Origin of the sequence: Aeromonas sp. 602658 (genome assembly GCF_049173005.1) — a bacterium.
GTDB lineage: Bacteria > Pseudomonadota > Gammaproteobacteria > Enterobacterales > Aeromonadaceae > Aeromonas > Aeromonas veronii_A.
The window spans coordinates 55,868-111,264 of record NZ_JAAKRF010000005.1 but is presented as its reverse complement, the minus strand read 5'-3'; the positions used below and the strand labels follow the sequence as shown (position 1 = coordinate 111,264).

Genomic DNA, 55,397 nt, shown 5'->3' with positions numbered 1-55,397 from the left:
CTGGATTACGGCAATCCCGATTCGGCGCGCTGGCTGTTGCAGACCCCCTTGCTCAGCGAGGCGGCCAGGGAGTCGCTGCTCGGCCAGAGCAATCGTCCCAAGCTGGTGCGGATGGGGGAGACGGTGCTGCTGATCCTGCGCGGCATCAACCACAACAAGGATCACAGGCCCGAAGAGATGGTGGCGCTGCGCATCTTCATCACCCCGGATCTCATCATCAGCAGCCGTCGTCGTCCGCTGCTCTCCGAGCAGGATGTCTTCAACCAGCTCAAGCTGGGGGGCGGCGCCGATACCCCGGCCGACTGGCTGGTGGAGATTTGTGATGCCCTGACCGATCGGGCGGGGGAGTTTGTCGAGGAACTGCACGACAAGATCCTCGATCTGGAGGAGATGGTGCTGATGCGCGACATGCCCGCCAATGGCCGCTTGGCGCTGATCCGCAAGCAGCTCATCATGATCCGCCGCTACCTCTCCCCCCAGCGGGATCTGGTGGCGCGCCTTGCCAACGAGAAGATCAGCTGGCTGGATGAGGATGATCGCCGTCGTCTGCTCGATATCGCCGACCGGCTGCGGCGCTGGCTCGACGACCTCGATGCGGGAGTGGCACGCACCGCTGTGCTGGCAGACGAGATCAACAATCTGATGGCGGAGGCGACCAACCGCCGCGCCTACCAGATGTCGGTGATGGCGCTGCTCTTTTTACCTGCCAGCTTCCTGACCGGCCTGTTTGGCATCAACCTCGGCGGTATCCCCGGGGCCGAGAATCCGACCGCCTTCTGGGTCTTCTGTGGTTCGCTGGTGGCGCTGGCCAGCGGGCTGGCTATCTGGCTCAAGCATCGGCGCTGGTGGTAAGGAGGCATAATCCGTGTGGCAATCAATTGGTCTGACCCTGCTGCTGTTGCTGGGTCATACCCTTATTCGGCGGCTTATTCACAAGAGTCTGCTGGCGCTCGGTCAGAGTCGGCAGGTGAGCGAGAACCGGGTGCTCTACGTGGCCCATGTGTTCCACTTCCTGCTCGGCTGCGCCACCTTGCTGGTGCTGGCCGGAGTGTGGGGGCTCGACTTCTCCCGACTGGTGGTGCTCGCGTCCTCCTTCTTTGCGGTACTGGGGGTCGCCATGGTGGCCCAGTGGTCGATCCTCTCCAACATCACCGCCAGCATCACCATCTTCTTCGCTTTCCCCTACAAGATTGGCGACCGGATCCGCATCCTCGACAAGGATGATTCGGTCACCGGCGTCATCACCGAGATTGGCCTCTTCTATGTGCGGGTGCGCGATGACAACGGCGATCTGGTCACCTATCCGGCCAACCTGATCCTGCAAAAGCCGGTCAGAAAGCTGGAGGGCAAGGTGGTGGAACCGCTGCAGCCGGAATAGAAAGTAACCGGAATAAGAAAAGGCTCCTCTGGAGCCTTTTTGCTGTGTGGCAGGTACCGACGACGGTACGTCGCGAAGACGCCCATCCGTTGAACCTTACTTCGACAGGAACAGGCTATTGTAGATGCTTGCTGCGGCCACAATAGCCAGAACGGGTCAACAGTTGGCTCTGCTGCTAGATCTCCTGTTGTGCAACATCTGCCTGTGGCTTGTGTTGCCAGATTGCCCCGAGCAGCAACTTGAGCAGCAGTCCGGGCGGGTTGTCCAGCAGCTTGCCGGACTCCAGCAGCAGCTGACCATCGGCGCGAAACCCGAGGCTGGCATCTATGGTGCCATCCTCCGAGACCACCTGGATCAAACCATTGAGGGCAGAGCGCTCACCGGGTTGACAGCGCAGCCGCAGCTCGCGGGGTTCCCCCAGCAGGGTGAAGGCGCGGCTCAGCGGGGGTGAGTCTTCATAATCGGGCCAGTTGAAGAAGTGATACTGCTCGGCCAGGGCGCCAGCCTGCTGGCAGAACTGGTCGAACAGCTGACCGATTGCCTGATACTCCTGATCGAGTCGTCTTGCCTGCTCTTCAATCCGTTTCATTGTTTACTCCTTGTCTATCCACTTGATCAGACATTGCTTTTCTGACCCCGTGACTGCCGCTTTCCAGATATGAGGCCAAATGGCCGCGAGGTCTGTGAGCCGGATCGAAGTTTCAGTCTGAAAACGTTATCTTGTTGAAACTGGATGGTTTTTTTGCCCTGTCGCTCACATTTGAATCGATTGCCGCTGATTAATATGGCACCGCCTGGCAATGACCGGGTGCTCGACTATCGAGACTAACTACAGCGGGAATTATAAAAATATGGATATGAAAAAGACCAAAGTGGCGCTGGTAACAGCCTCACTGCTCGCGCTTTTGTCTGGCTGCAATGGCAACAGCACATCTACTTCTACACCTGAACCTTCTGACGGACCTGTCGCTCGCCTGCCCAAAATGGATCCCCCAAAGGAGCTGCTGCAAGCAGGCCCCAACGAGGTAGTCATTGCGCTGGTGGACACCCAGGCGGCAGCCAAGAGTGCCAAGACACCGTTTGACAGCCACAGCTTGCATCTTTGGAATAACGATGCCTGCAATGCAACGGCAGATAGCGGCCTGAACAGCGGGTGGGATGACAAGAGCAAGACACCTGCCACTGCCGACAACTTTGGTCCGGCCTGGGTCGTACCGCTCAGCAAGGTGGAAGGGTGCATCAACTTTATCGCTCGCAACGGCGATCTGGCCAACCTGACCGGCAGCGATATGAAGGTGATCTTCAGTGAGCACCCGGATCGCACCGTGGCCATCGTCGCGGGCAAGAAAGATCTGTTTGGCAGCCGTGCCGAAGCCTTTACCGCCGCCTTTGGCGTGGCGGGGGCCAGCGCTCATCTGATCGATGGCAATACCCTGATTTGGCAAGGGGGCAAGGACAAGCCCCATGTTCGCCTCTATTACACCGACTCGGGCACCATCAAGGCCAATGCCGATGGGGTGTTCGATTTCCCCTATATCAGCCTGACCGCGACCAGCCTCACTGCCGAGCAGCAGGCCAAATATCCGCACCTCAAGGATGCCGCCGCCTTTGCCCTGCCTGCCGGTAAAGATCTCAAGCCCCTGCTCAAGGGGGAACTAGTGGCTATCGGCACAGATGCCGACGGTATCCTGCAGGGAGCCACCCTGGTGCAAAGCGCCGGCGCCCTCGATGCGCTCTATGCTCCCGAGGCGACCAAGCTGAGCTATGGCGCCGTGGTAGAGGGCAACCGGGTGACCTTCCGCCTCTGGGCGCCGACCGCCAAGTCGGTCAAGCTGGCCCTCTACAACGCCAGCCATCAGAAGAGTGATGAAGTGGCCATGACTTTCGACAGCGCCAGCGGCAGCTGGAGCTACGAGGGGGGCAGCGAGCTGATCGGTCAGTTCTACCGCTACGACATGGAGGTTTACCATCCGCTGAGCCGCAAGGTTGAGCACTACGAGGTGACCGATCCCTACTCCCTGAGTCTGGCGATGAACTCCGAGTTCAGTCAGGTAGTGGATCTCGACGATCCGGCCCTGAAACCGGAAGGATGGGACAGCCTCAAGGCGCCCCACAGCCAGCAGAACCCCGCCGACATCACCATCTATGAGGCCCATATTCGCGACCTGACCGGTAACGATGCCTCCACCGATGAAGAGAAGCGCGGCAAGTTTGTCGGTCTGACCCAGCCCGACTCTGTACCGGTCAACCATCTGAAAGCGCTGGCAAAAAGCGGCGTCAGCCACCTGCACCTGCTGCCGGTGTTCGATATTGCCACCGTCAACGAGGATCCGGCCAAGGTGGCCAATCTCGGCGATGACTTCAGCAAGCTCTGTCAGGTCAATCCGGATGTGAAAACATCCAAATTTGGCGGCTACTGTGGTGGCGGTCAGACCGTGGGAGATGTGCTGGCCGACCTGCAAGGGGGCGACAGCAAGGATAATCCGCAGGTGCAGGAGCTTTCCGGTTACCTGCGCGGCGTCGACTCCTTCAACTGGGGTTATGATCCCTACCACTACACCACGCCGGAAGGCTCCTACGCCACCAACGCCGAGGGCACCAAACGTATTCTGGAGTTCCGCGAGATGGTCAAGGCCATCAAGCAGAACATCGGCATGAACGTGGTGATGGATGTGGTCTACAACCACACCAACGAATCCGGGCTCGGCCCCAAGTCGGTGCTCGACAAGATAGTGCCCTGGTACTATCAGCGCCTCAATCCGGAGACCGGCTCGGTGGAGAACTCCACCTGTTGCTCCAACACGGCGCCGGAGCACGCCATGTTCGCCAAGCTGATGGATGACTCTCTGGTCACCTGGGCGCGCGACTACAAGATCGACGCCTTCCGCTTCGACCTGATGGGCCACCATCCGAAAGATCAGATGGTGCAGGCGCTGGCCGCGGTGAAGAAGGTCAATCCCGAGATGTACTTCTACGGCGAGGGGTGGAACTTCGGCGAAGTGCAGGATGACAAGCGCTTCGTGCAGGCGACCCAGAAGCATCTGGGCGGTACCGGTATCGGCTCCTTCTCGGACCGCTTGCGCGATGCGGTGCGCGGCGGCAGTCCGTTCGACGGCGGCGATACCATTCGCAAGACCCAGGGCTTTGGCAACGGTGCTTTCGTCGATCCTAACGAAATGAGCAAGGTGGATCTGGCTACTGCCTTGCACCAGTCCGATCTGGTGCGGCTCGGCATGGCGGGTAACCTCAAGGAGTTCGTGCTGACCGACAAGGATGGCATGCCGAAGAAAGGCGCCGAGATCGACTACAACGGTCAGAGCGCCGGTTATGCCCAGGATCCGGTGGAAGTGCAGAACTATGTCGACAAGCACGACAACCAGACCCTGTTCGACAACCTGATCTACAAGGCGCCTGCCGGAGCCGATCTGGTGCGGATGCAGGGGGTCTCGCTGGCGACAGCCATGCTGGGTCAGGGCATTCCCTTCACCCACGCCGGTGTCGAGCTGCTGCGTTCCAAATCCATGGAGCGGGACAGTTATGACTCGGGCGACTGGTACAACAAGGTCGACTACACCCTGGGCGACAACAACTTCGACAAGGGGTTGCCGCGCAAGGACAAGGATGGCGACAACTATCCGCTGATTGAGCAGGTGCTCGGCAAGCATGCCAAGCCGGGCTCGGCCGAGATGGCGCAGATGGTGAGCTTCTATCAGGAGCTGGCGGAGCTGCGCAACTCCTCCCGCCTGCTGCGTCTGGGCAGTGGCGCCGAGGTGATCAAGCGGGTCGACTTCCGCAATACCGGCCCGGATCAGGTGCCCGGCCTTATCGTCATGACGGTGGATGATGGCGTCAGTGCCGGGGGTGATCTGGATCCGGCCATCGACGGTCTGGTGGTGATGATCAACGCCAGCAACCAGAGCCAGAGCATCGGCGACTTCCGTGACGGCAACGATCAGCCGATCGATCTGAGCGGTATGGTGCTTAGCAGCAAGCATCGCGCAGTCGACAGCATCGCCAGCGGCGCCGCCTATGACAACGGCCAGCTGACGCTGGGGGCCTGGTCTGCCGCCGTGTTCGTCAAGCCGCAGTCTGGTGCACAGGGCGCGGGCCTGCCGGTCAGCAAGAAGACCGACTTGAGCACCCTGCCACCGTTTGGCAACACCGATGTTTATCTGAAGGGGTTCCTCAATGAGTGGGGCAACACCAACCAGATGACCTTCAGCGGCAACTTTATGTACGAGTTCACTACCGAGGTGAGCACCGACAAGCTGGGTACCACCAACGTCAAGATCGCTGACGCCAGTTGGGGGCCGGTCAACTACGGCAGCTGCAACGCTGGTGACAAGCTGGTGGTCGGCACTCCGCTGACCCTTTGCAAGGGGGGGGAAACCGGCAATATCGGTGTCGATCTGGCCAAGGCAGGCAGCTACAAGTTTGTCTTTACCGCCATGAACAAGGACAAACCGACCCTGAGCGTCAGCTTCACCGAGCCGGTGCAGAGCTGCAAGGTGTTGGATACGGTGGCGGGCAATCCGCTCGGCTACAACCTGTTCGTCAAGGGTGAGCTTTCAGGCTGGAATGCCCAACCTCAGTACCAGCTGAGCTACAAGGGGATGGACGGCGATCTCGCCATCTATCAGGCGGCGTTCAACTACGCTGGCAGCACCGAGTTCAAGGTCGCCAACGAGGACTGGAGCAAGGAGTACCTGCTCAACGGTGGCGGCGCGGTGAACGCTGAAACCGGCTATTCGTTCGCCTTCTCCAAGGGGGGCAGTGCCAATAACAGCATCACCCTGCCGCAGGGGCTGTGGAGTGTGCTGGTGAAGGTTGACCCGGCTGGCGTCAAGGCGGGCACAGCCGTCATTCAGGAGTGCAGCGTCAAGTAAGCAAGCCATTGAGTCCGGGGGATGGCTCGGCGCCCCCGGGTTGAATTCCACCTTGCCAAGGGTGGGATAACTCCGAGAGAGTAAGCAAAGCGCGACTGCCGACCGGCAGGCGCGCTTTTTCTTTTACGGGGTGCCGTGAGAGAAATGAGAGGAAAAAGAAAAGCCGTCCCGGTTGGGGGACGGCTTTTGGCTGGGATGCTATCGGCTGGCTTAACGCTTGCGCAGCAGCCGCAAGGCGTTGGCGGTCACCAGCGCTGTGGCGCCGGTATCGGCCAGCACCGCAATCCACAGACCGGTGATGCCGAGCAGGCTGGTGACCAGGAAGATGGCTTTAAGCCCCAGCGCCAGCGCAATATTCTGGTGAATATTGGTCAGTGCCGCCCGCGACAGCCGGATCATCGCGGCAATACCGCCGAGCTGGTTGTGGGTCAGCGCCGCATCGGCGGTCTCCAGCGCCACATCGGTGCCGCCCCCCATGGCGATGCCGATACTGGCCCGCTTCATGGCGGGGGCATCGTTGATGCCATCGCCGATCATGGCAACCTTCCGGGTGCAGGCCAGCTTGGCGATCTCTTCTACCTTGTTCTCCGGCAGCAGACCGGCACGCCAGCCCATGCCCAGCTCGGTGGCGATCGCCTCGGCGGCGTTGGGGTTATCCCCGGTTAACATGATGCTGTTGAGCCCGAGTCGGTTGAGCTCTTGCAGCGCGGCCGCTGCCTCCGGCCGGATCTGATCCCGCAGCGCCAGCAGGGCAATCGGCAGCGCTTGGTCGCCACTGCTCTGGCAGAGCACCACGACGGTCTTGCCCTGCCGCTCCAGCGAACCAATCCGTGTCTGCTGTTCCACATTCAGGGTCGCCACCCGGTTCGGTGCCAGCAGTTGCCACAGTTCACCGTTGATGCGTCCCTCAACCCCCATGCCCGGCAGGGCACGCAAGTCTCGGGCCTCCGCCAGCGTCAGCCCCTGTTCGGTCGCGTTGGCGACCACGGCGCGGGCCAGCGGGTGGTGGGAGCCCTGCTCGATGGCAGCCGCCAGTGCCAGCAACTCGGTCTCCGGTTGGCCATTGAGGCTCACCAGCTCGGTCAGTTGCGGCTTGCCCAGGGTCAGGGTGCCGGTCTTGTCAAAGGCGACGGTGTCGATATGGGCCAATCGCTCCAGTGCAGCCCCGCCCTTGATTAGCGCCCCCTGACGGGTGGCGGCGGCCAGCGCCGAGGTAACAGCTGCCGGGGTTGAGATGACCAGCGCGCAGGGGCAGCCGATCAGCAGCAGCGCCAGTCCGCGATAGCTCCACTCGTCCCAGCTCTGGCTGAAGGCAAGGGGCGGCACCAGCACCACCAGCAGGGCAACCAGCATCATGGCCGGGGTATACCAGCGGCTGAAGCGGTCGATAAAGCGCTCGATGGGGGCGCGCTGGCTTTCGGCCTCTTCGATTAGGTGCAGAATGCGGTCGATGGCGTTGTTGCCAGGCTCGGAGACGACTTCAAGGCGCAGCACTCGATCTGCAGCCAGACTGCCGGCCGGCACCTTGTCACCCTGACGGCGTTCCACCGGAATAGACTCACCGGTCAGGGCGCTCTCGTCAAACGCACCGAGTTCATCGAGCAGGCGGGCATCGGCAGGCAAGCGGGCTCCCGGGGCGATTTCGATAATGTCGCCGGGACGCAGCTCATCGGCGCCGACCTCTTCGCGCACCTCGCTCTCGGCAGTGGTACGGATGCGCAGCGCCTTGTCAGGCACCAGCGCCATCAGCGCGGTCACTCCGGCCCGGGCGCGTCCTGCGGCGTAGGCCTCCAGATGTTCACCCAGCATAAAGAGCAGCAGCACCATGGCCGCTTCGGCGGTTTCACCGAGGAACAGGGCGCCCAGGGCGGCCACCGTCATCAGGGTCTCGATGGCGAAGGGGGAGCCGCTTTTGGTCAGCGCCCACGCCTTGCGGGAGATGGGCCACAGACCCCAGAGGGTCGCCAGGGTAAAGAGTGGCTGACCGAGCTCTTTCGGCAGCAGGGCGGCGACCAGCATCAGGCCGGCCAGTGACAGGGGCTGCCAATATTTGCCCAGGGTGGTCAGCAGCGGGCTTTGGCGTGTTGCTTCCTTTGTGATTGTGTGGGCTGTATTGGCCTGAGCACCCTTGAGCTGGAAACCGGCGGCCAGCACGGCGGCGGTGACGGGATCGGGGGAGAGACCGGGGGCCAGATCCACCACCAGCTTCTCGGTGGTAAACAACACGCGTGCCTGTTGCACGCCGCTCACCCGGCTGACGGCGGTCTCGATCTTGCGGGCGCAGCTGGGGCAATCCATCCCCAACACCTGCCAGCTATGGCGACTGTTACCTTGCTCCGGCGCAACCAGCGGGTCGGCAGGGGGCATATCGTGCTCATGCTCATGCTCATGCTTATGATCGTGAGCTGGCGATAAGGGGGGGCTGCAGCACGCTTTATCGTGACAGCCCCCTCGGGGAGGCTCTTCATCCCCGGGGGATTCATTGCCGTCACGGGATGCGTGCTCATGAGGTGTCTGGGTTGAACAGCAACTGACGGGCGTGGTGTTGTCGCAGCAGTGGCTATCGTGGTGATGCTCACTCTGGCCGGAGGTCGCCTTGCTGACGGCCTTGATGGGGGCAGTGTGCTGATGATTGCAGCAGGATTTGCTCATGATGAGTCCCTCTTGATGGATCCCGCCCCTGCGAGATCCCTGATTACCGAGAAGGAGTCTAAACCTTGGTGTTAAGTCCAAGGTCAACCCCTTTATATCCCTTGTCTTCGCGGGTGTTTGTCTGGTCCCGCCGCCCCTATACTGATCACTCGGATTTTTACTACACCAATAAAGGACATAACACATGAGCAACTCAGTCACTCTGCAAGGCAACCCGGTTTCCGTCGCTGGTCACTTCCCGGTCGCCGGTGAGCAAGCCAAGCCCTTCTCCCTGGTGGCCAAGGATCTTTCCGACGTGACCCTGGCAAGCTTTGCCGGTCAGCGCAAAATCCTGAATATTTTCCCGAGCGTCGATACTCCCACCTGCGCGACCTCTGTGCGCAAGTTCAACGAGCAGGCCAGCGCGCTGGATAACACTGTCGTGCTGTGCATCTCCGCCGATCTGCCGTTCGCCCAGTCCCGCTTCTGCGGCGCCGAAGGTCTGGACAAGGTAGTGACCCTCTCCACCCTGCGCGGTGCGGCCTTTATGGAAGATTACGGCGTTGCCTTCTCTTCCGGCCCGCTGGTAGGTCTGACCGCTCGCGCCATCGTGGTACTGGATGGTGACAACAAGGTGCTGCACAGTGAGCTGGTCGCAGAAGTGGCCGACGAGCCGAACTATGCCGCTGCGCTGGCCGTGCTGTAAGGCTGCAAGCCATAAAAAATCCCGCTTCGGCGGGATTTTTTATGCGGGAATTGTCTGTTCAGGGTGTTGCGGGCGGGGTGGTCGCCGGTTCAGCCTTGGCGGGTGGGGAGGGTTGCCACTCCACATAGGGGCGGTGGATCTTCTCGTAGATCTCGGCCAGTTTGCCGGTGGCGGCGAGTTGCTCAATGGAACGACTTAAAAATTCGTCTATTTCATCCCCGCTCCCCCCTTTCTGGATGATGAAGACATCCTCGAAATCACCAAAGAATTCACGGCGAATATTGGTCAGCTTCAGATTTTTCAGCATCAGGTCCGCCTCTTCTTGTGCCCAGACAAAGGCGTCTATGCGACCCCGAGACAGTTTGCGCAGTGACTGCTCGATACTCATCGAGCGCTGTACCGAGAAGGGCATATAGTCGGGAACGGCTTCAATCAGCAGATCCCGTTTGGTGGGCACTATGCCATAGGCCATATCTGTGGTGACCGGATGGGCCGTATTGCTGTAAATCACATGGGCCACCTTGCCAAAGCTGCGGGTACTGAAACGGTAGGGGAGCATATCGACCTCCCTGAGATTGCGGATGGCGGGCAGACCGAGATCTGCCTTGCCAGCGATCACTCCGGCCATGGCCCGGGCGATGGGATAGATGGTGATCCTGATGGTCACATCGGGATGAAGATCGTCGATGGCGCGCACTAAATCAACGAAAGGTCCTGTCTTGTCGGCATTGATCAGTCCCGGCAGCTCACCGAGATGCGCGTTAAGAGTACGCACCGGTTTGGCCTGTTCGGCCGCACTGTCGCTCGCCGTGCTGCCGGACAGGCCGAGCGAGATGCTGCCAAGCAGCGCACTGGTCAGCAGCAGGATGGGGATGTGTCTGGTCATGACAGTTTTCTCTGTGATGGGTCAGCTCAAGTGTAGTCAGCCCGTTGCAATCCCCCCCTTGGCCTGGCCATCATTGATAGGGTTTTACTTCTCGGCCCCCGCTCACTAGACTTCGCCTCCCACTTCTCTTTGTTAACGTAGCGCCATGACCTTTCGCGAACTTGCCCTCCATCCCGCTCTGCTGGCCTCTTTGCCCGCCACCTTGCAGACGCCGACCCGCATCCAGCAGCTGGCGATTCCGGCGGCGTTGGCGGGGCAGGATCTGCTGGCACTGGCCCAGACCGGCAGCGGCAAGACGCTGGCGTTTGGTTTGCCGCTGCTGCAACGGCTGGATCCTGCCTCCAGCCAGGTGCAGGGTCTGGTGCTGGTGCCAACCCGCGAGCTGGCGATTCAGGTATCTGCCGCGCTTAAAGAGGGGGCCGAGGCGCTGGGATTGTGCATCGTGACGTTGTGTGGGGGCGTTGCGCAGGAGCGGCAACAGGCCGAACTGGCGCAGGGGCCACAGCTGCTGGTGGCTACACCTGGGCGGTTGCGGGATCTGCTGACCCAACAGTTGCTGGGGCTGGATGGTCTGCAGCTGCTGGTGCTGGATGAGGCGGATCGCCTGCTGGAGATGGGCTTTGCTCCCGACATCAAGGCGCTGCTCGGCTTTATTCCGGCGGATCGCCAGACCCTGTTCTTCTCCGCCACCTTGCCTGCCGAGCTGGAGGCGCTGGCCAACGGCCTGCTGCGTGAGCCAACCCGTATCGAGGCCACACCCCTCAACAGCGTGGTGAACGAGATCGAAGAGCGACTCTATCTGGTCAACAAGAGCAGCAAGGTGCCGGCGCTTATCAGCTTGCTCAAGGAGCAGGCGTGGCCGCAGGTGCTGGTCTTTATCAGTGCGCGGGATGATGCCGACGGGGTTGCCAGAAAGCTGGCCAAGGCGGGCATTGCGGTGGCTGCTCTCCATGGCGAGAAGGAGCAGGCGGTGCGCGAGCAGGCGCTCAATGATTTCAAGGAGGGTCGGGTGCGGGTGCTGGTGGCCACCGACCTGATGGCGCGCGGCATCCATGTGGAGGCGCTGCCGCTGGTGATCAATCTGGACTTGCCCGCCAGTGCCCCTGTCTACGTTCACCGCATCGGGCGTACCGCCAGGGCTGGCCGCGAGGGGTTGGCCATCTCGCTGGTTTGTCATGGCGAGAGTGACATGCTGCAAGCCATCCGCACCCTGACCGGCCGCGAGCTGCCGCTGGGAGATCTGGCGGGATTCCCGGTCACCGACCAGCCTGCCAGCGGGGAGGGCAAACGCCCCCCTCGTGACAAGCAGGCCAATCGCCGTACTCAGGCCAAACGCAGCGTCAAGCAGTTCAAGGGCAAGACGCCGCGCAGTTGACCGTCAGGCTCTGGCCAGCGGGTAGGTGAAGAGCACCAGATGGGCGAAGTTGAAGGCGAAGTGGATCAGGATGGCCACGGAGAGTCGCCCGCTGAGCTGGAATACCAAGCCGTAGCAGCAGCCTGCCAGGGTCGCAAACAGCGCCAGCAGTGGGCCACCGGGCAGGTGGATGGCTCCGAACAGTAGCGCGGCCACGATGATGCCAATCCAGGGGCGGTAACGCTCGGTCAGCCCCTGCTGAATAGCGCCTCGAAACAGCGCCTCTTCCGCCACGCAGGTGAACAGCAGGTTGTTGAGTGCAAACAGCCACCACCAGTGGGGCAGACCCACTTCCGGTTTCAGTGCCCCCAATTGCCAGGCGATGACCAGCAGGGCACCCAGCGGCAGCAGTAACAGAGCCAGCGGACGCCAGCGGATAGCGCCTCCCTTACCAAGCAGCGTCGGACAGGCCAGCAGCAGCCCAAAGAAGAGCAGTGGCTTGTCGAGGTTCAGATACATGTTGAATGGCACACTGGCGGGGCCTGCCAGTACCTGATCCAGCACCTTGAGATTGCTGAAACCGGGGATCAGGTGCAGGGTCAGTGCCACCGCCCATGCCAGCAGGGCTGACCATGCGAGGGGGCGGCTATGGCCGGAGAAGGTGGGCAGACGCCAGGCCAGCAGCAGGGCTGCCAGCGTCACCAGCAGTGCGGTCGTGGTGATGCGATCCAGCCAGAGCGCCAGCAGCAGAGCCACAGCAAGCAGCAGGAAACCTGGCAGGCGTTGGCGTGCCATACAGAGCAGGGTGGCCAGTGCCAGTGCTGCCCAGATCAGTATGTCAGGTAGGGGTAACATCGGAACTCCTCTGTAATAAAAGCGCTGCACCTTAGCAGGGGCGTTGGCGCAAAGGCAACCAGACCGGGTTATTTGGGTCAGCCTCCTATACTGAACTGGAGAGTAAAGAGAGGGATGGCGATGAAGCACTATGGCTGGTTGTTCTGTTGTTGGTGTGGATGGTTGTCATGCGCCCCCCTGTCGCTGGTAACCGGAGATTTTTCGCCCTATTCCGGGGCCGGGCTGCCTGATGGTGGGCAGAGCACCCGGCTGGTGACGACCCTGCTGCGCGAGGCTGGCTATGACGAGCTGAAGGTGGATTACCTGCCATGGAACCGGGGCTACGAGCTGGTTCGCAACGGCCTGGCATCCGCCACCTTCCCTTATGCCTGGACGCGTGAGCGAGCCAAGCTGTTCTATTACAGCGCCCCCATTCATATCGATCACCTCTCCTGGTTCACCTATCGTGGCAGTGATGCGGTACTCGATGGCAAGTGGCAGGGGTTGAGAGTCTGTATTCCTGCCAGCTGGAGCACCAGTCACGCAGATGAGGTGATTGCCCGTTTTTCATTGCGGCTCACTCGCCCCAAGAGTTTGGTGCAATGTCTGCAACTGCTTGAGCGGAAACGGGTTGATCTGATGCCGATGAATGATGCGGTGACGGCGGACGCCAGCATGCAGGTGTTCGGCGACCCGAACTATCTGCAACCGCTCCCCTATTTTCGCCAGCGGGATACCTTCTATTTGCTGGTGTCGCGCAAGATGCAAAATGGACGCGAACTGATAGAACGCTTCAACGAAGCCTTGGCTGCGGCACGTGCCAGTGGCCATTACGACCAACTGGTTCCCTGGGGACAGCCACGTCTGCTGCGCTGTGAGCAACCCTGAGTCAGAGCAGATTGGCACCAATTAAAAAGCCGGAGCAGTGGCTCCGGCTTTCTTTATGCCTTCAGGGGCGATTAGCGGCCTGATTCTGCGATCACGCGTGCGATGATATCGGCGCGCTTGCCGGCTTCCAGTTCGCCCAGGGCGATCAGGCCAGCCTTGAAGATGACGTTCTTCGGCAGGCTGACGTCGTCCAGCGTGGCGATCGCTTCAACGTGCATGCCGTTCAGACGGCTGGCATCGCGCGGGCTCAGGTTGACCTGAGTGTTCATCACCTGCTTGCCTTTCTTCTTGGCAGGTGCAGCCGCTTTCTTGGTGGATTCCTGTTCTTCGTCTTCCGGCAGTTCGTCATCAAAATCGTAAATAGACATAGTCAATCCTGTTGAGTTAGGCAAAAGGGCACATTTGCCCGACATTGGGTCAATCAGCCCATATCCTCGTTACGGATAAAGGCGCGCCAGGAGCCGAGCACCTGGGCAAAATCTTCCAGCCCGCACATGGCCAGCTGTTCATCATCGTAGTAGGCGAGATCGTCAAGATCCTCACCCAGCTCGATATTGAGGGCGTTGGCTTTCACCTCCGCCTCTTCATGGGTCAGCAGCAGGGAGTAGTCACCGCCGTTGAGCCGGTATTCGACTCGGGTGCGGTTGGAGAGCTGATCAATGATGGAGAAGAGCTCGTCGAGCTTCTCCTCATCCTTGCCAACCTCGTCGATCAGCCACTGACCGATGGCTTCATGGCCCATGGAGAACCGGGCGCGATAGCCACCAAACGGGTCGCGGCGAAATTCATAATCCATAGCACAGTCCAGATCGGAGGGATGGGCCAGCACGGGCAGGCGGGTGCAAGCACGCAATTCCTGCTCCATGGCGGGGCACACATCGGGTAAAGTGGCCTATTCTAGCGATCCCCCTCTCGCTTGTCTTGATGATGTGGCATCTTTGCGCCCATGTGCCCTGAATCGCCTCGTGGTGACGTAGCCAGATCAGCCCCTTGTCCGGAGATGTTATGCAGCTAAACGATAACCTTGCCCGCCAGATCGTCGCGCGGGCGATGAAGATCCTCTCCTTTTCGGTCAACGTGATGGACGAACACGGCCTCATCATTGCGTCCGGCAATCCGGAGCGGATCCATCAGCGTCACGAAGGGGCCGTGCTGGCGCTCACTGAAAACCGGGTGGTGGAGATTAGCGAAGCGACAGCCCTGCAGCTCAAAGGGGTGCGACCAGGCATCAATTTGCCCATCTCCTATCAGGGGGAGCTGATCGGGGTGATCGGCATCTCCGGCGATCCGGAGGAAGTGCGTGCTTACGCTGAGCTGGTGCGAATGACCGCCGAGCTGATCCTGGAACAGGCGGCGCTCACCGAGCAGCTGCAGTGGGACAAGCGCCACAAGGAGGAGCTGGTGTTGCAGCTCATTCGTGGTGAGGGGCGAGTCGATCAATTGCAGCAGGCGGCCCGTTTTCTCGGACTGGAGTTGGCCCAGCCTCGGGTGGTGGCCGTGCTTGCGCTGGAGGAGGCGGATCCGGCTCGTCTGCGAGAGCTGGTCCATCAGCTGGAAAATCCGGAGCGGGACAATCTGGTCGCCATCAACGGGCTCGACGAGATAGTGGTGCTCAAACCGGCGCAGTTGAGTGAGGGCGTCTGGCAATCGGCGCAGGAGCGCAGCCGGATCAAGCAGTTGCTGGCCCGCATTCCCCACTTCAAGGTGCATATCGCGGTGGGCGATTACTTCGCCGGGATCGACGGGCTGGCGCGCTCTTACCAGACGGCGCGGGATACCCTGCGCCGTGGCATGCGGCAGGCGCCGCGCAAACAGGTCTACTTCTTTGAGGACTACCGTTTGCCGGTGCTGCTGGGGAGTCTGGCGGACTCTTGGCAGGCGGATCAGCTGCGCACACCGCTGCAGAAACTAGCCCGGGAAGATGGCAAGGGGGCGCTGCAGAAGACCCTGCGCCACTATTTCTTGCAGGATTGTGATCTGCATCGCTGTGCCGAAGCGCTGTTCATTCACCCCAATACCCTGCGCTATCGGCTGGGGCGGATAGAGCAGATAACCGGGTTGAATTTCAACAAGTTAGACGAGAAATTTTTGCTCTATCTCGGCCTTAATCTCGACTTGTGATTGTGATTTTAGACAAAAAAATACATTTAAATGATGTAATTTTTGGCTATTCAGCCAAAGCATTCTGATTGCAGATCTCCATAATGGCGGCCATTCACTCCCATTGAAGGTGTCCGTCATGATCCCGGTTACAGCCCTTGGCGCCATCGCGGCGCTCTCCATCGCCATCATCCTCATTTTGAAGAAGGTGCCGCCCGCTTACGGCATGATCGTGGGTGCCCTAGCCGGTGGCCTGATTGGCGGTGCCGATCTGACCCAGACCGTCGCCCTGATGATCGGCGGTGCCCAGGGGATCACCACCGCGGTGATGCGGATCCTGGCGGCCGGTGTACTGGCCGGCGTACTGATCGAATCGGGCGCGGCTACCACTATCGCCGAGACCATCGTCAAGAAACTCGGTGAAACCCGCGCCCTGCTGGCGCTGGCACTGGCAACCCTGATCCTGACGGCGGTTGGAGTCTTCGTGGACGTGGCCGTCATCACGGTCGCCCCCATCGCGCTGGCCATCGCCCGCCGTGCCGACCTCTCCAAGGCGGCCATCCTGCTGGCGATGATCGGCGGCGGCAAGGCGGGTAACGTCATGTCCCCCAACCCCAACGCCATTGCCGCGGCTGATGCCTTCCATCTGCCCCTCACCTCTGTGATGGCGGCGGGCATCATCCCGGGTCTGTTCGGTCTGGTGATGGCCTACTGGCTGGCCAAGCGGCTGAACAACAAGGGCAGCAAGGTTGCCGCTGATGAGGTGGTGAGCTTTGCCGGTGCCAAGTTGCCAGGCTTTGCCGCCGCCATCAGTGCACCGCTGGTCGCCATCCTGCTGCTGGCTCTGCGTCCTGTTGCCGGTATCGTGGTGGATCCGCTGATTGCACTGCCGCTTGGTGGTCTGGTTGGTGCCCTGATGATGGGTAAATTCAGCAAGGTGAACCAGTTTGCGGTCTCCGGCCTCGCCCGCATGGCGCCGGTCGCCATCATGCTGCTGGGTACCGGTACTCTGGCAGGCATCATTGCCAACTCCGGTCTGAAAGATGTGCTGATCAGCGGCCTGACCGCTTCCGGTCTGCCTTCTTACCTGCTGGCGCCTATCTCCGGTGCTTTGATGTCGCTGGCGACCGCCTCGACCACCGCCGGTACCGTGGTGGCCTCCAACGTATTCAGCTCCACCCTGATTGAACTGGGGATCAGCGGTCTGGCCGGGGCGGCGATGATCCATGCCGGTGCCACCGTGTTTGACCACATGCCCCACGGCTCTTTTTTCCATGCCACCGGTGGCAGCGTCCACATGGGGGTGGGGGAGCGCCTGAAACTTATCCCTTACGAAACTGCAGTCGGTCTGACCATTGCCACTGTCTCCACCCTGATGTTTGGCGTGTTTGGCCTCGCCTAAGGAATTGATATGAAAATTGTTATTGCCCCCGATTCATTCAAGGAGAGTCTGAGCGCCATGGCGGTGGCTGATGCCATCGAGGCCGGTTTCAAGCAGGTGCTGCCGAACGCCACCTACGTCAAATTGCCGATGGCCGATGGCGGTGAAGGTACGGTGCAATCGCTGGTTGATGCCACCGGTGGCCGCATCCTGCCGGTCGAAGTGACCGCGCCTCTTGGCAACAAGGTGCAGGGCTTCGTCGGCCTGCTGGGTGATGGCGAGCGCGCCGTCATCGAGATGGCTGCCGCCTCCGGCATCCATCTGGTGGCGCCCGAGCAGCGCAATCCGCTGCTCACCTCCAGCTTCGGCACCGGCGAGCTGATCCTGGCCGCGCTGGAGATGGGGGTGAAGCACCTTATTCTCGGTATCGGCGGCAGCGCCACCAATGACGGCGGAGCCGGTATGATCCAGGCGCTCGGTGGCAAGCTGCTCAAAGCCGATGGCTCAGCCATCGAGTTGGGCGGCGCAGGTCTCAGTGAGCTCACGACCATCGATCTGAGCAGTCTGGATCCGCGTCTGGGTGAGCTGGTTATCGAGGTAGCGTGCGATGTGAACAACCCGCTGTGCGGCCCGAAAGGCGCCTCTGCGGTGTTTGGCCCGCAGAAGGGGGCGACCCCCGAGATGGTGGTGCAACTCGATGCCAACCTCTCCCGTTATGCCGACTGCATTGAGCAGGCCCTTGGCAAGCAGGTGAAGGATATTCCGGGGGCGGGCGCTGCCGGTGGCATGGGGGCCGCGCTGGTCGGTCTGCTTGGTGCCGAGCTCAAGCCCGGCATCCAGATCGTCATCGAAGCCCTGAAACTGGCCGAGGAAGTGGCCGATGCGGATCTGGTCATTACTGGTGAAGGTCGCATCGACAGCCAGACCATCCATGGCAAGACGCCAATCGGTGTCGCACGTTGCGCCAAGCAGTTCGGCAAGCCGGTGATCGGTATCTCCGGTTGCCTGACCGACGATTGCGGTGTGGTACATGATCACGGACTGGACGCGGTATTCGCCGTGGTCAACCGTGCCATGTCTCTGCCGGAGGCGCTGGAGAGCGCCAGCACCAACATTCAACTCACCGCGCGCAACGTAGCAGCGCTCTATCAGCTCAAGGGCTGATCCGGTTCGGCCGATGGGCGCCATCGGCCACTCAATATCCCCGTTTGGGGCATCTCCCATCCCGCGAGATGTCTGACTGCCCTGGCACTTATTTGCCGATCCATCGTGATCGGCTCTTTTCTTTCTGCTCCTTTGTCTTGCCACACTTTTGACTCCATGGGTCAGCACGGTTTTGATAGGCGCAAATCTCCCTTTACGGCATAGTGGTCGTACCAAGTACAAGGAGAGACTCATGTTCCTGCTGACCCTGGGGGTTGCGCTGTTTACCCTGATCCATCTCTACCCCTGTTTTGCGGTGGCCCATCGGGCGCGGCTGCGCGAGCGGCTGGGGGAGAATCGCTACAAGGGGCTCTTCTCCCTGTTGTTGTTTGTCGCCATCGCCTGCATCATCGCCGGTTGGCGCTCGGCCAGCTCGCTGCCGCTCTATTTCCTGCCGGAGTGGGGGCCGATGACCATGACGGTGATGATGCCCTTTGCGCTGATCCTCTTCTTCTCCGGCCAGGGGCCCAACCATCTGCGGCGCTGGCTGGTGCATCCCCAACTGCTCGGTACCCTGCTCTGGGCGGTGGCTCATCTGCTGGTCAACAGCGAGGCGCGCTCTCTGGTGTTGTTTGGCGGCATCGGGCTCTGGGCGCTGGTGAGCATGGTCTGGATTTCGGTGCGGGACTGGCAGCGATATCCCCGTCCGGCGGCCAACTGGACGGGCACGGGCATCAGCGTCGGGGCGGGCCTGGCTGCCACCGCACTGCTGGTGTTCTGGGGCCACGGCTGGCTGACCGGCATTCCATTGCATTGAGAGTGAACTGCGGCTCTGGTAACCGCGTATGATGGACAAAACAAAAGGAGTCTTGGCGATGAAATGGTTCACTCTGTTGCTGTTATTGGGGGCCGGCGCGGCCTCTGCGGCGTGCCCAGATTATTTCAATGTGGAGATGCGGGAACTCAACAATGCCCAGCGCCACAACCTCTGTCAGCTGACCGAGGGCAAGGTGGTGCTGGTGGTCAATACCGCCTCCTACTGCGGCTACAGCGGCCAGTTTCGCGATCTGGAGCAGCTCTACCAGAGCTACAAGGATAAAGGGCTGATTATTCTGGGTTTTCCCTCCAACGATTTCTGGCAGGAGGCGGGCAACGAGACCAAGACTGCCGAGGTGTGTCGCCGCGACTATGGCGTCACCTTCCCGATGTTCAATCGAGTGGCGGTGCGGGGCTCCGATGCTGTGCCACTGTTCAAGGGGCTGGCGGCGGCCGCTGACGGGGATGAGCCGAACTGGAACTTCCACAAGTATCTGGTGGGGCGCGATGGCAAGCTGATCGCCAGCTACGGCGCCAACCAGAATCCGGCTGACGACCCCCTCAAACTGCAGATCACCCGGGCGCTGGGGCTCTGACCCTACCCCTACCCCTACCCCTACCCCTACCCCTACCCCTACCCCTTGGCGGGCGGCTCTGGAATAATGGGCTCCCGCCACTCAATCTGGTTATCTTGTGCTGCAACGTCTTCCTCAAATGGTGATCTTCGATGCGCTGGTGCGTGAGCAGGGGATCTCTGCCGCCGCACGTCGTCTCGGGGTCTCCAAATCCCATATCAGCAAGCAGCTGGCGCTGCTGGAGACCACCCTTGGCGCCCAGCTGGTCCAGCGCACCACCCGCCGCTTTGTCCTGACCGAGCTGGGTCAGGAGTATGCCCGTCACTGTCATGCGCTGGTGGCGGTGGCGCAGGAGGCGGACTCCATGATCGCCGAGCGGCGCGGCAAGGTGAGTGGGGTGCTCCATCTCGGGGTGGGCCAATCGTTTGGTCGTCTGCACGTCATTCCTCATCTCAAGGCGTTTCAGGATCGCTATCCCGAGCTGGAGCTGGAAGTCTCGCTGTTCGACCACAGAACCAATCTGGTGGATGAAGGGCTGGATCTCTGGCTCACCACCTATGAGGACAAGCCGGAAGGGCTGGTGGGACAGCGGCTGGCCGACATCGGTTTCGTGGTGGCGGCTTCGCCGGATTACCTGCTGAGTCACGGCACGCCGCTTCATCCCAAGGATCTGGCCCAGCACAACTGCATCACTTACCAGAGTCGGGAGCGGCGCTATCACCAGTGGTCGTTTCGCCAGGGCAAGGAGCGCCAGACGGTGCAGGTGGCGGGCAACTATCGGGTGGATATGGCGGAGGCGGTGCGCGATGCGGCGCTGGCCGGGCTCGGCATCGCCTATATTGCCAACTACTTGCTGGACAAGGAGTTGCAGAGCGGCAAGCTGATCCCGGTGTTGCCAGGGTGGCGACCGAACCAGCAAATGGCGGTACACGCCGTTTACGCTCGTCGCGAACATCTGGATCCCAAGATCCGTCTCTTCATCGATTTCCTCAAAGCCCGCTTTGGCCCCGAACCCTATTGGGAGCAGCGACTGGCCCCCTGGCTCGGGGGTAAATTGTCCGGCGGTGAGGAATAATTGTTTCCATATAAGAACTCTCGATTTCTCCTGATACTAAAACCGAACCAAATCAGCCAGTTGGCGCAACCGATGTCGTGCAAACGTTTTTTCTAACAGGGTTGTAACCAAGCGGACTTGCAGTGACGGGGTGAGAGGCGCAGAATCCGCGCCCATCTTTTGCCCCACCTGATGGAGTCCCTATGATTGCCCTGCTCGGCATCCTGAGTATCCTGGCGCTTGCCGTCATCTGCTCTGATAATCGTCGTCGTATCCCGTTGCGAACAGTTGGCCTTGCCCTCTGCCTGCAAATCATGTTTGCCGCGCTGGTGCTCTGGCTGCCTGCCGGTCAGCATGTGCTGAACGGGGTCAGCGAGAGCGTAAGCAGCGTGATCAGTTATGGTCAGGAGGGGATCGCCTTCCTGTTCGGCGATCTGGCCAAGTTCAAGCTGGGCTTCATCTTTGCCTTCAACGTGTTGCCGGTCATCATCTTCTTCTCTGCGGTGATCGCCATTCTCTATCACATCGGCATCATGCCGCGGGTGATCGCCCTGCTGGGTGGTGGCTTGCAGAAGCTGCTGGGTACCGGCCGTGCCGAGAGTCTTTCCGCGACCGCCAACATCTTCGTTGGCATGGTGGAAGCGCCGCTGGTGGTCAAACCCTACCTCTCCAAGATGTCCGACTCCCAGTTCTTCGCGGTGATGAGTTGTGGTCTCGCCTCTGTCGCCGGTGGCACTCTGGTGGGCTATGCCAGCCTCGGGGTTGAGCTGAAATACCTGATCGCTGCCGCCTTCATGTCGGCCCCTGCCGGTCTGGCGATGGCCAAAATCCTGGTGCCGCCGGGAGCTGAAGAGGTCGATCACCATCAGGATGTGGAGATCCCCCGCGCTACCAACGTGATCGAAGCGGCTGCCGATGGCGCCATGTCCGGCCTCAATATCGCGGTGGCGGTCGGTGCCACCCTGCTGGCCTTCGTTGGCGTGATCGCCATGCTCAATGGCCTGCTCGGCTGGGCTGGCGGTCTGGTAGGGCTGGAGCTGAGCTTCCAGATCATTCTGGGCTGGCTGTTTGCCCCCGTCTCCTGGCTGATCGGGGTACCTTGGGATCAGGCGCAAGCTGCTGGCGCTCTGATCGGTACCAAGATCGTGGTCAACGAGTTCGTCGCCTTTATCGGTCTGGTGCAGGATCAGACCCTGAGCGAGTCGAGCAAGGCCATCGTGACCTTCGCCCTGTGTGGCTTTGCCAACATCTCCTCCATGGCGATCCTGATCGGCGGTCTGGGTTCCATGGTGCCGGAGCGCAAATCCTTCATCGCCCGTTACGGCATGCGCGCCATTCTCTCCGGCGTGCTGGCGAACCTGATGAGCGCCTGTCTGGCCGGTCTGTTCCTCGCCCTTTAATCGCTGCGGTACGGAATAGATGTAACAAGGGCGCAGCGATGGCGCCCTTGTCATTTTGGTACTTAGTCGACGTAGAAGGTCTGCTGGAAGCTGAGGTTCTGTTGCTGCCCGCCGCCCATGATCTTCAGGGTGAACTGATAGGTGTCTTCGTTGCGGTAGGGGAGGGTCGCCAGATAGTAGATGGCATCCCCCTCTTTTACCTCCTGAAAGCTCAGGGTGCGGATGGTGCCGGTCAGGTTCTTGGCCTCACCGGTGATCCCCACGGCTTGCGCCACTTTCTGCTTGTCCTGTACCGCGATATTGATGATGGCGTTGTAGCGACTGCGCTCCAGTCCATACGCCTTGGCGACCTCGGGGGTGAGGAAGCTGGAGTTGAAGGCGCTGTAGTGCACCAGCCAGGGCCCCAGCTCCTTCATCTGTTCTGCCTTGAGCGGCAGTGTCATCAGTAGTGCCAGCAGGCCACTCATCCAGGCTGTTTTCATCTGTCATCCCTCTCATATCTACGGTTGGCGCAGGCCGATTCATTCAGCCTTGCGTGTCATTCAGCAGTGCACTCACTTCTTGCGGCAACTGTTTGGGGCTGTCGATGGTGACGGTTTTGTGTCGCCCCAGCTCGCCCCGCACTATGGTGATCTGTCCCTTGGCCACCTTGAACTGCTTGGCCAGAAACTTGATCAGATGGCTGTTGGCTTGGCCATCGACGGGCGGCGCCGTGATGGCCACTTTCAGCTCTTCGCCATGCAATCCGATGATCTGATCCCGACTCGCCTTGGGCTGGATCACCAGATGCAGTACCAGTTCATCCCCTTGTTGCAGGACGGCTGGCATCAAATCATCCACCACAGCTGGCCGAACAGGTCACCCAGCAGGTAGTTGATGGCTTGCAGGCCGATAAAGGCGACCAGCACCGAGAGATCCAGTCCGCCCAGTGCCGGCAGTACGCGGCGGATAGGGGCGAGGAACGGCTCGGTCAGCTGATGCATCACGTATTCGATGGGGTTGCGGCCCTGGCTGACCCAGCTCAGGATGGCGCGGATCAGCAGTACCCAGAAGATCATCGAGCCCGCTTTCTTCAGCACGGTCAGCGCGGCGAACAGGCTGATGCTGAGCCAGTCCGCCAGCAGCACATTCATGCTCTTGAGCAGGGCCAGCTTGGCGAAGGCGATGACCAGCGCCAGCACCACGGAGGCGAGGTCGATGCCGCCAAAGCCCGGGATAACGCGGCGCAGCGGGATCACCAGCGGATTGGTCAGCTTGACCACCATCTGGCTCATCGGGTTGTAGAAGTCGGCACGGGCCCACTGCAGCCAGACGCGCAGCAGGATCACCATCAGGTAGAGATCGAAAACGGTGTTAATCAGAAAGTAAGCAGTGTTCATCTGGGCTCCTGTTAGAAGAGGGTTTCCATTTCGGTGGCACGAGCAACGGCCGCCTGCATGGCTTGCGCAGTCAGCGGCATCAGCCCCTGCTGCTGGAATGTCTTGATGGCTTCAGCTGTGGTGCCGCCCTTGCTGGTGACCTGCTCACGCAGGGTTTGCAGCGCCAGCTCAGGGTTCTGCTCCACCATGGCGGCTGCGCCCAGCGCGGTCTGCTGCACCAGCAGGCGTGCCTGATCGGGCGAGAAACCCATCGCCTCCGCCTCTTCGGCGATCGCCTGCATAAAGAGGAAGAAGTAGGCCGGAGCACTGCCCGCTGCGGCGATGACGCCGTTGATGCCGGACTCCTGCTCCACCCAGAGGGTCTTGCCGACCGCCTGCATCATCTGCTCGGCAAACGCGCGATCCGCGGCGGCAATATGCACGGGCGCGTAGAGACCGGTCATGCCCAGACCCAGCAGGGCAGGGGTATTGGGCATGGTGCGGATGATGCGGTCATGGCCACCGGCCATCTCGCCAAGGCGCGCCACCTTGATGCCAGCCGCGATGGAGATGAGCAGCTTGCCCTCAAGGGAGCCCAGCTCGGCAACCAGAGCGGCCAGCATGCCTGCCATCAGCTGCGGCTTGACTGCCAGCACGATCACTTCGGCGCCTCGGGCCGCCTCGGCATTACTCTGGGTGATGCGAATGCCATGTTCGCTCGCCAGCGTCTCCAGCTTGGGCAGACTGGGGTTGGCGGCCGTGATCTGCCCGGCGGGATAACCCGCCTTGACCAGTCCGGCGATGATGCTGCGGCTCATGTTGCCCGCGCCGATAAAGGCCAGCGTTCTATGCTGCATCAGATGCTCCTGTTGCACATGGGGTCGCGGCGGGGTTGGCGCTGCCTGCACCACCTGACGCCAGAATTCGGTGTTCCATCAAACGCTCCTGTTGATGAAGTCGCGGCAAGAGGCGGACGTATGGGTTATCCGCTGGCCTTGCCTATGAGTAGTCACGGGCGCCGAAGATGGCGGTGCCGACCCGCACCATGGTGCTGCCGTGGGCTATCGCCAGTTCAAGATCCTCGGTCATGCCCATCGAGAGGGTATCCACCGTGGGGTATTGTCGCGCAAGCTCGGTGAACAGAGTCTGCATGCGGGTCATTTGGGCGGCCAGTACGCGCTCGTCACTGGTGTGCTCTGGAATGGCCATCAGTCCCCGCAGCACCAGTCGCTCACTTTGAGAGACCTGCTCGGCAAGGCGGAAAATCTCTTGTTCCGACGTTCCGGATTTGCTGCTCTCTCCGCTAATATTGATTTGCAGACAAACATTTAGCGGTGCCATTGTAGTTGGGCGCTGGTTGTTGAGGCGGTCGATCAGCTTGTCCCGATCCACGCTCTGCACCCAGTCAAACCGTTCGGCGACCAGTTTGGATTTGTTCGATTGCAAAGGGCCGATAAAGTGCCACTCTATGTCGCTATATTCCGGCTGCTGGCGCAAGGTATCGATCTTGGCCGCTGCTTCCTGAGCGTAGGATTCGCCAAAGCAGCGCTGACCTGCGGCATGGGCGGCCATTATGGCCTCGACCGGCTTGGTCTTGCTCACGGCCAGCAGGCGGATCTGCTGCAGGTTGCGGCTAGCCCGTTCGGCGGCCTGGGCAATACGTTCCTTTACCTGAAACAGGTGCTGGGCAATCTGGTTCATATTTCGTTAGTGATCTTGTGATGGGAGAATGACAAGTCTATGGATATCACAGAGTTATTGGCTTTCAGTGTAAAGCATAAAGCCTCGGATCTACACCTCTCGGCCGGGGTTCCCCCGATGATCAGGGTTGATGGTGAGGTTCGCAAGATCAATTTGCCCGCCCTGGAACACCGGGAAGTGCATGCCCTCATTTACGACATCATGAACGACCATCAGCGCAAGGAGCTGGAGGAGAACTTCGAGGTCGACTTCTCGTTCGAGGTACCCAATTTGGCCCGTTTCCGGGTTAACGCCTTCCAGCAGGCGCGCGGCTCGGGTGCGGTATTTCGTACTATCCCCAGCACTGTGCTGAGCCTCGAGGATCTCGATGCGCCGGAGATCTTCCGCAAGATTGCCGAGTTCCCGCGGGGTCTGGTACTGGTGACCGGCCCGACCGGTTCGGGTAAATCGACCACCCTGGCGGCCATGGTCAACTACATCAACGAGAACTTCCATCACCACATCCTCACCATCGAGGACCCCATCGAATTCGTCCACGAGAACAAGCGCTGCCTGGTGAACCAGCGGGAAGTACACCGTGATACCAAGAGCTTCAGCAACGCCCTGCGCTCGGCCCTGCGGGAAGACCCGGACATCATTCTGGTTGGCGAGATGCGCGACCTTGAGACCATTCGTCTGGCCATGACTGCCGCCGAAACCGGTCACCTGGTGTTTGGCACCCTGCACACCTCGTCGGCGGCCAAAACCATCGACCGTATCATCGACGTCTTCCCCGGCGCGGAGAAGGACATGGTACGCTCTATGCTCTCCGAATCCCTGCGGGCGGTTATCTCCCAGACCCTGCTCAAGCGCATTGGTGGCGGTCGGGTGGCAGCTCACGAGATCATGATGGGCATTCCGGCGGTGCGTAACCTCATTCGGGAGGACAAGATTGCCCAGCTCTACTCGGTGATCCAGACCGGGATGACCCACGGCATGCAGACCATGGATCAGAGCCTCAAGCAGCTGGTGAGTCGCGGCGTGGTGGCATCCCTCGATGCCAAGGCCAAGGCCGTTGATCCCAACAGCATTTAAGCGACTTGTACCCAGGGAGGGATAAATGATGAATCTGGATGATCTGCTGAGCCAGCTGGTCGAGCGAAAGGGATCGGATCTGTTTGTGACGGTGGGATCGCCGCCCATTCTCAAGGTAAATGGCCATCTGGTGTCGCTGGGGGGAGACGCGCTCGACAAGAAAGGGGCGCTGACGCTGGTCAGGGATACCCTCAGCAGCGATCACTTCGAGCGCTATGTCCGCACCAAGGAGGCCAACTACGCGATTTACCGCGAGGCGCTGGGTCGTTTTCGGGTCAGCGCCTTCTGGCAGCAGGAGCTGCCCGGTATGGTGATTCGTCGTATCGAGACCCGCATTCCCACCTTTGAAGATCTGCAGCTCCCCAGGATCCTGCAGGAGGTGGCGATGGCCAAGCGCGGGCTGGTGCTGTTTGTCGGTGCCACCGGGGCGGGTAAATCGACCACTCAGGCGGCGATGATCGGCTATCGCAACCAGCATGCCGATGGTCATATCCTGACGGTGGAAGACCCGGTGGAGTTCGTCCATCAGCATGGCCGTAGCCTGGTGACCCAGCGGGAGGTGGGGATCGACACCGAGTCGTTCGATGTAGCACTGAAAAGCTCGCTGCGTCAGGCACCGGACGTGATCCTGATCGGCGAGATCCGAAGTCAGGAGACCATGGAGTTTGCCCTGCAGTTCGCCGAGACCGGCCATCTCTGTCTCGCCACTTTGCATGCCAACAACGCCAACCAGGCGCTGGATCGCATCCTCCATCTGGTGCCGCAGGAAAAACATCGCCAGTTTCTGTTCGATCTCTCCTTCAACCTCAGAGCTATTGTCGCCCAGCAACTGGTGCCGAGTGTCGATGGTTTGCGGCGCAGTGCGGCATTCGAGATCCTGCTCAATACCCCGCTCATCACCGACATAATCCGCAAGGGAGAGATGCACCGTCTCAAGGAGGTGATGACCAAATCTGCCGAACTGGGCATGCAGACCTTCGATCAGGCGCTTTTCAGCCTGTTCTGCGCCGGCCAGATTGGCTACAGTGAGGCCCTCGCCCATGCCGACTCGGCCAACGACCTGCGGCTGCTGATCAAGCTCTCCGGTCGCGAGCAGCTGGGGTCCGGCACACTGGAAAATGTGACGCTGGATGAATGAAACATGGGGCCGATCCGCTGTTCGGCCCCTAGCCAGAAAGGAACGTTATGCTGATTGTGGTTTCCCCGGCCAAGACGCTGGATTACGAGTCACCGCTGGTGACCCCCCGTTTCACCCAACCCGAGCTGCTGGATCACTCCGCCGAACTGATTAGCCGAGCCCGCCAACTGAGCCCTGACCAGATCGCCACTCTGATGAAGATCAGCGACAAGCTGGCCGGTCTCAATGCCGCCCGGTTTGCCGAGTGGCAGCCAGATTTCACCCCCGCCAATGCCCGTCAGGCGCTGCTGGCCTTCAAGGGGGATGTCTACACCGGTTTGGCGGTAGAGGATTTCAGCGAGGCCGATTTTGACTTCGCTCAGGCACACCTGCGGATGCTCTCCGGCCTCTATGGCGTGTTGCGTCCCCTCGACCTGATGATGCCCTATCGACTGGAGATGGGGACCAGGCTCGACAATAGTCGCGGCAAGGATCTCTACCAGTTCTGGGGGGAGGTGATCACTCATCACCTCAACGACGCGCTGGCAGCCCAGAGGGATGAGGTGCTGATCAATCTGGCCTCCGACGAGTATTTCAAGTCGGTACGACCCAAGAGCCTGAAAGGGCGGATCGTCACGCCGGTGTTCAAGGATGAGAAGAACGGTCAGTTCAAGATCATCAGCTTCTACGCCAAGAAGGCTCGCGGCATGATGGCCCGCCACATCATCAAGCACCGTCTGACCGAGGTGGAGCAGCTGACCGGCTTCAACGCCGAGGGCTACTACTTCGTGCCGGAAGAGTCGGACGCCAATACCCTGATGTTTAAACGCGCCGAAAATTAATTACAAAAAGAGGGAACCAATCTTTCGACCCGAGGGTCTGAATATGTGAATCCTCTGTTGTAAGCACTTTTTATTCGCCGACGTTTGATACGTCGGCTTTTTTATTGCCGTTTTTATTGTCCATCGATTGCCTTCGCCGGGACTATGTGGTTCAGATAGACTCAAGACAGGGAGCGAGTTGTCGTGAGGTGAATATGGAACAGAAAAATGCCATTCGGCAGGTTGCCGTCCCTTGGGCTCCGTCCCGCCAGCTACCGCCCGGTCTGGTTGTGGCCGAGTTGCATCAGGATCTCTGGAGCGACTCCCTGACCATCATGCTGGGGCGGGCGCGCAGCATCGATCTACCCCCGCAAATCCTCTGCCGGGTCTATTTTCGCCATATTTATGCCCTGCGGGTCATCGAGGATTGCGATCTGGCCGAGGGGAAGGATAGCCACGCCATCGAAGAGCAGATCCAGCTCATCACTCCATCCCGTTTTGCCAGCTGGTTCCATCAGGAGTCGGACGGCCTGCATCTGGATGAAGATCTGCAGCACTATCGCATCTCGACCTGGGATTATTGCGCCGATGTGCTGACCTCCTCGGCGCCGGAGCTGCAGTTCCTGCCCCAGAGCGAGTAGCCAGCTGTTACGTCAGAGGCGAAGGGTGATCCTTCGCCTCTTGGTTTTTGGGCGGGGCAGATTTTGTGGCATTCAGGCCATTCAGCCTGGGTGGTGGCCTGTTGTGTTGCCACAAAAAAAGCGCCTCAGAGGAGGCGCGGGGAAAAGACAGATTGGAAGCGTCACATGGGTGCTACTTGAATCAGCGAATGAGCCGTGCCATTCAAGTATGGAGCCATCATGCCAAGCTCAATCTGAAGTAGTTCTGAGGCGATTCTTCATTTTCTGTTCATCTTGTCAGCAAAGCGTGGCTACTGGCTGAAAGCCTTTTCATTTTGGCCACCATATTGTCCCGCCCTCTCCAAGGAGCTCATCGTCTCATGGGGCCAGCTCGAATGTTGTCCCTGTCTGTTCCAGAGCGAGCAACCAGCGCTTGATGGGAATGCCGCCAGCATAGCCGGTCAGCTCGCCGCTGCGTCCGATCACCCGATGGCAGGGCACTATGATGCTCAGCGGATTGCGGCCATTGGCAGCGCCTACCGCCCGCACCGCCTTGGGATTGCCGATAGCCTGGGCAATCTCGAGATAGCTCACGGTCTCGCCATAGGGGATATCACACAAAGCGTTCCACACCGTTTGCTGGAACGGGGTGCCCTTCGCTGCCATGGGCAGATCGAACTGCTGCAATTTTCCGGCAAAATAGGCGGTGAACTGCTCGACGAAAGGAGCAAGAGCCAGGTCATCACGCTGCCACTCATCGGTCGGAGTTACCGGCTGCTCCCCCCGCACGAACTCCACATAGCGCAGACCATCCTGATTGATGGCAATGAGCAGGGGGCCGCGGGCGCTGTCGCAAAAACTGTATCTCATCGGCTGACATCCTTTGGGGGCTGGGGGTTGGCTCAGTCCAGAACCGGTTTGCCGCGGGCGGATTTGATATCCCCCTTGCGCTTTTTGGCATCGACCCGCTTGCGTTGGGAGCTGCGGGTCGGCTTGGTGGCATGGCGGGCCTTGGGGCGCCAGGCTGCTTTCTTCAGCAACTCCACCAGACGGCTCATCGCCTCCTTGCGATTCATGTCCTGGCTGCGATGGCTCTCGACCCTGATCATGATAAAGCCGTCGTGTACCCGGCTGTCGCTCAGCTTGTCGAGACCCTCCTTGTAGAGGGGCGTCAGGCTGGGAGAGTTGCGGTAATCGAAGCGCAGCCAGACGGCGGAGTCGGTCTTGTTGACGTGCTGTCCACCGTTGCCCTGTGCCCGCATGGTCTGAAATTGGAGCTCATGCCAGGGAATCGTGACGCTGTTTGAGATAACTAACATGCTGTTTTGCTCTTGTTTGGTGCATACCCGCTGACCGCTGCAGCATGGTGCCTCATTATGGGGCGTGCTGGCCGGTTATGGGGATGTGCCTGGCGAATGGCGCGGGCATTAAACTCTATCTATATGAAATAAAACAATAAAAATACTTGGCATAAGAATTGAAACCCGATTCATGACACACCATGGATTGGGAGCAACCAGATGAAGCTGATTAGTGCGATTATCAAACCGTTCAAGTTGGACGATGTCCGCGAGGCTATTGCCAACCTGGGGGTGGAAGGGCTGACCGTGTCCGAGGTCAAGGGATTTGGCCGCCAGAAGGGACACACCGAATTATACCGGGGAGCCGAGTATCAGGTCGACTTCCTGCCCAAGGTGAAGCTGGAGATTGCTACCGCCGATGATAACGTGGAAGGGGTGATCGAGGCGATCTGCAAGGCGGCCTATACCGGCAAGATCGGCGACGGCAAGATTTTTGTCTACGACTTGCTGCAAGCGGTGCGCATCCGCACCGGCGAAAGTGACGACGAGGCGCTGTGATGAACCGCATCCGTGACGTACAGATCTGTTGACCTCCCGATCTCGGGGAATCCCGATGGAGTGAGCGCTTATTGAAGCCTGATCAACATAACGTTTTGCTCTGAAGAGGCCGAATGGGATTCCATCCGGCCCTTTTCATTTGTGGGCGATTAAATATGTGATGTGGCGACGGCGAGCTTTCTTGATCCGCTTATAAGATGTATGCAGAATGCAAACGGAAATCGTTATCACTCTGTATGGCTAATCAAGGAATGGATGATGAAAATGAAGATGTTGGCACTGGCTTTCTCTGCGTTGGCAGCTCAGTCGGCATTGGCGGCCGGGGAAGTGAATGTCTACTCCAACCGCCAGGATGAGCTGATCAAGCCCATCATCCAGCAGTTCGAGAAGGAATCTGGCATCAAGGTGAACGTGGTGTTCGCCAAAGAGGGGTTGAACGAGCGTCTGGAGCGGGAAGGCAAGCTCTCTCCGGCCGACCTGATGCTGACCGTCGATATCAGCCGTCTGACCGATCTGGTGGACAAGGGGCTGGTGCAGCCGGTGGATAGCAAGATCCTGCAGGAGAACATCCCCGCCATCTATCGTGATCCGGAGAATCGCTGGTTTGCGCTGACCACCCGGGTGCGCGCCATCTACTCCAGCAAGGATCGTCTCGGCAAGCTCGACACCATCAGCTACGAAGATCTGGCCAAGCCGGAATTCAAAGGGAAAATCTGCACCCGCAGCGGCAAGCATGAGTACAATGTGGCGCTGGTCTCCTCGATGATCGCCCATCACGGCATGGCCGAGACCAAAACCTGGCTGGAAGGGGTCAAGGCCAACCTGGCGCGCAAACCGCAGGGCAACGACCGGGATCAGGTCAAGGCGATCAAGGATGGTATCTGTGACGTGTCGCTCGGCAACAGTTACTATCTGGGCGCCATGTTGAAAGATCCGGCGCAGAAGTCCTGGGCGGATGCGGTTTATATCAACTTCCCGAATCAGGCTGACCGCGGTGCCCACGTCAACGTGAGCGGCGTGGCCATGACCAAGTATGCCAAGAACAAGGTCGAGGCCCAGAAGCTGATGGAGTTTCTGGCTGGTGACACCGCCCAGCACATGTATGCGGACGTGAACGCCGAGTATCCGGTCAAGGCCGGGGTCGAGCCTTCCGCCATGGTCAAGTCCTGGGGCAGTTTCAAGTCTGACGCACTACCGGTCAGCGATTACGCCAAGCACCGCAAGGACGCCTTGCAGTTGCTGGATGAAGTGAAGTTCGATTTGTAATCAGATGGGGCCAACGGCCCCATCAACATCTGTGGTCTCATGAAAAATTTTGGATGGATGACCGGCAGCTGGGCCATCGCCCTGCTGCTGGGTTTACCGGTTATAGCCCTGCTTTTCTCTGCCTTCTCGGCTGAGGGGGAGCTGTTTCGCCACCTCGCCAATACAGTGCTGCTCGACTATCTGGCCAATACTCTGGGGCTTGTGGTCGGCGTAGTATTGCTCAGCTTGCTGTTTGGCGTGCCTACAGGCTGGCTGGTGGCCATGTGTCAGGTACCGGGGCGGCGCGCCCTGCAGTGGGCCTTGATGCTGCCAATGGCGATGCCCTCCTATATCGTCGCCTACGTCTATACCGACCTGCTCGACTACTCGGGCCCCCTACAGGCCGGGTTGCGAGCACTCTTTGGCTGGAACAGTCCAGCCGATTACTGGTTTCCGGCCATTCGCTCCCTTGGCGGCGCCGCCTGGGTGCTGGCGCTGGTGCTGTTCCCCTATGTCTATCTGCTGACCCGCGCCTCTTTTCTCGAGCAGTCAGTCAGCCTCATTCATTCCAGCCGCCTGCTCGGCTGTACCCCGTGGCAGAGCTTTCGTCGTCTCAGTCTGCCGCTGGCGCGCCCCGCCATCATGGTGGCGGTATCGCTGGTGGCCATGGAAACGCTGGCCGATTTCGCCACCGTCCACTTCTTTGCCATCAACACCCTGACCACTGCGGTCTACGACACCTGGCTCGGCTATGGCAGTCTGGCCACCGCGGCTAAACTCTCCTGCCTGATGTTGCTGGCAGTGGTGCTGTTGATCGCGCTGGAGCGCCGCTCGCGCAGTCGGCAGCAGGTGTTCCAGAAGTCCATGGGCCATGAGCAGCCGCTGCGCTATCCGCTCAAGGGGATGAGTCGCGCTCTGGCCGCTTTTTGGTGCTGGGGGCTAGTGCTGGCCGGTTTCGGCCTGCCGTTTGTCATCCTGCTCGATTACGGGGTGCGCTACTTCGAATTGTCGTGGACGCCGGAGTTTGTCCGCTTCGCCGGCAACAGCTTGGCTATCTCGGCGCTGACCGCTCTGCTGGCGATGGGGATTGCCCTGCTGCTCGGCTTCTTCCGCCGTCTCGATGGCGGGATAAAGAGTCTGCTGCCTCTGCGCATCGCCGCCATGGGCTACGCCATGCCGGGTACCGTGCTCGCCATCGGGGTGCTGGTGCCGCTCACCGCCCTCGACTTTGCCATCAACGATCTGGCCGAGTGGCTCGGGCGTCAGGGGCCGGGCTTGCTGCTGACCGGCACCATTACCGCCATCGTGTTCGGCTATCTGGTGCGCTTCGTGGCCATCGCCATCGGCTCGGTTGAGAGCAGCATGGGCAAGATCTCCCCCAGTCTCGACATGGCAGCCCGCTCTCTTGGGCAAGGGGATGGCGGCATGCTGCGCCGGGTCCATCTGCCGCTGGTGCGCCGTGGCCTGTTTGCCGGTGCCATGCTGGTGTTCATCGAATCCATGAAGGAGCTGCCCGCCGCCCTGCTGCTGCGGCCGTTCAACTTCGATACTCTGGCGACCCACGTCTATCAGTTCGTCTCGGACGAGATGCTGGAGCGCGGCGCGCTGGGGGCTATCGTCATTGTGCTGGTGGGACTGTTGCCGCTGATCTGGGTCAACCGCACTCTGGACAGTCCGGGCCACTGAGTCGCCGCGTCGGTCAATTAAATTGCATACGGTGTGCGGAAAAAGGCCGCGCACCGCCAGAAACGAGAGGAAGTCAGCCTTGTCCTGTTTGCAGGTTGAAAATGTCAGCTGTCGTTACAACGGCCGCAATGTGCTGGAGCAGCTCTCCCTGACGGTGGCAGACAACGAGATCGTCTGCCTGCTGGGAGCCAGTGGCTGCGGCAAAACCACGTTGCTCAAGGCTATCGCCGGGCTGCTGCCGTTGGCAGAGGGCTCGATTCGCCTCGGCGATATCCTGCTCGACGGGCCGGGTGCCAGCGTGCCGCCCGAGGCGCGCAACATCGGGATGATCTTTCAGGATTACGCCCTCTTCCCCCACCTGACGGTGGCCGACAACGTCGGCTTCGGTCTGACCAAACTCGACCGCCGTGCTCGCCAGCAGCAGGTGGACGAGGCGCTGGCGCTGGTCAATCTGCAGGGGCTGGGGGATCGCTATCCGCACCAGCTCTCCGGTGGCCAGCAGCAGCGGGTGGCCATCGCCCGGGCGCTGGTGTGCAAGCCGCGGCTGATGTTGCTGGATGAACCCTTCTCCAACATCGACACCCAGGTGCGGATGAAGCTGATCCTCGAGATCCGCGCCCTGCTCAAGCAGCAGGGGATTGGCGCCATCTTCGTCAGCCACAGCAAGGAAGAGGCGTTCGCCTTCGCCGATCGGCTGGCGCTGTTTCGCGCTGGTCACATCGAACAGGTGGGCCAGCCGGAGCAGCTCTATCGCCGTCCGCAAAACCGCTTCGTGGCGGAGTTTCTCGGTGGGGTCAACTATCTGGCTGCCGAGGTGGTGGACAGCCACTGCGTGCAGACGGCGCTCGGGGTCATTTGTGGCAGTGAGCCTCATGGCCGGGCGGTGGGTGAGCAGTTGCAGCTGATGCTCCGCCCCCAGCAACTGCTGCTGGAGAGCGCCGCAGATGGCGAGCTTAAGGTGGTGGAGCAGCAGTTCCTCGGTCACCACTGCCGGGTGCTGTTCGAGTGTGGCGATCTGCAACTGGAGGCGAGCATTGGCGAGCCCCTTGATGGGATGCGGGCACGGATCAAGGTTGCCCCCCATGGGTTGGTGTTATTTGCCCCTTTGCCCTGAACGCGTGATATCGTCGTGAAATCAAAGAACTGGATCCACTCTGGTTTATAATCGCGCAACGCAAATAGCCCGTAACGCTAACGCCTATTCAGGGGAGAGATATATGAAAGCCCAAGCCGGGATCTGCGCAGAGCCGAATCTGCACGCCCTCTATCTGATGTTCAATCGTACCGGCGATGCCGCCGAACTGGTCGGCCGTCTGGCCAAACTGCCCGCCTTGTGGCAGGCGGTCGCCGCCGATTTCCCTGATGCCGGTTTCAGCGGTCTGGTTGCTGTTGGCTCCGACGCTTGGGATGGTCTCTACCCTGCCGCCCGTCCACCCCAGTTCCGCAGCTTTATGGCGCAATCCGCCAATGGTCAGGAAGCGCCCAACACCCCGTTTGATCTCTTTATCCAGCTGCGCGCCGATCGGGTGGATGTGCTGCACCACGCAGGTCACCGTGTGATGGCACTGCTGGCCGGACTGGTCGAGCTGGCCGAAGAGGTGCGCGGTTTCCGCAACCTGGATTGCCGTGACCTGACCGGTTTCGTCGATGGCACCGAGAACCCGCAGGATGAGCACCGTGCCGAAGTGGCGCTGGTGGCGGAAGGCGAGTTTGCCGGTGGCTCCTACATTCATGTCCAGCGCTGGGTCCATGCCATGAGCGACTGGGAGAAGCTGGCGCAAAAAGAGCAGGAAGACATTATCGGTCGCACCAAGCCCGATAACATCGAGTATGAGTCTGCCGCCAAACCGCTGACCGCCCACATCAAGCGGGTCAATCTCAAGACTCCGAAGGGAGAGTCCATGGAGATCCTGCGCCAGAGCATGCCCTGGGGCACCATGACCGAGCAGGGGCTCTACTTCATCTCCTGCTGCCGCACTCCTCAGCACTTCAACGCCATGCTGGCCAGCATGTACAAGGGGGAGGGCAGCCACTTCGACCACCTGCTGCGCTTTACCAAGGCGGTGACCGGCGCGGCTTTCTTCGCCCCATCGGAAGGTTTTTTGATGGCGCAGGGCAAATAAGCCCGCCTGACGAAGACTCAGAAAACAAAAATCCCGGCCTTGGCCGGGATTTTTCGTTCTGGCGTGACCGCTATGACGCGGTAGCGGCCATTACGGAGTCTGTTCGAACAGCTCGAGGGCGGAGAGGTAGAGCTCTTCGATATCGGTGTCGCTGGTCGGGGTGATGAAGATGGTGTCATCACCGGCGATGGTGCCGAGGATCCCCTCTGCCTTGCCGAGGGAGTCGAGCAGGCGGGCGATCAGCTGGGCTGCACCCGGGCTGGTGTGGATCACCACCAGTGCGCCGTTGTGATCGACGTCCAGTACCAGATTCTTGAGCGGGCTGGAGGTGGTGGGCACGCCCAGTTCCACCGGCAGGCAGTAGACCATCTCCATCTTGGCGTTGCGAGTGCGAACGGCGCCGAAGCGGCTCAGCATGCGCGATACCTTGGACTGGTTGATGTTCTCGAAGCCCAGCTCTTGCAGGGCGGTGACGATTTCTGCCTGGGAGCCAAAGCGCTCTTCTTTCAGCAAGGCTTTAAAGGCCTTGGCCAGTTTTTCTTGCTTGTCGTTGTGTTTCATCTTGGTCTCACGAATGAGGAGGTGTGGCGGCCTGCGCGATACAGGCGGCAGATACGAACAGCGGGGCCATTTTGCATTCATATGCCGTTTTTTGCAAGGAAGCGGCGCTTGTTCTGCATATTGATTCAAAAATGGCTTGCATCAACCTTTATTAGGGATAGAATCGGGATGAAATTTTGAAAACTTATTCAATTGGGCTGTATGGGTATTGAATTAATAGGTATCGAGAAGTCTTGGCACAAGGTGCCGGTTCTGCAACAGGTCAGCTTTCGGACATCCCCCGGTGAAACCTTGGTGTTGCTGGGCCCGAGCGGTGCTGGCAAGAGTTCCCTACTACGGATGATGAATCTGCTGGATACCCCGGATGCGGGTGTTCTGCGGATTGGCGAAAGTGAATTTTCTTTCCCGAACTCCCTCTCTGCTGCCGAATTCAACCGCCAGTCCCAACTGCTGCGCCGCAAGGTGGGCATGGTGTTCCAGCAGTACAATCTCTGGCCACATCTCACTGTGATGGAGAATCTGATTGAAGCGCCGGTCAAGGTGCTCGGCATGAGCAAGGAGGCCGCCATCGAGAAGGGGGCCTACCTGCTGGCCCAGCTGCAACTGGCCGACAAGCGCGATGCCTGGCCTGCCCGTCTCTCTGGCGGTCAGCAGCAGCGGGTGGCCATTGCCCGTACCCTGATGATGGACCCGGAAGTGCTGCTGTTTGACGAGCCGACAGCTGCCCTCGATCCCGAGATCACCAAAGAGGTGGCCGAGATCATCCGCAACCTGAGCCAGACCGGCATTACCCAGGTGGTGGTGACCCACGAGGTCGACTTTGCCCGCAAGGTGGCCAGCCAGGTGATTTATCTGGAGAAGGGGCGGATCATCGAATCCGGCACCGCCGCCATTTTCCAATCCCCGCAAACCAGCCGGTTTGCCGAATTCTTGATGCATTGATATTGAATCGATAAGGAAGCTGTCATGAAAAAGAGTCTGTTGTTGGTTGCTGCCATGGGCCTGTTGAGTACCTCCGTCATGGCCAAAGAGATCAAGTTCGCCACCGAGGCCACCTACGCACCGTTCGAATACCTGGATGACAAGAACGAGTTTCAGGGTTTTGACATCGATCTGGCGCGCGCCATCTGCGAGCAGGCCAAGCTGGAGTGCAGCTTCCACAACCAGGCCTTTGACAGCCTGATCCCCAGCCTCAAATTCCGTCGCTACGATGCCGCCATCGCCGCCATGGACGTGACCCCTGAGCGGGCCGCTCAGGTCGATTTCTCTGACATCTACTACGAGAACTCGGCCGTATTCGTCGCCAAGAAAGGGGCCTTCAAGGGGCCGGAAGAGATGGTCGACAAGACAGTCGGCGTGCAGAACGGTACCTCTCACCAGTCCTATCTGGTTGATAACTGGGTGAGCAAGGGTCTGCTGACCGTGCCGTACGCCAGCTACCAGAGCGCCTTCCTCGACATGATGAATGGCCGTACCGACGGTGTCTTTGCCGATACCGCCGTTGCTGCCGACTGGCTGAAGCAGCACAAGGAGTATGCGGTGGTGGGTGCGCCGGTGACGGATGCCAAGTACTTCGGTACCGGCTTTGGCATCGCGGTCGCCAAGGGCAATCAGGAGCTGCTGACCCAGCTGAACAAGGGGCTGGCCGAGATCAAGGCCAACGGCACCTATCAGAAAATCTTCGACAAATACTTCGCGCAGTAAGCCATGTTGAGCCTGTTGTTGGATGCAGCCTGGATGACCCTCGGGCTGGCCTTGGCATCACTGGTCGGGGGCATGGTATTGGCGCTGGCGTTCAGTGCCGCCGAGCTCAGCAAGCAGCGTGCATTGGTGTGGCCGGTGGCCACCCTGACCACGCTGATCCGTGGTCTGCCCGAGTTGCTGGTGGTGCTGTTCATCTACTTCGGCTCGACCCAGGTGCTGTTCCTCATCACTGGCGAGTATGTGGAGTTCAGCCCGTTCGCCTGTGGGGTGCTGGCGCTCTCCCTGCTGTTTGCCAGCTATGCGACCCAGACCCTGCGGGCGGCGCTCAATGCGGTGCCTTCAGGTCAACGGTTGGCGGCGCTGGCGTTGGGGTTGAGCAAGAGCCACATCTTCTTTCGCATCGTGTTGCCGCAGGCGTGGCGTTATGCCCTGCCGGGCCTCGGCAACCAGTGGCTGGTGTTGCTGAAAGATACCGCGCTGGTGTCGCTTATCGGGGTCAACGAGATGATGCGTCAGGCGCAGATGGCCTCGGCCAGTACCTATGAGCCTTTCACCTGGTATGCCGCCGCCGCCCTCATCTATCTGGCCATCAGTCTGGTGAGTGAATATGGCCTCGGGCTGGCTGCCCGCTACACCCGCCGCTACGGAGGCTAACTGATGCAAGAGTATCTCGTTACGTTGCTGGGCGGTCTGGTCACCACGCTGGAGCTGACCCTGTTCAGCCTGCTGCTGGGGATTGTGTTGGCAGCCCTGATGACCTGGGTGTTGGAGCTGCGCCTGCCGGTGGCGACCCAGCTGGTGCAGCTGTGGGTGCTGCTCTTTACCGGCACGCCGCTGCTCATTCAGATCTTCCTGATTTACTACGGGCCGGGCCAGTTCGAGTGGCTGAAAGCCGGCCCGCTCTGGCCGCTGCTCAAGCAGCCCTGGTTCTGCGCCGTGCTGGCGCTGGGTCTCAACACGGCGGCCTACTCCACCCGGTTGTTCAAGGGGGCGCTCGATGCCATCCCGGCTGGTGAGGTGGAGGCGTGCCGGGCGCTTGGTTTTAATGGCCGCCAGACCTTGTGGATGAAGGTGCGCCACGCCGCCCGTCATCTGGTGCCTGCCTACTCCAACGAGGTGATCCTGGTGCTCAAGGGGAGCTCCCTCGCCAGTACTATCACCATCATGGACATCATGGGGCTGGCGCAGGGGTTGAACGCCCAGACCTACGATACCCTGGCTGTGTTCGGGGTGGCTGGTGGGCTTTATCTGGCGATGAACGGATTGTTAACAATTGGTTTTCGCTGGTGTGAAAAACGGGCGCTGGCATTCCAATCCTGAGACCCTCAGATCTACCTCTTTATGGTAAGGAGAAGTGCAGAAAAACTGTGCTTCTCCTCCAACTTTTTGTATTTCCCTCCAATTTTTGCTCCCGCATGTTTCGTGGCTCACAGAACCCGTGACTGCAACTGTTATCAGATTGTTTTTTATGGGGGGATCCATTAAGGTTGGGCGCACAACAACAAACAACCTTAAACCTACGCTTAAACATGGAGTTGATCATGAAAGTTGCCGTTCTGGGTGCCGCTGGTGGCATCGGTCAAGCCCTCGCTCTGCTGTTGAAAAACCGTCTGCCGGCTGGCTCCGAGCTGAGCCTGTATGACATCGCCCCGGTTACCCCGGGTGTGGCCGTTGACCTCAGTCATATTCCTACCGACGTCGCCATCAAGGGCTTCTGCGGTGAAGATCCGACTCCTGCGCTGGTTGGGGCCGATGTGGTGCTGATCTCCGCCGGTGTGGCACGCAAGCCGGGGATGGATCGCTCCGACCTGTTCAATATCAACGCCGGTATCGTCAAGAATCTGGTCGAGAAGTGCGCGGCCACTTGCCCGAAAGCACTGATCGGCATCATCACCAACCCGGTCAACACCACTGTGGCTATCGCCGCCGAAGTGCTGAAGAAAGCCGGTGTCTATGACAAGCGTCGCCTGTTCGGTGTCACCACCCTGGACGTGATCCGCGCCGAGACCTTCGTGGCCGCTGCCAAAGGGTTGAACATCGACAAGGTACGCGTCAACGTGATCGGTGGTCACAGTGGCGTCACCATCCTGCCGCTGCTCTCCCAGATTGAAGGCGCTTCCTTCACCGCTGAAGAAGTGGCAGCCATGACCAAGCGCATCCAGAATGCCGGTACCGAAGTGGTGGAAGCCAAAGCCGGTGGCGGTTCTGCGACCCTCTCCATGGGTCAGGCGGCTTGCCGTTTCGGTCTCTCCCTCATCAAGGGTCTGCAGGGCGAAGCCAACGTTGTTGAGTGCGCCTACGTTGAAGGCAACGGCGAGCACGCCACCTTCTTCGCACAGCCGGTACTGCTGGGCAAGAATGGCGTCGAAACCGTACTGGATTACGGCAAGCTGAGCGCGTTCGAGCAGGAAGCGATGGAAGGCATGCTGGCTACCCTGAAAGCCGATATCCAGCTGGGTGTCGATTTCGTCAAGTAAGCGGGTCAACCGTGCCAACAAGGGAGCTTCGGCTCCCTTTTGTATTGATGAGATCCGCCCGGCAGGCTAAGGGGATGGGGCTTGGTGCCGATAACAGAGTGCAGCAGGAGATCCTTATGATGAAACCCCTTACCCTTCTCATTCTTGTCGGTACATTCACCGCGCCCCTCTATGGTGCCGAGGCGGTATCGGCTGCCGTATCGAGCGATGTGCCTGCAGCAAGTGCATCGGCACCGACCGCAAGCAGTGCTGCGGTGTCAACGGCCCCTGTCTCTGCTGCTACGCCAGCGCCCTCTGAGGCAGTCCCCGTCTTGCTCCCGGCCGAGCCGGTCACCCCCGTTACCAGCAGTGGCGAGGGGGCCGCGCCGCTGCCAAAACCGGTGGAACCTGCTGCTGTGGTGGCGCCTCCCGCACCTCTGGCCGCTGGCGAGTTGCAGGCGGTGCCACTCTATCGTCAGGACGAGTTGCTCAACTGGATTGAGCAGGGGCGTCACCTCACTCAGGTGAAGCAGGATCGCTGTCAGCTGACTCAGGATATCGAAGCGCGCGCCTCGGTGATGAAGATCCCGGCCTATCAATTCCTCTGGGGGGATATGCTGGCGTGGGGTGTCTGTACCAAATCCAATGCCGAACTCGGGGTGCAATATATGTGGGAGGCGGCCAATCAGGGGTTGGCGCCAGCGCTGGAGCAGCTGGGGCGCTACTACTGGAAAGGAACTTTGGTGCAGAAGGATTTGGTGCGAGCCGAAACTCTGATGCGCGAGGCGGCCAGCCTCGGTTTTCTGCGGGCTCGCATCGAGTGGGTCGAGATGCTGTTGCAGGGGATGGGCAGTCCGCTTGATTATGAGGACGCCTATCGCTGGCTCCATGGCTCCGTCATAGGTGACAAGGCGCTGCACCAGAAGGCGGCGAGTCTGCTCAGCCGTCTTGGCAACCGGATGCCGGCCAACGTGGTGGCCCGCGCCAAGGCGATGCACTGATCCAAAAAAATGACCCACAGATCTGCACCTGTGGGTCCGGTTCCAGCCGCCGTGCCATGACAAGCCGGAACCTCCCTCTGTTATATGGCTGCCTGCGCCTTAGAGATCTTGGTGGGGGCCAAAAACTTCGTAATGGAGCTGCCCCGTTGGTACCCCAGCAGCCAGCAGCTGCCGCTTGATCTCTTGCATGAAGCCGACAGGGCCACAGAAGTAGTAGTGGGCCTCTGGCGTGATGCGCTCCTTCACGGCAGTCAGATCCATGGTGCCGGCCAGATCGTAATCTTGCCCCTGCACATCACTGGCCTCCGGCTCCCGATACCAGATCCGGCTCAGCAAGTTGGGATGCTGGCGGGATTTTTGCTGAATATCCTCCCGGAAGGCGTGTACAGCACCCTGTTCGCAGGCGTGCAGCCAGGTGACATCAGCCTGATGGCCGTTCGCCAGCAACTGGTTGAGCATGCTCATCATCGGCGTCACGCCGACACCGGCGGAGAGCAGTACCACCGGGGTCTGGCTGTCGGCTTTCAGATAGAAATCGCCGGTAGGGGGCATCACCTCGATCTTGTCACCCACCTGCAGGTGATCGTGCAGCAGGTTGGAGACCTGACCCTGCGGCTCACGCTTGACGCTGATGCGGTAATCCTGCCCGTTGGGGGCATCGGAGAGGGAGTATTGGCGGATCTCCTGATATTCCAGCTCGGGGTGAACCAGCTTGATGCTGAGGTATTGGCCCGGTTTGAAGGTCAGTACCGGCTTGCCATCTTCCGGCGCCAGCAGGAAGGAGGTGATGAGGTCGCTCTCGGCTCGCTTCTCCTTGATGATGAAGGTGCGGGTACCTTGCCAGCCACCATCCTGATTGGCCTTCTCCTGATAGATCTCCTGCTCGCGGCCGATGAAGATGTCGGCCAGCACGCCATACGCCTTGCCCCATGCCTCCAGCACCTCGTCGGTGACCGCACTTCCGCCCAATTCTTTGAGCGTGGCCAAGAGATGACTACCTACAATGTGATATTGTTCCGGCTGGATCAGGAATCCGGTATGTTTGTGCGCAATCCGCTCGACCGCACCGGCGAGCGCTCCCAGATTGTCGATATTCTTTGCATACGCGGCGACTGCATTGAACAGGGCCAGCGGCTGGCCGCCACTGCGTTGATGGGCCAGGTTGAAGATATCTTTCAGCTCCGGGTTATGGCTGAACATCCGCTGGTAGAAGTGCTGGGTGAGGGCAGGGCCTGCCGATTCGAGCAGCGGAATGGTGCTTTTGATGACGGCAACGGTGGTTTGATCTAGCATAGGGGCCTCGTTCTAATTAAACATATAAAATGTCATTTAATAAGTGGCATCCTAGATGTTTATTTGATTTGAATCAATACTCCACTTTTCGCATCGCGCTAATCAGGTTTTATGAGACTAACCAGTTATACAGATTTTGGATTGAGAGCCCTGCTCTATCTTGCCACCCTGCCGGAAGGGGAGTTGTCGAGCGTTGCCAAGGTATCGGCCCTGTATGGCGTTTCCCGCAACCACATGGTGAAGGTGGTCAATCAGCTGGTGAAGCTGGGCTATCTGCAATCCCAGCGGGGCAAGAATGGCGGTATTCGCATGGCTTGCGATCCCGCCACCATCAATATCGGGCAGGTGATCAGGGCGCTGGAAGGCAATCTGGACGGCATTGACTGCGGCTCGCCCGCTTGCCACATCGTCTCTGTCTGTTTGCTCAAGAGTGCGCTGAAAGAGGCGATGGATGCGTTTCTGGCGGTGATGGACAGCTATACGCTGCAAGACCTGCTGGCCAACCGTGACGAGCTGCAACGGGTGTTCGGCGAGTTGATCCCGACGCTGGTGCTGGAGCCGGATGATGAAGATGAACAGTGACGATGAGCAACAGAAAAGGGCTGCCACTGGCAGCCCTTTTTCAATCTTGCGGATCCGACTCCGCCCGATACGATGCCGGCATGATCCGCGCCATCTTCACCATGTTGTTCTCCACATCGAGGATCTCGATAGGATAACCGGCCAGCCGGATCCCGATGTTGGGCTGGGGGAGCTCCTCTAGATATTCGAGGATCAGACCGTTGAGGGTACGCGGGCCGTCGATGGGCAGGTGCCAGTTCATCTCCTTGTTCAGCTCACGAATATTGGCTGAGCCTTCGACCAGATAAGAACCATCTGACTGGGGATGGATCTCGTCGCTCGGCGCTGGCGTCATGGAGGTGGTGAAGTCGCCGACGATCTCTTCCAGAATGTCGTCCAGAGTGATTAGACCCTGAATATCGCCGTATTCGTCGACGATCAGGCCAATTCGCTCCTTGTTACGCTGGAATTTGGCCAGCTGCACGTTGAGCGGCGTTCCTTCCGGAATGAAGTAGATCTCGTCCACTTCTCGCAACAGACTCGATTTGTTGAACTGGTCCCTGGCTACCAGTCTAAGGGCATCGCGTGCGTGTAAAAATCCGACAACGTCGTCGATATTGTCGCGATAGAGGAGGATCTTGGTGTGAGCGCAGTGGGCCAGCTGGCGCTGGATGCTCTTCCAGTCATCGTTGATGTCGATGGCGTAGATATCGCTGCGTGGCACCATGATGTCCTCGACCAGCATCTTGTCGAGATCCAGAATGCTCAGCAGCATCTCCTGATGACGCTGGGGGATCAGGTTACCCGCCTCATTGACTATGGTGCGCAGCTCCTCGGTGTTGAGGGAGTCATCCTTGCTGGGATTGATCTTCAGCATCTTGAGCAGGCCGCTGGTGATGCCGTTGATCAGCCAGACCAGCGGTGAGAGCGGCCCCATCAGCCCCTTGAGGATCCAGGAGGCGGGATAGGCGATCTTCTCCGGAAACATGGCGGCCAGGGTCTTGGGGGTCACTTCACCGAATACCAGTACCACCAGGGTCAGCCCGAAGGTGGCGATGGCGACCCCGAGATCACCAAACAGCCGGATACAGACGATGGTGGCGATGGCGGAGGCGAGGATATTGACCAGATTGTTGCCGATCAGGATCAGCCCCAGCAGGCGATCGGGGCGGGCGAGCAGTTGCTCGACGCGACGTGCGGCTTTGTGTTTGGTCTGTGCCAGATGCCGCAGTTTGTAGCGGTTAATGGACATCAGGCCGGTTTCGGAACTGGAGAAAAAGGCGGAAAGAAGGATCAAGATAACGAGAACAATCAGTAATGTACTCGTTGAGATGCTGTCCAAAAAGGGCTCCTGTTGGATGGTATGGCTAAAAGAGTATAGGTGTCAGCTCAACAGCACTTCTTTGACGAAGCGACTGCCAAAGTAGGCAAGAGTCAGGATGAAGCTGCCGATCAGACTGAGTGTGATGACTTTACGGCCGCGCCAGCCATAGGTGTGATGACCCCACAGCAGCAACACGTAGACACACCATGCCAGGATGGAGAGCACTGCCTTGTGAGACTTGCCCTGGGCGAACATATCTTCGAGGAAGAAGAGGCCGGAGGCGATGGAGAGTGTCAGCAGCAGCACCCCTGCAGAGATCAACTGAAACAGTCGTTTTTCCACTGTCATCAGTGGCGGCATGGCTGGCAGATTGCTGATTTTTCGAGATTTAAGCTGCTTGTCCAGACAGGCGAGCTGCAGCGCAAACAGACAGGCGATCATCAATACCGAGTAGGCCATCAGGGCGAGGCCGATGTGCAGCAACAGCTGGGGATGGGCCTCCAGATGGGTTATGTAGCGACCCGGGATCAAGGCGCTGGCAGCCAGCAACAGGGCCGAGAAGCTATAGACTACCGGCAGCAGGATCCAGCCGTTGAAGCGACGGGTGACGCAGGTCATGAAGCAACTAATGATCAGGCTCACCAGCGAGGCGACGTTGAGCATGCTCAGGTTTTGACCGGAATGGGTCACCATTACTTCGCTGGCAACAGATGCACCATGGGCTACCAGTGCCAGTCCCACGCAAGCGAACAGGGGGGCGTACCCGACTTGTTTGGCATTGAGCAGCAGGTGCAGTGAGGCGATGATGGCCAGCAGATAAAACGCCAGGGCCAGAACAGAGATCACGATCATAACCAGGTCGTTGTTACACAAGCATTTAGGGATATAAGAGGAGCAGTATACCTTGCACAAGATGTGCTCGCCAGTTGTGCAATGGCCGATCCGCCCATATATAGGGACGAAGCATAGATGAGCGACGGTGCGGTGAATAATCGTCCTCGCGGCTGCTCTGGGTTATAATGCCCCCATTTATTACGCCAAGAACCGGAATGCGTCATGTTTGAGAATTTGACTGAAAGACTCTCGCGCACCTTGCGCAATGTCAGTGGCCGTGGTCGGCTGACCGAAGAGAACATCAAAGAGACCCTGCGCGAAGTCCGCATGGCGCTGCTTGAGGCGGACGTCGCCCTGCCGGTCGTGCGTGATTTCGTGGCGCGCGTCAAGGAGCGTGCCGTCGGGCAGGAAGTGGCCAAATCCCTGAGCCCGGGTCAGGCATTCATCAAGATAGTGCACGGCGAGCTGGTCACCGTGATGGGGGAGGCCAATGAACAGCTCAATCTGGCTGCCCAGCCGCCCGCCATTATCCTGATGGCCGGTTTGCAGGGGGCCGGTAAGACCACCACGGTCGGCAAACTGGCCAAACTGCTCAAAGAGCGCAACAAGAAGAAGGTGTTGGTGGTCAGTGCCGACGTCTATCGCCCTGCGGCGATCAAACAGCTGGAGACCCTGGCGGGTGACATCGGCGTCGACTTCTTCCCGAGCGATGCAAGCCAGAAGCCGGTTGCCATCGCGACTGCCGCTATCGATCAGGCGCGCAAGAAATTCTATGACGTGGTGATCGTCGATACCGCCGGCCGTCTGCATGTTGATAGCGAAATGATGGCCGAGATCCAGGATCTGCACGCCACCATCAAGCCTGTCGAGACCCTGTTCGTGGTCGATGCCATGACCGGTCAGGATGCCGCCAACACCGCCAAGGCGTTCAACGAAGCGCTGCCCCTTACCGGCGTGATCCTCACCAAGGCGGACGGCGATGCCCGCGGTGGTGCCGCCCTGTCGGTGCGCCACATCACCGGTAAACCGGTCAAGTTCATCGGTATGGGCGAGAAGACCGATGCGCTGGAGCCGTTCCACCCTGATCGCCTCGCCTCTCGCATCCTCGGCATGGGCGATGTGCTCTCTCTGATCGAAGAGGTGGAGCGTAACGTCGATAAAGAGAAAGCGGCCAAGCTGGCCAGCAAGGTCAAGAGCGGTAAAGGCTTCGATCTCGAGGACTTCCGCGAGCAGTTGGCCCAGATGCGCAACATGGGCGGCATGATGGGTATGCTCGACAAGCTGCCGGGCATGTCCGGCCTGCCGGACAACATCAAGGATCAGATGGATGACAAACTCACCGTGCGGATGGAGGCCATCATCAGCTCCATGACGCCGAAAGAGCGTGCCCATCCCGACCTCATCAAGGGCTCTCGCAAGCGTCGCATCGCTGCAGGTTCCGGCATGCAGGTGCAGGACGTGAACAAGCTGCTCAAGCAGTTCACAGAGATGCAGCGCATGATGAAGAAGATGTCCGGCAAGGGCGGCATGCGTAAAATGATGAGCCAGATGAAGAACATGCTGCCACCGGGATTTGGTGGCGGTCGCGGTCCGTTCTGATTATCCGGAGTTAGGTATTGAGCGAGGGTCTGCGAGTTGCAGGCCCTTTTCATTGCAGCCCTGCGCAAAAAATGGCTGGCTTGGTTGCAATTATTACGAATCCAAGTAGAATTATGCGGCTTATTTTAAGCTAGGGTCCGCGTGTTTGCGGGCCTTGTTCATTAGATGTTAATGAGGACGATATGGTAACCATTCGTTTACAACGTGGTGGCGCGAAAAAGCGTCCGTTCTACCAGGTAGTAGTTGCTGACAGCCGTAACGCCCGCGACGGTCGTTTCATCGAGCGCGTTGGTTTCTTCAACCCGGTTGCTTCTGGTCAGGCTGAAAAGCTGAACCTGGACCTGGCTCGTATCGAGCATTGGGTTGCTACTGGTGCCGCTGTTTCTGAGCGCGTTGCCAAGCTGATCAAAGACGCTGCCAAAGCTGCTTAATCAGCCAAACGGTAAGGAGTTAAGGTGGAAAAACCTGTAGTTCTGGGCACCCTGGGGACCGTTTACGGCATCAAGGGCTGGCTTAAAGTGAACTCCTTCACCGATGTTGCCGAAGCGATTTTCGATTACAACCCCTGGCTGATTAATCAGAACGGGGCGTGGCGTGAAATTCGGGTTTCATCCTGGAAACGTCACAACAAGGGTCTGATCTGCAAACTCGATGGTATCGATGTGCGCGAAGATGCCCTGGCATTGACCAATGTCGAGATCGGCGTACCCGCTGATCTATTGCCTGCGTTGCCTGAGGGCGAGTTCTACTGGCGTGACCTGATTGGTTGCTCGGTAGTGACCACCAAGGGATATGACCTAGGCAAGGTGACCGAATTGATGGAAACCGGCTCCAACGATGTGTTGGTGGTTGAGGCCAATGTAAAAGATGCCTTTGGTGCAAAGGAGCGGTTGATTCCGTTCCTGGAAGAGCAGGTGATCAAGAACATTGATCTGACTGCTCGAACAATCGAAGTTGATTGGGATCCTGGTTTCTAGTTTCCCGCGCTAACACGGGTGCCGGAGGTTTCTTATGTGGATTGGGGTAATTAGCCTCTTCCCTGAAATGTTCCGAGCCATTACCGAGCACGGGGTAACGGGTCGGGCCGTCAAGAGTGGCCTGCTGCAGATTGAGTGCTGGAACCCCCGGGACTTTACCCACGACAAACACCGTACGGTCGATGATCGTCCTTATGGTGGTGGGCCCGGCATGTTAATGATGGTTCAGCCGCTGCGTGACGCGATTCATGCAGCCAAGCAAGCGGCGGGAGACGGGGCGAAAGTCATCTATCTCTCCCCTCAGGGACGCAAGCTGACTCAAGCGGGCGTAACCGAGTTGGCGACGAATCAGAAACTGATTCTGGTAGCCGGTCGATACGAAGGTATCGATGAACGCGTGATACAAACCGAAGTCGACGAAGAGTGGTCTATCGGGGATTACGTGTTAAGTGGTGGCGAGTTGCCTGCCATGACCCTGATCGATGCGGTTTCGCGTCTGGTCCCTGGGGTTTTGGGCGATCAGGCCAGTGCCGAGCAAGACTCCTTTACGGATGGCTTGCTGGATCATCCCCACTATACTCGGCCGGAGGTGTTGGATGGATTGGCGGTGCCCGAGGCGCTGACAAGCGGCAATCACGAAGTGATTCGACGCTGGCGTCTCAAGCAGTCGCTCGGACGAACCTGGCAAAGAAGGCCGGAACTTATTAACAACCTAGCTCTGACTGACGAGCAAGAATCACTTCTTGCCGAGTATGTCCGCGAAGTGCGTGACAGCGTTAAGTAGAGTTTTCAGTTTATCCTAGGTAAGGAAAGACAATGAGCAAGATTATTCAGCAGCTTGAACAAGAGCAACTGCGTACCGACATCCCGGCTTTTGCCCAGGGCGACACTGTACGTGTTCAAGTTCGTGTTAAAGAAGGTGGTAAAGAGCGTCTGCAGGCTTTCGAAGGCATCGTTATTGCCAAGCGTAACCGCGGTCTGCACTCTGCTTTCACCGTTCGCAAGATCTCCAACGGCGAAGGTGTTGAGCGTGTATTCCAGACTCACTCTCCGCTGATCCACAGTGTAGAACTGAAGCGTCGTGGTGATGTTCGCCGCGCCAAACTGTACTACCTGCGCAACCTGTCCGGCAAAGCTGCTCGTATCAAAGAGAAGCTCAACTAATTCGATTCGAATTGGTGTCGGTATGTCGGCAAATAGCTCGACAGGTAGTGAAAAGGCTCGCCAATGGCGAGCCTTTTTTGTATCTGTCTATTGGCTCTCTGGGGGCCGTTACTGGATGACCCGAACTACCGAGTTGTCTCGCCCGAAGGGGCCTGGCACATAGTCATCCGCTGCCCAGTCATTCTCGTAGAGGGTTTCCCCTGCCGGTGTGATGAGCTGGTAGCAGTATTCGAAGTACCCCGGGCCGTCGGTCGGCAGATTGAGGGTGGCTTTGAACTCGCCGCTCTTCATGCGTTTCAGCTCGACCGGTTGCCACTGGGTGAACTCGCCGATCAGCATCACCTGTTCCGCCCCTGCAGCCGCCTCTTTCTCTACTGCAAAGGTCACCTTGACCTCGGGCTTGGACTTCAAAAACTGTTTGATCAGTGGCATGACGCCTCCTTGTCTGTGAGTTAAAAATGGCTCCTGTCTATTTTTATACCACCATATGACAAAGATGTTGATAAGGCAGATCAAGTCGGCAAGGCAAAATAGCGTTGCAGTAGACTGTGGGTGAAGTCGATCTTGAGATAGAAGCCGCGGGGCAGGGTCATGATGGGTTGACCATCGCGGCCGATGGCGCGAGTCAGCGCCTTGTTGTTGGCCGCCTTGGGCCGCAGTTGCATCACCTGGCCGTGGCGTGCGCTGATCTGCTCCACTTCTCCCAGCACTATCATGTCCATTAGCTCCTCCCAGTCCTGACGCAGTAGCCGCTCTTCCTCTTCATTCGGGCTCCACATCAGCGGCATGCCGACCCGCCGCTCGCCAACCGGGATCTCCCGACAGCCTTCCACCGGGATCCAGAGCACCCGGGATAGCTTGTTGCGCACGTTGGACTCCTCCCAGCGCTGGCCGCTGACGCCGATCAGCGGGGCGACGCAGACGAAGGTGGTCTCCAGCGGTTTGCCTTGAGGATCCACGGGGATCGTCTTGAGTTCGATCCCCAGCTCCGGGAAGTCCTGCTCCGGCTTGCTCCCTGCGCTGGCACCCAGTTGCAGCTCGATCAACTGACCGACCCACCCCTTGTCACGGCGCAGGTCTTTGGGCACTGCGACACCAGCCTCGGCGGCCAGCTGCGCCAGCGTGAAGCCAGCCATGGCATAGGCGCGGCTCAATAACTCCTGCTCGGATTGGGGATTGCTTGGCATAGTTGGCTCCATCTTGCTCGCCATATTCTAACAGGGGAGGATCCCGAGAAGGATCGCTGTTTTTATAACCGATCCTGAGTGGGTAAGATCAAATGCAGAGAATTTGGGCGCTGTCAGTTCATCATTATGATTTTAAAGGATTTTGTCTGTTTTATCGAGCAGTAAGCCAGGTCTGGTTTGACCTCTAAATAGTTGTCCAAGGGTTTGTGCATGATGTTACACACAGTTATCCACAGAAATCTTGGATAAGTGGATGAAAGTGGGTGGAGTCGCTGATATGTTACAAAAAATTGTGAATGCCACCCCATTTTTACAGGGTAAACGGGGTAGATATTGTGCCACTCCTGTGGATAATTTCGCCATGGTGGATCTTTGAGCAGTTAAACTTGTTCACAATCCGGATCATGGATCTGGCTCTTGGGGGGACATGGATCTAGATCCAGTTATTTTGCCTCAAGCTTATAAAAAATAATGATTTTTTATATTTTATGTCGCGTGGTAATACGGAGAGGCACTTTTCGCGTACAGTTAAAAAGTACTGTATATACCCGTTTGCTAACAGCTTTATGCACAGCCTGGGTGGGCAACTTGGGGAAGCGGATCCTTGGATTTGTTTATAAGTATGTTTGAAATTGAAAGTTATTCATGAAACAGGGGATTCACTCCTTGTTTGCTGCCACGGAGTGAATGTGGAACAATCTCCTTATAGATTCAGCCTTTATAAGGTGATCACGTGATTGATGGCGACGGATTTCGTCCCAATGTCGGTATCGTGATCTGTAACCGTGAAGGACAAGTGTTGTGGGCTAAACGCTATGGGCAGCACTCCTGGCAGTTTCCGCAGGGGGGGGTTGATGATGGTGAAACGCCAGAGCAGGCCATGTATCGAGAGCTGTATGAGGAGATTGGCCTCAAGCCCGAAGATGTGACCATCATGGCCACCAGTCGTAACTGGCTAAAGTACCGTTTACCCAAACGTCTTGTCCGCTGGGACAGTTCACCGGTCTGTATTGGCCAAAAACAAAAATGGTTCCTGTTACAGCTGAATTCGGGCAAGGAGTCGCGGATCCAGTTCGGCTGTCATGGCCATCCCGAATTTGACGACTGGCGTTGGGTCAGCTTCTGGTATCCGGTGCGTCAGGTCGTTTCGTTCAAGCGGGAGGTTTACCGCCGGGTCATGAAAGAGTTTGCCCCGCTGGCGATGCCAGTGCCGGCAGTGCAGGTCAACAAGAAGGATGGGCGGCGCAACCGCGCCCGTTAAGGAGCACAGATTAGTTGTTAACGGAACTGAGACGTATCGTCGAGAGCATGGCCGAGGCCAATACCCTCGAGCAGGCCTTGCAGGCATTGGTGAGCCAGACCCGGCACGCCATGGCAGTGGACTGCTGCTCCGTCTATGTCTCGGAACCCGAGGTGCGCCGCTATCGCCTGGCGGCTACCGACGGCTTGGCCCCGTCCGCAGTCGGCAAGGTGACCCTGCCCTACGAGCAGGGCATCGTCGGTCTGGTGGGTCAGCGGGAAGAGCTGATCAACCTGGCTGATGCCCCCGCGCACCCCAGTTTCAAATTCCTGCCCGATGTGGCCGAAGAGGCGTTCCGCTCCTTCCTCGGCGCACCCATCATGCATCAGCGTCAGGTGGTCGGCATTCTGGTGGTGCAGCAGAAGGAGAGTCGCCGCTTCGATGAGGGGGAAGAGTCCTTCATGGTCACCCTGGCGGCCCAGCTGGCGGCGCGGATCGCCCAGGCACAAGCCAAGGGGTGGTTGCAGAAGACCGACTGGAGCAAGCCGCTGCGCGGTATTGCCGGTGCCAGCGGCATTGCCATGGCCAAGGCCTGGGTGTGGCGGCCCCGCAAAGCGCTCTCGTCCATTACCCCGCGCAAGGATGAAGACCATGCCAGCCAGCTGGCGCGGCTGGAGCTGGCGGTTGAGGAAGTGCGGCACGACTTGGAGAGTCTGGCGCTGCGCTTTCGCGAGAGCTACAGCCAGGATTCGGTGGCGATTTTCGATATCTACCTCCATCTGCTGAACGATCCAGGCTATATCAAGCCCATTCGCAACAAGGTGAGCAAGGAGCACTGGACTGCGGTCTCTGCAGTCAAGCTCATCAGCGATCGCTTGATCGAGCAGTTCAAGGGGATGAAGGATCCCTACTTGCAGGAGCGCTCCACCGACGTGAAGGATATTGCCCAGCGGCTGATCAGCCGGCTGGTGCAGAATGAACCTGAACATATCTCCATCGGCGAGCCGGTGGTGCTGGTTGCCGACGAGGTGACTGCTACCATTCTGGCGGAAGTGCCCCGCGAGTATCTGACCGGGGTAGTCTCGCTCAAGGGGGGAACCAACTCCCACGCGGCCATTTTGGCCCGCGCCATGGGGGTGGCTGCCATCATGGGGGTTGATCTGCCCCTTGGTGACATCGGTGGTCGCATGCTGGTCGTCGATGGCTATAGTGGTGATCTCTTCATCGAGCCCAATCAGGTGATCCTGACCGAGTATCGTCAGCTGCTGAGCGAAGAGCGGGCCCTCGATACCCTGGTGCGCAGCGTCGACAACCTGCCATCTGAAACCGCCGATGGCACCAAGGTCTCTCTGCTGCTCAACGCCGGGCTCAGTGCCGATACCGAGATCTCCCTCAATCAGCTGGCGGACGGGGTGGGCCTCTATCGCACCGAGATCCCCTTCATGCTGCAGGAGAGCTTCCCCTCCGAGTGGGAGCAGACTGCCCGCTATCGCGGCATTCTGGAGACCTACCGCAACCGGCCGGTCTGCATGCGGACGCTGGATGTGGGCGGCGACAAGCCGCTACCCTATTTCCCCATCGTCGAGGAAAACCCCTTCCTTGGCTGGCGGGGGATCCGGATTACGCTGGATCACCCCGAACTGTTTCTGGTGCAGCTCAAGGCGATGCTGCGGGCCAGCGAAGGGCTGGACAATCTGGCCATCATGCTGCCGATGATCAGCAGCGTCAGCGAAATCAAAGCCTCCCGTCGTCTGCTGGATCAGGCGTGGCGAGAAGTGTCGGAAGAGGCGGCGAGCCGCGATGCGGTGATCCGCTACCCCAGCCTCGGGGTGATGATCGAGGTGCCCTCCGCCCTCTTTATCTTGCCGGAGATGGCGCCGCTCATCGACTTCTGGTCGGTGGGCAGTAACGATCTGACCCAGTACCTGCTGGCGGTGGATCGCAACAACTCTCGGGTTGCCAACATCTACGATGCCTTCCATCCTGCGGTGATCCGCGCCCTGCAACAGCTGGTTGATGCTTCCCACCGCTACCAGAAGCCGGTGTCGGTGTGTGGCGAGCTGGCCGGTGATCCGGTCGGTGTATTGCTGCTGCTGGCCATGGGTTATCGCCGCTTCAGTATGAACACCCACAACATCGCCCGGATCAAGTACGTGCTGCGTCAATCCACCCTGAGCGAGTTGACGGAACTGATGGCTGATGGCCTCAAACATGACAATCCCCACGTGCTGCGCGGCCTGTTTGCCCGTTATCTGGAAGAGCATGGTTTGGGCGGTTTGCTGCGAGCCGGTCATAAATCGAAACAGAGTGATTGATAATCATGCCTTGTCCCTGCTGACGAATGATCGGAAAATGCGGCTTTTATTTTGACTGGGGCCGCATATGCAGCACGATGGATATTGGGTTTTCTCGCAGATTGATCCCGTAGCATTCAGTTTGGGACCACTATCGGTACGCTGGTATGGTCTCATGTACCTGTTCGGTTTCGCGTTTGCCATGTGGCTTGCCGGCCGTCGTGCCGATGCACCGAACAGCGGTTGGACCCGCAACGAGGTGTCGGATCTGCTGTTTTACGGCTTCCTCGGGGTGATCCTCGGTGGCCGTGTCGGTTACGTGCTGTTCTACAACTTCGATCTCTTCCTCGCGGATCCCACCTACCTGTTCAAGATCTGGACCGGCGGTATGTCGTTCCACGGTGGTCTGATCGGGGTGATCACCGCGATGGTCTGGTTTGCCCACAAGACCAAGCGCCACTTCTTCACCGTGGCCGACTTTGTGGCACCGCTCATTCCGTTTGGTCTCGGCGTTGGCCGGATCGGCAACTTCCTCAACGGCGAGCTGTGGGGCCGGGTCACCGATGTGCCCTGGGCCATCATCTTCCCGGAGGCGGGTCCCGAGCCGCGTCATCCCTCCCAGCTCTACCAGTTCGCCCTGGAAGGGGTGGTGTTGTTCATCATCCTCAATCTCTTCTGGCGCAAGAATCCGCCGCGCGGCGCCATCTCCGGCATGTTCCTGCTGTTCTACGGCCTGTTCCGCTTCCTGGTGGAGTTTGTGCGCCAGCCGGACAGCCAGCTCGGTCTCTACTTCCAGGAGATCAGCATGGGCCAGATCCTCTCCACCCCGATGATTATCGTCGGTGCCCTGATGATTTGGGCCGCCTACAAGCGTCCGCAGTTGTTCGGTAATGCCGTGAAGGAGGCGAAATAATGCGAGCTTATCTCGACTTGATGCAGAAAATCCTCGATGAGGGCACCGTCAAGTCAGACCGTACCGGCACCGGTACTGTCTCCCTGTTCGGCCATCAGATGCGCTTCAATCTGGCGGAAGGTTTCCCGCTGGTGACCACCAAGAAGTGCCACCTGCGCTCCATCATTCACGAGCTGCTCTGGTTCCTCAATGGCGATACCAATACCGCCTATCTGAAGGAAAACGGCGTCAGCATCTGGGATGAGTGGGCCGACGAGAATGGCGATCTGGGGCCGGTTTACGGCGCTCAGTGGCGCTCCTGGCCTGCCGCTGACGGGTCTGTCATCGACCAGATCCAGAAAGCGGTGGATGACATCAAGCACAACCCGGATTCGCGCCGCATCATCGTATCCGCCTGGAACGTGGGAGAGCTGGACAAGATGGCGCTGGCCCCCTGCCACGCCTTCTTCCAGTTTTATGTGGCGGGCGGCAAGCTCTCCTGCCAGCTCTACCAGCGCAGCTGTGATGTGTTCCTCGGCTTGCCGTTCAACATTGCCAGCTACGCCCTGCTGACCCACATGATGGCCCAGCAGTGCAATCTGGAAGTGGGTGACTTCGTCTGGACTGGCGGTGATGTGCACCTCTACTCCAACCACATGGAGCAGACAGCCCTG

General features: G+C 59.3%; 57 protein-coding genes (2 of these 57 running past the window's edge). 38 read left to right on the top strand and 19 right to left on the bottom strand.

The window, feature by feature from the left end:
- Both zntB and G5253_RS06950 read left to right on the top strand, forming a co-directional pair.
- Positions 1-852 carry the 3' portion of a zinc transporter ZntB gene (gene zntB, locus G5253_RS06955; protein ID WP_162895478.1) on the top strand. 114 nt of this gene lie to the left of the window's left edge, so only the last 852 of its 966 coding nucleotides appear in the window; the start codon falls outside the window, past its left edge; it ends in the stop codon at positions 850-852.
- Positions 853-865: 13 nt separating this feature from the next.
- Positions 866-1,378: a mechanosensitive ion channel domain-containing protein gene (locus G5253_RS06950; RefSeq protein ID WP_005335914.1), complete on the top strand. Its 513-nt coding sequence runs from the start codon at positions 866-868 to the stop codon at positions 1,376-1,378.
- A 175-nt stretch (positions 1,379-1,553) separates the two neighbouring features.
- Here G5253_RS06950 and G5253_RS06945 read toward each other — a convergent pair whose 3' ends face one another.
- Positions 1,554-1,967: a hypothetical protein gene (locus tag G5253_RS06945; protein WP_421202964.1), complete on the bottom strand. Its 414-nt coding sequence runs from the start codon at positions 1,965-1,967 to the stop codon at positions 1,554-1,556.
- A 262-nt stretch (positions 1,968-2,229) separates the two neighbouring features.
- On the opposite strand from G5253_RS06945, the gene pulA reads away from it, so the two are divergent.
- Positions 2,230-6,264: a pullulanase-type alpha-1,6-glucosidase gene (gene pulA, locus G5253_RS06940; RefSeq protein ID WP_421202962.1), complete on the top strand. Its 4,035-nt coding sequence runs from the start codon at positions 2,230-2,232 to the stop codon at positions 6,262-6,264.
- Between the two features lie 210 nt (positions 6,265-6,474).
- Here pulA and G5253_RS06935 read toward each other — a convergent pair whose 3' ends face one another.
- Entirely contained in the window at positions 6,475-8,916 is a 2,442-nt protein-coding gene (locus G5253_RS06935; RefSeq protein ID WP_421202960.1) for a zinc/cadmium/mercury/lead-transporting ATPase, read from the bottom strand.
- Positions 8,917-9,100: 184 nt separating this feature from the next.
- On the opposite strand from G5253_RS06935, the gene tpx reads away from it, so the two are divergent.
- The gene (gene tpx, locus G5253_RS06930; protein ID WP_021230929.1) at positions 9,101-9,601 is read left to right on the top strand and encodes a thiol peroxidase; all 501 of its coding nucleotides are present in this window, start codon (positions 9,101-9,103) and stop codon (positions 9,599-9,601) included.
- 58 nt (positions 9,602-9,659) lie between these two features.
- On the opposite strand, the gene G5253_RS06925 is transcribed toward tpx, so the two are convergent.
- The gene (locus tag G5253_RS06925) at positions 9,660-10,487 is read right to left on the bottom strand and encodes a transporter substrate-binding domain-containing protein (protein ID WP_100646827.1); all 828 of its coding nucleotides are present in this window, start codon (positions 10,485-10,487) and stop codon (positions 9,660-9,662) included.
- Positions 10,488-10,632: 145 nt separating this feature from the next.
- Between G5253_RS06925 and G5253_RS06920 the strand changes: the two genes are divergently transcribed.
- Entirely contained in the window at positions 10,633-11,862 is a 1,230-nt protein-coding gene (locus tag G5253_RS06920) for a DEAD/DEAH box helicase (RefSeq protein WP_216952834.1), read from the top strand.
- A 3-nt stretch (positions 11,863-11,865) separates the two neighbouring features.
- On the opposite strand, the gene G5253_RS06915 is transcribed toward G5253_RS06920, so the two are convergent.
- Positions 11,866-12,696, bottom strand: coding sequence for a CPBP family intramembrane glutamic endopeptidase (locus G5253_RS06915; protein WP_227341890.1), 831 nt, complete (start codon positions 12,694-12,696; stop codon positions 11,866-11,868).
- A gap of 162 nt (positions 12,697-12,858) precedes the next feature.
- Between G5253_RS06915 and G5253_RS06910 the strand changes: the two genes are divergently transcribed.
- Positions 12,859-13,563 carry a substrate-binding periplasmic protein gene (locus G5253_RS06910; protein ID WP_254204244.1) on the top strand — a complete coding sequence of 235 codons (705 nt, stop codon included), beginning with the start codon at positions 12,859-12,861 and terminating at the stop codon, positions 13,561-13,563.
- Positions 13,564-13,634: 71 nt separating this feature from the next.
- Here the strand turns inward: G5253_RS06910 and G5253_RS06905 are convergent, their stop codons facing one another.
- Complete coding sequence (locus G5253_RS06905) at positions 13,635-13,931, bottom strand: hypothetical protein (RefSeq protein ID WP_005348860.1); 297 nt, start codon at positions 13,929-13,931, stop codon at positions 13,635-13,637.
- Positions 13,932-13,984: 53 nt separating this feature from the next.
- Positions 13,985-14,359 (bottom strand): YacL family protein, encoded by a 375-nt coding sequence (locus G5253_RS06900; RefSeq protein ID WP_031227767.1) that lies wholly within the window; start codon positions 14,357-14,359, stop codon positions 13,985-13,987.
- A gap of 209 nt (positions 14,360-14,568) precedes the next feature.
- On the opposite strand from G5253_RS06900, the gene G5253_RS06895 reads away from it, so the two are divergent.
- The 7 genes from G5253_RS06895 (at position 14,569) to G5253_RS06865 (ending at position 22,032) form a co-directional block, all read left to right on the top strand.
- Positions 14,569-15,684, top strand: a complete 1,116-nt coding sequence (locus G5253_RS06895) for a sugar diacid recognition domain-containing protein (RefSeq protein ID WP_421202957.1) — start codon at positions 14,569-14,571, stop codon at positions 15,682-15,684.
- A gap of 118 nt (positions 15,685-15,802) precedes the next feature.
- Positions 15,803-17,065: a GntP family permease gene (locus G5253_RS06890; RefSeq protein ID WP_139707427.1), complete on the top strand. Its 1,263-nt coding sequence runs from the start codon at positions 15,803-15,805 to the stop codon at positions 17,063-17,065.
- Between the two features lie 9 nt (positions 17,066-17,074).
- The gene (locus tag G5253_RS06885; RefSeq protein WP_421202955.1) at positions 17,075-18,208 is read left to right on the top strand and encodes a glycerate kinase; all 1,134 of its coding nucleotides are present in this window, start codon (positions 17,075-17,077) and stop codon (positions 18,206-18,208) included.
- A 232-nt stretch (positions 18,209-18,440) separates the two neighbouring features.
- A complete protein-coding gene (locus G5253_RS06880) occupies positions 18,441-19,004 on the top strand; it encodes an NnrU family protein (protein WP_216976857.1) in 564 nt (187 codons plus the stop codon).
- Positions 19,005-19,062: 58 nt separating this feature from the next.
- Positions 19,063-19,599, top strand: a complete 537-nt coding sequence (locus G5253_RS06875; protein WP_124930252.1) for a glutathione peroxidase — start codon at positions 19,063-19,065, stop codon at positions 19,597-19,599.
- A gap of 118 nt (positions 19,600-19,717) precedes the next feature.
- On the top strand, positions 19,718-20,653 hold the full coding sequence (locus G5253_RS06870; RefSeq protein WP_005340335.1) for a LysR family transcriptional regulator: 936 nt from the start codon (positions 19,718-19,720) through the stop codon (positions 20,651-20,653).
- A gap of 182 nt (positions 20,654-20,835) precedes the next feature.
- Positions 20,836-22,032 carry a NupC/NupG family nucleoside CNT transporter gene (locus tag G5253_RS06865; RefSeq protein WP_421202952.1) on the top strand — a complete coding sequence of 399 codons (1,197 nt, stop codon included), beginning with the start codon at positions 20,836-20,838 and terminating at the stop codon, positions 22,030-22,032.
- A gap of 62 nt (positions 22,033-22,094) precedes the next feature.
- Here G5253_RS06865 and G5253_RS06860 read toward each other — a convergent pair whose 3' ends face one another.
- From G5253_RS06860 to G5253_RS06840, 5 genes are all read right to left on the bottom strand, one after another.
- Positions 22,095-22,514 (bottom strand): DUF4426 domain-containing protein, encoded by a 420-nt coding sequence (locus tag G5253_RS06860; RefSeq protein ID WP_111901074.1) that lies wholly within the window; start codon positions 22,512-22,514, stop codon positions 22,095-22,097.
- A gap of 43 nt (positions 22,515-22,557) precedes the next feature.
- Complete coding sequence (gene yggU, locus G5253_RS06855; protein ID WP_123173809.1) at positions 22,558-22,860, bottom strand: DUF167 family protein YggU; 303 nt, start codon at positions 22,858-22,860, stop codon at positions 22,558-22,560.
- On the bottom strand, positions 22,860-23,411 hold the full coding sequence (locus G5253_RS06850; RefSeq protein ID WP_042011910.1) for a YggT family protein: 552 nt from the start codon (positions 23,409-23,411) through the stop codon (positions 22,860-22,862). Before G5253_RS06850 ends, yggU begins: the two co-directional genes overlap by 1 nt.
- An 11-nt stretch (positions 23,412-23,422) precedes the next feature.
- On the bottom strand, positions 23,423-24,247 hold the full coding sequence (gene proC, locus G5253_RS06845) for a pyrroline-5-carboxylate reductase (RefSeq protein ID WP_421202949.1): 825 nt from the start codon (positions 24,245-24,247) through the stop codon (positions 23,423-23,425).
- Between the two features lie 142 nt (positions 24,248-24,389).
- Positions 24,390-25,091, bottom strand: a complete 702-nt coding sequence (locus G5253_RS06840; RefSeq protein WP_100654584.1) for a YggS family pyridoxal phosphate-dependent enzyme — start codon at positions 25,089-25,091, stop codon at positions 24,390-24,392.
- 39 nt (positions 25,092-25,130) lie between these two features.
- Here G5253_RS06840 and tapT point away from each other — a divergent pair, with 39 nt between their 5' ends.
- From tapT to G5253_RS06820, 4 genes are all read left to right on the top strand, one after another.
- Positions 25,131-26,165, top strand: a complete 1,035-nt coding sequence (gene tapT / locus G5253_RS06835; protein ID WP_005340354.1) for a type IVa pilus ATPase TapT — start codon at positions 25,131-25,133, stop codon at positions 26,163-26,165.
- A 28-nt stretch (positions 26,166-26,193) separates the two neighbouring features.
- Positions 26,194-27,303 (top strand): type IVa pilus ATPase TapU, encoded by a 1,110-nt coding sequence (gene tapU, locus G5253_RS06830; RefSeq protein ID WP_216954525.1) that lies wholly within the window; start codon positions 26,194-26,196, stop codon positions 27,301-27,303.
- 47 nt (positions 27,304-27,350) lie between these two features.
- On the top strand, positions 27,351-28,124 hold the full coding sequence (yaaA, locus tag G5253_RS06825; protein WP_270905201.1) for a peroxide stress protein YaaA: 774 nt from the start codon (positions 27,351-27,353) through the stop codon (positions 28,122-28,124).
- Between the two features lie 194 nt (positions 28,125-28,318).
- Positions 28,319-28,744 (top strand): hypothetical protein, encoded by a 426-nt coding sequence (locus G5253_RS06820; RefSeq protein WP_005340360.1) that lies wholly within the window; start codon positions 28,319-28,321, stop codon positions 28,742-28,744.
- Positions 28,745-29,101: 357 nt separating this feature from the next.
- Here the strand turns inward: G5253_RS06820 and G5253_RS06815 are convergent, their stop codons facing one another.
- Positions 29,102-29,593 carry a methylated-DNA--[protein]-cysteine S-methyltransferase gene (locus G5253_RS06815; protein ID WP_139461351.1) on the bottom strand — a complete coding sequence of 164 codons (492 nt, stop codon included), beginning with the start codon at positions 29,591-29,593 and terminating at the stop codon, positions 29,102-29,104.
- 32 nt (positions 29,594-29,625) lie between these two features.
- Complete coding sequence (gene arfB, locus G5253_RS06810; protein WP_111806077.1) at positions 29,626-30,042, bottom strand: alternative ribosome rescue aminoacyl-tRNA hydrolase ArfB; 417 nt, start codon at positions 30,040-30,042, stop codon at positions 29,626-29,628.
- A gap of 201 nt (positions 30,043-30,243) precedes the next feature.
- Between arfB and glnK the strand changes: the two genes are divergently transcribed.
- The 5 genes from glnK to G5253_RS06785 all read left to right on the top strand — a co-directional run bounded on the left by glnK (position 30,244) and on the right by G5253_RS06785 (position 35,636).
- Entirely contained in the window at positions 30,244-30,582 is a 339-nt protein-coding gene (gene glnK, locus G5253_RS06805) for a P-II family nitrogen regulator (protein ID WP_005341406.1), read from the top strand.
- Positions 30,583-30,840: 258 nt separating this feature from the next.
- Positions 30,841-31,848 (top strand): Fe(3+) ABC transporter substrate-binding protein, encoded by a 1,008-nt coding sequence (locus G5253_RS06800; RefSeq protein WP_213391893.1) that lies wholly within the window; start codon positions 30,841-30,843, stop codon positions 31,846-31,848.
- A gap of 39 nt (positions 31,849-31,887) precedes the next feature.
- Positions 31,888-33,513, top strand: a complete 1,626-nt coding sequence (locus G5253_RS06795; protein ID WP_421202945.1) for an ABC transporter permease — start codon at positions 31,888-31,890, stop codon at positions 33,511-33,513.
- Between the two features lie 79 nt (positions 33,514-33,592).
- Positions 33,593-34,627, top strand: coding sequence for an ABC transporter ATP-binding protein (locus tag G5253_RS06790; RefSeq protein ID WP_421202943.1), 1,035 nt, complete (start codon positions 33,593-33,595; stop codon positions 34,625-34,627).
- A gap of 103 nt (positions 34,628-34,730) precedes the next feature.
- On the top strand, positions 34,731-35,636 hold the full coding sequence (locus G5253_RS06785) for a Dyp-type peroxidase (protein ID WP_268012429.1): 906 nt from the start codon (positions 34,731-34,733) through the stop codon (positions 35,634-35,636).
- 90 nt (positions 35,637-35,726) lie between these two features.
- On the opposite strand, the gene argR is transcribed toward G5253_RS06785, so the two are convergent.
- Entirely contained in the window at positions 35,727-36,197 is a 471-nt protein-coding gene (argR, locus tag G5253_RS06780; RefSeq protein WP_005340378.1) for a transcriptional regulator ArgR, read from the bottom strand.
- A gap of 201 nt (positions 36,198-36,398) precedes the next feature.
- Here argR and G5253_RS06775 point away from each other — a divergent pair, with 201 nt between their 5' ends.
- The 6 genes from G5253_RS06775 (at position 36,399) to G5253_RS06750 (ending at position 41,358) form a co-directional block, all read left to right on the top strand.
- Positions 36,399-37,139 (top strand): ATP-binding cassette domain-containing protein, encoded by a 741-nt coding sequence (locus G5253_RS06775; protein WP_005357971.1) that lies wholly within the window; start codon positions 36,399-36,401, stop codon positions 37,137-37,139.
- A 24-nt stretch (positions 37,140-37,163) separates the two neighbouring features.
- Complete coding sequence (locus G5253_RS06770; protein ID WP_005340381.1) at positions 37,164-37,901, top strand: transporter substrate-binding domain-containing protein; 738 nt, start codon at positions 37,164-37,166, stop codon at positions 37,899-37,901.
- A 3-nt stretch (positions 37,902-37,904) separates the two neighbouring features.
- Positions 37,905-38,555: an arginine ABC transporter permease ArtQ gene (gene artQ / locus G5253_RS06765; RefSeq protein ID WP_319919510.1), complete on the top strand. Its 651-nt coding sequence runs from the start codon at positions 37,905-37,907 to the stop codon at positions 38,553-38,555.
- Positions 38,556-38,558: 3 nt separating this feature from the next.
- Entirely contained in the window at positions 38,559-39,221 is a 663-nt protein-coding gene (gene artM, locus G5253_RS06760; RefSeq protein WP_216952846.1) for an arginine ABC transporter permease ArtM, read from the top strand.
- A 221-nt stretch (positions 39,222-39,442) separates the two neighbouring features.
- Complete coding sequence (gene mdh / locus G5253_RS06755; RefSeq protein WP_005340384.1) at positions 39,443-40,378, top strand: malate dehydrogenase; 936 nt, start codon at positions 39,443-39,445, stop codon at positions 40,376-40,378.
- A 395-nt stretch (positions 40,379-40,773) separates the two neighbouring features.
- A complete protein-coding gene (locus tag G5253_RS06750; protein WP_103251390.1) occupies positions 40,774-41,358 on the top strand; it encodes a tetratricopeptide repeat protein in 585 nt (194 codons plus the stop codon).
- 99 nt (positions 41,359-41,457) lie between these two features.
- Here the strand turns inward: G5253_RS06750 and hmpA are convergent, their stop codons facing one another.
- Positions 41,458-42,651 (bottom strand): NO-inducible flavohemoprotein, encoded by a 1,194-nt coding sequence (gene hmpA / locus G5253_RS06745; RefSeq protein ID WP_421202940.1) that lies wholly within the window; start codon positions 42,649-42,651, stop codon positions 41,458-41,460.
- A gap of 111 nt (positions 42,652-42,762) precedes the next feature.
- On the opposite strand from hmpA, the gene G5253_RS06740 reads away from it, so the two are divergent.
- A complete protein-coding gene (locus G5253_RS06740) occupies positions 42,763-43,233 on the top strand; it encodes an Rrf2 family transcriptional regulator (RefSeq protein WP_005340388.1) in 471 nt (156 codons plus the stop codon).
- A gap of 40 nt (positions 43,234-43,273) precedes the next feature.
- On the opposite strand, the gene G5253_RS06735 is transcribed toward G5253_RS06740, so the two are convergent.
- Positions 43,274-44,554: an HlyC/CorC family transporter gene (locus G5253_RS06735; RefSeq protein WP_421202938.1), complete on the bottom strand. Its 1,281-nt coding sequence runs from the start codon at positions 44,552-44,554 to the stop codon at positions 43,274-43,276.
- Positions 44,555-44,596: 42 nt separating this feature from the next.
- On the bottom strand, positions 44,597-45,388 hold the full coding sequence (locus G5253_RS06730) for a cytochrome C assembly family protein (protein WP_421202936.1): 792 nt from the start codon (positions 45,386-45,388) through the stop codon (positions 44,597-44,599).
- Positions 45,389-45,592: 204 nt separating this feature from the next.
- Here G5253_RS06730 and ffh point away from each other — a divergent pair, with 204 nt between their 5' ends.
- The 5 genes from ffh (at position 45,593) to rplS (ending at position 49,110) form a co-directional block, all read left to right on the top strand.
- The gene (ffh, locus tag G5253_RS06725) at positions 45,593-46,969 is read left to right on the top strand and encodes a signal recognition particle protein (RefSeq protein WP_005341384.1); all 1,377 of its coding nucleotides are present in this window, start codon (positions 45,593-45,595) and stop codon (positions 46,967-46,969) included.
- 182 nt (positions 46,970-47,151) lie between these two features.
- The gene (gene rpsP / locus G5253_RS06720) at positions 47,152-47,400 is read left to right on the top strand and encodes a 30S ribosomal protein S16 (RefSeq protein ID WP_216952849.1); all 249 of its coding nucleotides are present in this window, start codon (positions 47,152-47,154) and stop codon (positions 47,398-47,400) included.
- 24 nt (positions 47,401-47,424) lie between these two features.
- Positions 47,425-47,946, top strand: coding sequence for a ribosome maturation factor RimM (rimM, locus tag G5253_RS06715; RefSeq protein WP_005340394.1), 522 nt, complete (start codon positions 47,425-47,427; stop codon positions 47,944-47,946).
- Positions 47,947-47,980: 34 nt separating this feature from the next.
- Positions 47,981-48,730, top strand: a complete 750-nt coding sequence (trmD, locus tag G5253_RS06710) for a tRNA (guanosine(37)-N1)-methyltransferase TrmD (RefSeq protein WP_005308699.1) — start codon at positions 47,981-47,983, stop codon at positions 48,728-48,730.
- 32 nt (positions 48,731-48,762) lie between these two features.
- Positions 48,763-49,110, top strand: coding sequence for a 50S ribosomal protein L19 (rplS, locus tag G5253_RS06705; RefSeq protein WP_005313505.1), 348 nt, complete (start codon positions 48,763-48,765; stop codon positions 49,108-49,110).
- 108 nt (positions 49,111-49,218) lie between these two features.
- Here the strand turns inward: rplS and G5253_RS06700 are convergent, their stop codons facing one another.
- Both G5253_RS06700 and mutH read right to left on the bottom strand, forming a co-directional pair.
- Positions 49,219-49,542: an isoamylase early set domain-containing protein gene (locus G5253_RS06700; RefSeq protein WP_005348910.1), complete on the bottom strand. Its 324-nt coding sequence runs from the start codon at positions 49,540-49,542 to the stop codon at positions 49,219-49,221.
- Between the two features lie 80 nt (positions 49,543-49,622).
- Positions 49,623-50,297, bottom strand: a complete 675-nt coding sequence (gene mutH, locus G5253_RS06695) for a DNA mismatch repair endonuclease MutH (protein WP_258721418.1) — start codon at positions 50,295-50,297, stop codon at positions 49,623-49,625.
- A 733-nt stretch (positions 50,298-51,030) separates the two neighbouring features.
- Here mutH and rppH point away from each other — a divergent pair.
- From rppH to thyA, 4 genes are all read left to right on the top strand, one after another.
- Positions 51,031-51,558 (top strand): RNA pyrophosphohydrolase, encoded by a 528-nt coding sequence (gene rppH / locus G5253_RS06690; protein WP_005340421.1) that lies wholly within the window; start codon positions 51,031-51,033, stop codon positions 51,556-51,558.
- A 14-nt stretch (positions 51,559-51,572) separates the two neighbouring features.
- Positions 51,573-53,852 carry a phosphoenolpyruvate--protein phosphotransferase gene (ptsP, locus tag G5253_RS06685; RefSeq protein ID WP_005340422.1) on the top strand — a complete coding sequence of 760 codons (2,280 nt, stop codon included), beginning with the start codon at positions 51,573-51,575 and terminating at the stop codon, positions 53,850-53,852.
- 67 nt (positions 53,853-53,919) lie between these two features.
- Positions 53,920-54,744: a prolipoprotein diacylglyceryl transferase gene (gene lgt, locus G5253_RS06680; protein ID WP_421202933.1), complete on the top strand. Its 825-nt coding sequence runs from the start codon at positions 53,920-53,922 to the stop codon at positions 54,742-54,744.
- Positions 54,744-55,397, top strand: the 5' portion of a protein-coding gene (thyA, locus tag G5253_RS06675) for a thymidylate synthase (protein WP_227341905.1). Its footprint extends 141 nt past the window's final position; 654 of the gene's 795 nt are visible here — the first part of the coding sequence; it begins with the start codon at positions 54,744-54,746; its stop codon lies beyond the right edge, outside the window. Before lgt ends, thyA begins: the two co-directional genes overlap by 1 nt.

What these genes read in the sequence shown, in the direction of transcription:
- G5253_RS06945 (WP_421202964.1), bottom strand. Translation starts at nt 1,967, where the DNA reads ATGAAACGGATTGAAGAGCAGGCAAGACGACTCGATCAGGAGTATCAG.
- pulA (WP_421202962.1), top strand. Translation starts at nt 2,230, where the DNA reads ATGGATATGAAAAAGACCAAAGTGGCGCTGGTAACAGCCTCACTGCTC.
- G5253_RS06935 (WP_421202960.1), bottom strand. Translation starts at nt 8,916, where the DNA reads ATGAGCAAATCCTGCTGCAATCATCAGCACACTGCCCCCATCAAGGCC.
- tpx (WP_021230929.1), top strand. Translation starts at nt 9,101, where the DNA reads ATGAGCAACTCAGTCACTCTGCAAGGCAACCCGGTTTCCGTCGCTGGT.
- G5253_RS06925 (WP_100646827.1), bottom strand. Translation starts at nt 10,487, where the DNA reads ATGACCAGACACATCCCCATCCTGCTGCTGACCAGTGCGCTGCTTGGC.
- G5253_RS06920 (WP_216952834.1), top strand. Translation starts at nt 10,633, where the DNA reads ATGACCTTTCGCGAACTTGCCCTCCATCCCGCTCTGCTGGCCTCTTTG.
- G5253_RS06915 (WP_227341890.1), bottom strand. Translation starts at nt 12,696, where the DNA reads ATGTTACCCCTACCTGACATACTGATCTGGGCAGCACTGGCACTGGCC.
- G5253_RS06905 (WP_005348860.1), bottom strand. Translation starts at nt 13,931, where the DNA reads ATGTCTATTTACGATTTTGATGACGAACTGCCGGAAGACGAAGAACAG.
- G5253_RS06900 (WP_031227767.1), bottom strand. Translation starts at nt 14,359, where the DNA reads ATGGATTATGAATTTCGCCGCGACCCGTTTGGTGGCTATCGCGCCCGG.
- G5253_RS06895 (WP_421202957.1), top strand. Translation starts at nt 14,569, where the DNA reads ATGCAGCTAAACGATAACCTTGCCCGCCAGATCGTCGCGCGGGCGATG.
- G5253_RS06890 (WP_139707427.1), top strand. Translation starts at nt 15,803, where the DNA reads ATGATCCCGGTTACAGCCCTTGGCGCCATCGCGGCGCTCTCCATCGCC.
- G5253_RS06885 (WP_421202955.1), top strand. Translation starts at nt 17,075, where the DNA reads ATGAAAATTGTTATTGCCCCCGATTCATTCAAGGAGAGTCTGAGCGCC.
- G5253_RS06880 (WP_216976857.1), top strand. Translation starts at nt 18,441, where the DNA reads ATGTTCCTGCTGACCCTGGGGGTTGCGCTGTTTACCCTGATCCATCTC.
- G5253_RS06875 (WP_124930252.1), top strand. Translation starts at nt 19,063, where the DNA reads ATGAAATGGTTCACTCTGTTGCTGTTATTGGGGGCCGGCGCGGCCTCT.
- G5253_RS06870 (WP_005340335.1), top strand. Translation starts at nt 19,718, where the DNA reads ATGGTGATCTTCGATGCGCTGGTGCGTGAGCAGGGGATCTCTGCCGCC.
- G5253_RS06865 (WP_421202952.1), top strand. Translation starts at nt 20,836, where the DNA reads ATGATTGCCCTGCTCGGCATCCTGAGTATCCTGGCGCTTGCCGTCATC.
- G5253_RS06860 (WP_111901074.1), bottom strand. Translation starts at nt 22,514, where the DNA reads ATGAAAACAGCCTGGATGAGTGGCCTGCTGGCACTACTGATGACACTG.
- yggU (WP_123173809.1), bottom strand. Translation starts at nt 22,860, where the DNA reads ATGCCAGCCGTCCTGCAACAAGGGGATGAACTGGTACTGCATCTGGTG.
- G5253_RS06850 (WP_042011910.1), bottom strand. Translation starts at nt 23,411, where the DNA reads ATGAACACTGCTTACTTTCTGATTAACACCGTTTTCGATCTCTACCTG.
- proC (WP_421202949.1), bottom strand. Translation starts at nt 24,247, where the DNA reads ATGCAGCATAGAACGCTGGCCTTTATCGGCGCGGGCAACATGAGCCGC.
- G5253_RS06840 (WP_100654584.1), bottom strand. Translation starts at nt 25,091, where the DNA reads ATGAACCAGATTGCCCAGCACCTGTTTCAGGTAAAGGAACGTATTGCC.
- tapT (WP_005340354.1), top strand. Translation starts at nt 25,131, where the DNA reads ATGGATATCACAGAGTTATTGGCTTTCAGTGTAAAGCATAAAGCCTCG.
- tapU (WP_216954525.1), top strand. Translation starts at nt 26,194, where the DNA reads ATGAATCTGGATGATCTGCTGAGCCAGCTGGTCGAGCGAAAGGGATCG.
- yaaA (WP_270905201.1), top strand. Translation starts at nt 27,351, where the DNA reads ATGCTGATTGTGGTTTCCCCGGCCAAGACGCTGGATTACGAGTCACCG.
- G5253_RS06820 (WP_005340360.1), top strand. Translation starts at nt 28,319, where the DNA reads ATGGAACAGAAAAATGCCATTCGGCAGGTTGCCGTCCCTTGGGCTCCG.
- G5253_RS06815 (WP_139461351.1), bottom strand. Translation starts at nt 29,593, where the DNA reads ATGAGATACAGTTTTTGCGACAGCGCCCGCGGCCCCCTGCTCATTGCC.
- arfB (WP_111806077.1), bottom strand. Translation starts at nt 30,042, where the DNA reads ATGTTAGTTATCTCAAACAGCGTCACGATTCCCTGGCATGAGCTCCAA.
- glnK (WP_005341406.1), top strand. Translation starts at nt 30,244, where the DNA reads ATGAAGCTGATTAGTGCGATTATCAAACCGTTCAAGTTGGACGATGTC.
- G5253_RS06800 (WP_213391893.1), top strand. Translation starts at nt 30,841, where the DNA reads ATGAAAATGAAGATGTTGGCACTGGCTTTCTCTGCGTTGGCAGCTCAG.
- G5253_RS06795 (WP_421202945.1), top strand. Translation starts at nt 31,888, where the DNA reads ATGAAAAATTTTGGATGGATGACCGGCAGCTGGGCCATCGCCCTGCTG.
- G5253_RS06785 (WP_268012429.1), top strand. Translation starts at nt 34,731, where the DNA reads ATGAAAGCCCAAGCCGGGATCTGCGCAGAGCCGAATCTGCACGCCCTC.
- argR (WP_005340378.1), bottom strand. Translation starts at nt 36,197, where the DNA reads ATGAAACACAACGACAAGCAAGAAAAACTGGCCAAGGCCTTTAAAGCC.
- G5253_RS06775 (WP_005357971.1), top strand. Translation starts at nt 36,399, where the DNA reads ATGGGTATTGAATTAATAGGTATCGAGAAGTCTTGGCACAAGGTGCCG.
- G5253_RS06770 (WP_005340381.1), top strand. Translation starts at nt 37,164, where the DNA reads ATGAAAAAGAGTCTGTTGTTGGTTGCTGCCATGGGCCTGTTGAGTACC.
- artQ (WP_319919510.1), top strand. Translation starts at nt 37,905, where the DNA reads ATGTTGAGCCTGTTGTTGGATGCAGCCTGGATGACCCTCGGGCTGGCC.
- artM (WP_216952846.1), top strand. Translation starts at nt 38,559, where the DNA reads ATGCAAGAGTATCTCGTTACGTTGCTGGGCGGTCTGGTCACCACGCTG.
- mdh (WP_005340384.1), top strand. Translation starts at nt 39,443, where the DNA reads ATGAAAGTTGCCGTTCTGGGTGCCGCTGGTGGCATCGGTCAAGCCCTC.
- hmpA (WP_421202940.1), bottom strand. Translation starts at nt 42,651, where the DNA reads ATGCTAGATCAAACCACCGTTGCCGTCATCAAAAGCACCATTCCGCTG.
- G5253_RS06740 (WP_005340388.1), top strand. Translation starts at nt 42,763, where the DNA reads ATGAGACTAACCAGTTATACAGATTTTGGATTGAGAGCCCTGCTCTAT.
- G5253_RS06730 (WP_421202936.1), bottom strand. Translation starts at nt 45,388, where the DNA reads ATGATCGTGATCTCTGTTCTGGCCCTGGCGTTTTATCTGCTGGCCATC.
- ffh (WP_005341384.1), top strand. Translation starts at nt 45,593, where the DNA reads ATGTTTGAGAATTTGACTGAAAGACTCTCGCGCACCTTGCGCAATGTC.
- rpsP (WP_216952849.1), top strand. Translation starts at nt 47,152, where the DNA reads ATGGTAACCATTCGTTTACAACGTGGTGGCGCGAAAAAGCGTCCGTTC.
- trmD (WP_005308699.1), top strand. Translation starts at nt 47,981, where the DNA reads ATGTGGATTGGGGTAATTAGCCTCTTCCCTGAAATGTTCCGAGCCATT.
- rplS (WP_005313505.1), top strand. Translation starts at nt 48,763, where the DNA reads ATGAGCAAGATTATTCAGCAGCTTGAACAAGAGCAACTGCGTACCGAC.
- G5253_RS06700 (WP_005348910.1), bottom strand. Translation starts at nt 49,542, where the DNA reads ATGCCACTGATCAAACAGTTTTTGAAGTCCAAGCCCGAGGTCAAGGTG.
- mutH (WP_258721418.1), bottom strand. Translation starts at nt 50,297, where the DNA reads ATGCCAAGCAATCCCCAATCCGAGCAGGAGTTATTGAGCCGCGCCTAT.
- lgt (WP_421202933.1), top strand. Translation starts at nt 53,920, where the DNA reads ATGCAGCACGATGGATATTGGGTTTTCTCGCAGATTGATCCCGTAGCA.